This window comes from Massilia solisilvae (genome assembly GCF_024753215.1).
GTDB lineage: Bacteria > Pseudomonadota > Gammaproteobacteria > Burkholderiales > Burkholderiaceae_D > Telluria > Telluria solisilvae.
In genome coordinates this window covers 1-57,671 of the sequence record NZ_JANUGV010000008.1, presented here as the reverse complement: position 1 = coordinate 57,671, position 57,671 = coordinate 1, and the positions used below count along the sequence as shown (strand labels likewise).

The following is a 57,671-nucleotide window of genomic DNA, read 5'->3' as shown; positions in this document are numbered from 1 at the left end:
TTCTTCTGCGTGTGGCACCTGGCCTTCGCCAGCTTCGAGCGCGCCGTGTACTACTCGGCCTTCTTCCTGCTTGTCCTGCTGCCGTTCGACCTGTTCTTCTTTTTGGTTTACCAGGAGCCTCCGGGCACGCCAGTGTTCCTGTCGATCAGCGACAGCAACCTGATCGAAGCGACGGACTTCATGCGCGGCCGCGCCACGAGCCTGCTGTGCTGCACGCTGTTTGCGGCCGGCATCTGGCTGATGACGGCACGGGCCGCGCGCCGCGGGTTGGGGCAGAACTGGCGCTGCTACCAGCGCGGCACACGCCGCGCCGCGCGCGCCGTCCTGGCCTTGCTGGCCGCCTTGATGCTGCAGTTTCCCGCCGCCCCGGCCGCCGAGCGCTTGCTGCTCGACTCCGGGCACGCCGGGCTGGCCGCGGCCGTCAAGAAGGCCGACGACGGCCTGTTTGCCCCGCTTGCCAACGTGCGCCCGATCTTCCCGCTTGGCCGCTTCATCTCGCTCGGCGAGTTCTGTCGCGAGAACACCTACCTGCGCCACGCCGAACAACAGCGCGCCTTGTTCCGTTACCACGCGCGCCAGCTCCACCCGCCGGCAGCCAGGCAAATCTACGTGCTGGTGATTGGAGAGACCGCGCGCGCCGACCGCTTCGTCCTGAACGGCTACACCCGTGGCCTGCCTTCCTTCCTCGCCCGGCAGGAAAACGTCATTCCGCTCCACGACATCATCACGCCGTTCACCTACACCAACCTCTCGGTGCCCACGATGCTCACGCCGCCGCTGCCGCAGGAGCAAGGGCGCGACCGCGCCAGGTCGCTGGTCAGCGCGTTCCGTGAAGCCGGCTTCAAGACCTACTGGATCTCGAACCAGCAGCCGATCGGCATGCGCGAAACCGAGGTCTCGCACTTTTCGCGCGAAGCCGACGAAGTCGTCTTCATGAACCTGTCGATCCGCACGATGCACATGGACGGCCTGTACGACGAACACTTGATCGAGCCGTTGGCCAAATTCCTCGCGCGGCATGAGCAGAAGCAGTTCTTCGTCCTGCACATGCTTGGCTCGCATGACTCGTACCAACGGCGCTATCCGCCTGCGTTCGACATCCTCCAGCCGTCGCTGCGTTCGCAGCACGATCCGGACCACCACGACCGGCGCAACAAGCTCGCTGTCGAGAATTCCTACGACAACGCGATGCACTACACCGACTACGTGCTGGCCCGCATCATCGAGACAGTCGGCCGGCAAGACGCCGTCTCGGCGCTGGTTTACGCTGCGGACCACGGCGAGACCCTGTTCGACGGCGACTGCGGGCGGTCCGGCCACGGCAGTTCAGGCCGGCAGGAATTCCCGGTCGCGGCCATGGCCTGGGTCTCGCACCAATACAAGGCGCAATGGCCGGCCCGTGTCGAACGGCTGGTGAAGAACGCGTCAGCGCCGATCACCACCGAAGCGATCCTGCCGACCATGCTCGACCTGGCCGCGATCGACACCACGCAGCTCGACCAGTCGCGCAGCCTGGCCAGCGCAGCGTTCCGGGCGCAGACGCGATGGGTGAACGCGCCCGAGCCGATCGACTGGGACAGCGCAACCACGCGTGGCGCCTGCCACTTGCTGGTGGCCGGCAAGCCCAAGGACAAGCTGCCTGCGCTCGCCGGCAGCGGCCATGGCCTGGGGAACCCGAAAGCGCGCTGAGCCTTGGCTTGCGCCGAAACACCCTGCATGCCCGAGACGCGGTTGCGCCTCAACCGGACCGGGCGACCCAGATAGAAGTTGACTAAAAGCTACGAGATTCATAGCTTTAGAGCAATTTTTTTGATATAAATCTTGAAATTTCAGCCTGTATATTTCTCGCATTCGCGATCCTTACAATGAACTTACTCCCGACCTTCCCCGGCAAGCAAGTTGCTTTCATCGACACCAGCGTAACGAACTACGCTTCGCTTGTGGCTGCCGTACCGGAAGGGGTGGAAGTCGTCTTGCTGGACGCGGCGGGCAGCGGGCTCGAACAGATGGCTGCGTGGGCCGCCTCGCACGCCGGCTACGATGCGATCCATGTGCTGTCGCACGGCACGGACGGGGCGCTGACGCTGGGCCGCGAAACCATCGATGCGCAGCGCCTGGACGATCCGGCGGTACGGCTGCTGTTCCAGGAACTCGGCCGGGCGCTGAACCCGGACGGCGACCTGCTCCTGTACGGATGCTCCGTGGCAGGGGGCGCCGTCGGGCAGGTGTTCATCGACAAGCTGGCCGGGCTGACCGGGGCCGATATCGCTGCCTCCACTGGCCTTACGGGCTCCGCCGCACTGGGCGGCGACTGGCGGCTTGAGGCCGGCACCGGCGCAATCGAGACGATGACGCTCAGTGCCATCGGATTCGACCAGGTCCTCGGTGGCGTCCCCCCTGCCGCCCCGACCGGACTGGACCTGGCAGCAGCCAGCGACAGCGGCTTTAGCAATACCGACAACTGGACCAATATCCCGACGGTGGTCATCACCGGCATGGCCCAGCCCGGTACCACCGTCAAGCTGTACGGGAACGACGGCACCACGGTGTACGGCACGACCACCGCGGCAGGCGACGGCAGCTGGTCGATCACCACCATCCCACTGCCCACCAACGTGCACCGGCTGCGCGCGACGGCAACCGACGCGGCCGGCAACGAGAGTGCCGCCTCGGCGATACTGGAGGTCACACTCGACACCGAGGCCGGGCCGATCAGCATTACCAGCGACAAGAGCGTGCTGATGCCCGGCGAGACCGCGACCATCACCTTCGGGTTCATCGAGAACCCGGGCACCACCTTCACGAGCAGCGACATCATCGTCGCAGGCGGCACGCTCGGTCCGCTGAGCGGCAGCTATCCCGCCTTTACCGCGGTGTTCACGCCCACGCCCGACGCAAGTGGAACGGCGCAGATCGAGGTGCCAGGCAACGCGTTCCAGGACCCGGCCGGCAATGGCAACGCACCCTGGAGCCTCAACCTGCCCTACCTGGCAGCGCCAACCGTGTCGATCACCAGCGACAAGCCCGCCCTCAAGGTGGGCGAAACAGCCACCATCACGTTCACCTTCAGCCGCGACCCCGGCGCCAGTTTCGACAGCACCGATATCCTGGTCACAGGTGGCACACTTGGCGCGCTGTCCGGCGCCGGCGCCACCCGCAGTGCGGTGTTCACCCCAACGGCGGACGTAAATGCCGGTACGGCCAGCATCGCCGTGCCCGCGAACTCGTACACGGACGGGTATGGCAACCAGGGCAAGGCTGCCAGCCTGTCATCGCTCAGCTTCGACACCAGGGCGCCGGCCGCGCCGCTGGCGCTCGACCTGGCAGCAGGCAGCGACAGCGGCTTCAGCAACACCGACAACTGGACCAATATCCCGACGGTCGTCATCACCGGCACGGCCGAGGCCGGTGCTACCGTCAAGCTGTACGGGAACGACGGCACCACGGTGTACGGCACGACCACCGCGGCAGGCGACGGCAGCTGGTCGATCACCACCATCCCACTGCCCACCAACGTGCATCGGCTGCGCGCCACGGCAACCGACGCGGCCGGCAATGAGAGCGCCGCCTCGGCGATACTGGAGGTCACACTCGACACCGTTGCCGGGCCGGTCAGCATTACCAGCGACAAGAGCGTGCTGAAGGCCGGCGAGACCGCGACCGTGACCTTCGGCTTCATTGAGGACCCGGGCGCCACCTTCACCAGAAGCGACATCACCGTGACCGGCGGCACGCTCGGTCCGCTGAGCGGCAGCGGTACGACGTTTACCGCGGTGTTCACGCCCACCCCCGACGCAACCGGCACGGCGCAGATCGAGGTGCCCACCAACGCGTTCCAGGACCCGGCCGGCAATGGCAATTCGTTTACATACGTGAATCTGCTGGCCTATGACACCAAGCCCCCGGCGGCGCCGCAGGCGCTGGACCTGGCCACCGCCAGCGACACCGGAGACAGCAATACGGATAAGCTGACCAAACTGCCCACGCCCCTGATCGAGGGCACTGCAGAGGCCGGGGCCGCGATCACGCTGTACGACAGCGACGGCATCACGGTGATCGGACGGGGCAGCGCGGCAGGCAATGGCCACTGGGCGGTGACAACCGATGCACTGGGTTCAGGCACCCATACGATCACTGCCAAGGCCACCGACACGGCGGGCAACGACAGCGCGGCCTCGACTGGCCTTGCGGTCACGATCGACGCCGTCGCCCCGACCTTGGCGATTACCAGCGACAAGGCGAGCCTCAAGGCCGGGGAAACGGCAACGGTCACGTTGACGTTCAGCGAAGACCCGGGAAGCAGCTTCGATGCCAACGATATCGCCGTCACCGGCGGCACGCTCGGCACGCTCTCCGGCAGCGGGAACACCCGCACCGCGGTGTTCACGCCGTCCGCCAATACTAACGGCGGCACGGCCGGCATCACGGTCGCGGCGGGCAGCTACAGCGATAGCGCTGGCAACGACGGCGGCGCAGGCGCCACCCCGGCACTGACCTTCGATACCGCGGCACCGTCGCTGGCCATTGCGAGCGACAAGGCTGCATTGCGCGCGGGCGAGACCGCGACCATCACCTTCACGTTCAGCGAGGATCCGGGCGCGACCTTCGACGCCACCGACATCGCGGTCAGTGGCGGCACGCTGGGCAGCCTGTCCGGCAGCGGGACCACCCGCACCGCGGTGTTCACGCCAGACGCGAACACCGATGCCGGTTCGGCCAGCATTACCGTGGCAGCGGGCCGTTATGCCGACGCGGCCGGCAATGTGGGCGACGCCGGTGCCAGCCCGTCGCTCACGTTCGACACCGCCGTGCCCGCGGCCCCGCTGGCGCTCGACCTGTCGGCCGCCAGCGACACCGGCGCCAGCGACAGCGATAACATCACGCGCAACAGGGCGCCGCTTGTTTCCGGCACCGCCACAGCGGGCACGACGGTTACGCTGTACGGCAGCGATGGCAGCACCGCGCTAGGCAGCGCAACCGCAGGCGGGGATGGCAGCTGGTCGATCACTTCCAGTGCGCTTGCCGACGGTACGCACACGCTGACCGCGCGTGCGCGCGACGCTGCCGGCAACGCCAGCGCAGCCTCCGCGCCGCTGCAAGTGACCGTCGACACCACCGGACCGTCGCTGGCGATTTCCAGCGACAAGGCGGCGCTCAAGGCCGGCGAGACGGCCGCCATCACCTTCACGTTCAGCGAGGATCCGGGCGCGAGCTTCACCAGCGACGATGTCGTGGTCAGCGGCGGCACGCTGGGCGCACTGTCCGGCAGCGGCGCCACGCGCACAGCCGTGTTCACGCCAGATGCCGCCACCAACGGCGGCAGCGCCAGCATCACGGTGGCGGCCGGCCTGTACAACGATGCCGCGGGCAACAGCGGGGCGGCGGCATCCACTCCGGCGCTCGTGTTCGATACCAGTGCGCCGGCGGCGCCGCTGGCGCTGGACCTGGCCGCCGCCAGCGACACAGGCAGCAGCAACAGCGACAACATCACGCGCACGACCGCGCCGGTCATCTCCGGCACGGCCGAAGCGGGCGCCACCGTGACCGTGTACGACAGCGACGGCAGTACCGTGCTGGGCTCGGCCACGGCGGCCGGCGACGGCAGCTGGTCGGTCACGACGAGCGCCCTCGGCGCGGGAACCCACCTGCTTACCGCCCGGGCCATCGACGCCGCGGGCAACGCGAGCGCCGCATCGGCCAGCCTGGCGGTCACGGTCGACACCACGGCGCCGACGCTGGCCATCACCAGCGACAAGGCCGCCCTGAAGGCCGGCGAGACGGCAACCATCACCTTCACGTTCAGCGAGGATCCGGGCGCCACCTTCACCAGTGCCGACATCGCGGTCACCGGCGGCACGCTGGGCGCGCTGGCCGGTAGCGGCGCCACGCGCACGGCGGTGTTCACGCCGCAGGCGAACACCAACGGCGGCAGCGCCGGCATCACTGTCGGCGCCGGATCGTATGCGGACACCGCCGGCAATAGCGGCGGCGCCGGCCTTGCCCCGCCGCTCAGCTTCGACACCGCGGCGCCGTCGCTGGCGATCACCAGCGACAAGGCGGCGCTCAAAGCCGGCGAGACGGCAACCATCACGTTCACGTTCAGCGAGGATCCCGGCGCCACCTTCGACGTCGCCGACATCACCGTCAGCGGCGGCAGCCTTGGCGCGCTTTCCGGTAGCGGCACGGTGCGTACCGCGCTGTTCACTCCGCAGGCAGGGACCAATGGCGGCGCCGCTTCGATCACCGTCGCACCCGGCCTGTATGCGGACAGCGCAGGCAACAGCGGCACGGCGGGCGCCTCCCCCGCGCTGGCGTTCGACACGGCCGCGCCCACGCTGTCAATCACCAGCGACAAGGCCGCGCTCAAGGCAGGAGATACGGCGGCGATCACGTTCACCTTCAGCGACGACCCGGGCGCCAGTTTCGACGCTGCCGATGTCACCGTATCGGGCGGCACGCTTGGGGCCATATCCGGCACCGGCGCGGTGCGCACCGCCGTATTCACGCCGAGCGCCAACACCAACGGCGGCGCTGCCGCCATCAGCGTAGCCGCGGGCCGCTACAGCGACGCCGCCGGCAACGGCGGCGCCGCCGGCACGGCGGATGCACTGGCGTTCGACACAGCGGCTCCGACGCTGGTCATTTCCAGCGACAAGGCGGCGCTGAAGGCCGGCGAGACGGCCACCATCACCTTCACGTTCAGCGAGGATCCGGGCGCGAGCTTCACCAGCGACGATATCGTGGTCAGCGGCGGCACGCTGGGCGCACTGTCCGGCAGCGGCGCCATGCGCACAGCCGTTTTCACGCCAGATGCCGCCACCAACGGCGGCAGCGCCAGCATCACGGTGGCGGCCAGCCTGTACAACGATGCCGCCGGCAACAGCGGGGCGGCGGCGTCCACTCCGGCGCTCGTGTTCGATACCAGTGCGCCGGCGGCGCCGCTGGCGCTGGACCTGGCCGCCGCCAGCGACACCGGCAGCAGCAACAACGACAACATCACGCGCACGACCGCGCCGGTCATCTCCGGCACGGCCGAAGCGGGCGCCACCGTGACCGTGTACGACAGCGACGGCAGTACCGTGCTGGGCTCGGCCACGGCAGCCGGGGACGGCAGCTGGTCGGTCACGACGAGCGCCCTCGGCGCGGGAACCCACCTGCTTACCGCCCGGGCCATCGACGCCGCGGGCAACGCGAGCGCCGCATCGGCCAGCCTGGCGGTCACGGTCGACACCACGGCGCCGACGCTGGCCATCACCAGCGACAAGGCCGCCCTGAAGGCCGGCGAAACGGCAACCATCACCTTCACGTTCAGCGAGGATCCGGGCGCCACCTTCACCAGTGCCGATATCGCGGTCACCGGCGGCACGCTCGGCGCGCTGGCCGGTAGCGGCGCCACGCGCACGGCGGTGTTCACGCCGCAGGCGAACACCAACGGCGGCAGCGCCGGCATCACTGTCGCCGCCGGATCGTATGCGGACACCGCCGGCAATGGCGGCGGCGCCGGCCTTGCCCCGCCGCTCAGCTTCGACACCGCGGCGCCGTCGCTGGCGATCACCAGCGACAAGGCGGCGCTCAAGGCCGGCGAGACGGCAACCATCACGTTCACGTTCAGCGAGGATCCGGGCGCGAGCTTCACCGGCGACGATATCGTGGTCAGCGGCGGCACGCTGGGCGCACTGTCCGGCAACGGCACCACGCGCACAGCCGTGTTCACGCCAGATGCCGCCACCGACGGCGGCAGCGCCAGCATCACGGTGGCGGCCGGCCTGTACAACGATGCCGCGGGCAACAGCGGGGTGGCAGCGTTCACCCCGGCGCTCGTGTTCGATACCAGAGCGCCGGCCGCGCCCGCCGCCGCAGGCCTGAGCGCCGCTTCCGATACCGGCGTGAGCGCGACCGACCGGATCACGAACAACGCTACCCCTGCGTTCAACGGCACAGCTGGCCCGGGCACGCTGGTAACGCTATATGGCGATGACGGAAAAACCGCGCTTGGTACCGGAACGACGGCAGCCGACGGGCGCTGGACGATCATCTCGGCGCCACTTTCAGCTGGTAAGCATGCGCTGAGCTTCACCGCGACCGATGCCGCCGGCAACGTGTCGTTGGCTTCGGACGCGATGCATGTCGAGATCGACACCGTTGCGCCAAGCTTGCTCACCGCGGCGGTCGACGGCAACACGGTCACGCTCACCTTCGACCAGGAGGTGTTCGACCCCAGCGCTGCAGGCTTGCTGCTGACCGCTGGCAGGTCCAGCTATGTGGCGTCCTCGATTTCCGGATCCGGCACCAAAGTACTGTCGCTCGCGCTAACCTCGGCCGTTGAGAGCGGCACCCAGGTGATGCTGGCCTATGATCCAGCGGCGGCATCGAGCGAACTGAAAGATGTTGCCGGCAACGAGGTGGCGGGGTTTGCCGGGCGAGTGCTGCTCAACTGGACCGCGCCGCCCGTGGTGACGCAGCAGACCGAAGTCACTGTCGATGGCGTCAACGTGCGCCAGCAGCTGACCGTGTCGGACGACGGCACCACCTCGCAAGTGATGGTCATTCCCGTTGTCGCCCCGGGCCGGGTGGACGCGGTCGGCGACAATACCGTTGCCGACATCCCGCTGGTCAAGGATGCGGGCGGCTCCAGTCTGCTGCAGGCGCAGGTGCCCGTCGGTATGGGCGTGGAAGTGTCGGGCTTTGCCAAGCCACAGCCGGCAGGCCAGTCGGGTACCGACCTGCTCCGCGCAATCGAGGCCCGCACCGGGCCCGGCTCAAGTGACCAGGGGGCGATGACCGCCGGCGGCACGCAGTTCCTGTCCGACCTGCCGAAGGATAACCCCTTGCTGGTGCAGACCATCATCCCGACCGCGGCTGCGAGCGGCAGCACGTCCACCGCCCCCCTGGTCATCTCGGCCGCACCGCAAGCACCGGGTGCCGCAGCCACGGCGCTGGTCGTCGATGTGAGCAAGCTGGCGCCGGGAGCGGCCATCGAACTGCAGCACGTGCAGTTCGCCGCGATTGTGGGCGCCGCGACCATCACGGGCGGCCCGGGATCGCACATCGTCTGGGGCGACAGTGCCAGCCAGAACATGATGCTCGGGTCCGGCGACGACATCGTGCACGGCGGTGCGGGCAACGACATCGTGGGCGGCGGCGCCGGTAACGACCGGATTTTCGGTGACGACGGCAACGATGTGGTGTCCGGCGGCGAAGGCGACGACTTCATCGACGGCGGTAACGGCACCGACATCCTGCAACTGAGCGGGGCGGGGCGTTCGGACTACCAGATGCGGGTGGAAAACGGACTGCTGGTCCTCACCCAGCGCAACGGCGGCATCGATGGCACCGACCGGGTGGCCGGCGTCGAGACCTTGCGCTTCATGGGGGCCAACGGCGCCCCGGGCGAGCTCGATTTCACAAAGAGCGACGTGGCGACACTGGTGCGGCTCTACGATTCGCTGTTCGGCCGCCGTCCTGACGAGGCGGGCCTGAACTACTGGATCGAGCGTAGCGAAAGCGGAATGTCGATGCAGGCGATCGCCGCCGGCTTCATCGACAGCATTGAGGCGGGCAAGCAGCCGCCGACGGGCAACCAGCCATTTGTCCAGTGGCTGTACCAGACCGGCTTGCACCGCAGCGGGGCAGCGGCCGAGATCGACTACTGGAGCCACGCGCTCGACGCGGGCATGAGCCGCACCGACTTGGTTCTCGCCTTCGCCGACTCGGCCGAACACGTCAAACTGGTCGGTGTGATCGGTACTTCGATTGACGTGCTCTGATGAGCACCGAGGCGCCGGCTGCGGCCCGCGCCTCGGTGTTCCTCATGCAGAAATTCCTTGACGACTCAGACGTTGAACAGGAAGTTCAGCACGTCGCCGTCCTTGACGACATACTCCTTGCCTTCCGCGCGCATCTTGCCCGCTTCCTTGGCGCCGGCCTCGCCCTTGTACTGGATGAAGTCCTCGTACGAAATCGTCTGCGCGCGGATGAAGCCGCGCTCGAAGTCGGTGTGGATCACGCCCGCGGCCTTGGGCGCGGTGTCGCCGATGTGGATGGTCCAGGCGCGCACTTCCTTCACGCCGGCGGTGAAGTAGGTCTGCAGGCCCAGCAGCTTGTAGGCGGCGCGGATCAGGCGGTCCAGGCCCGGCTCTTCCATGCCCATGTCGGCCAGGAAGGCTTCCTTGTCAGCGTCGTCGAGGTCGGCGATTTCCGACTCGATGGCGGCGCAGATCGCCACGATCGGCGCATTCTGGGCCTTGGCGTACTCGGTCAGCTGGTCCAGCAGCGGGTTGTTGGTAAAGCCCGTGTCCGACACGTTGGCCACGTACATGGCCGGCTTGGCGGTGATCAGGCACAGCGGCTTGAGCAGTTCCAGCTGCTCGTCGTCCAGGCCCAGCGTGCGCACCGGCTTGCCTTCGTTCAGGTGCGGCGTCACTTTTTCCAGCAGCGCGCACAGCTTGATGGCTTCCTTGTCGCCGGCGCGCGACTTCTTGAGCTCGCGGTGGTACACCTTCTCGACCGTGCCCAGGTCGGCCAGCGCCAGCTCGGTCTGGATCACCTCGATATCGTCGATCGGGCTGACCTTGCCGGCCACGTGCACCACGTTCGGGTCCTCGAAGCAGCGCACCACGTTGACGATCGCGTCGGTTTCGCGGATGTGCGACAGGAACTGGTTGCCCAGGCCCTCGCCCTTGGACGCGCCGGCCACCAGGCCCGCGATGTCGACGAATTCGACGATGGCGTTGACGATGCGCTCCGGCTTGACGATCTCGGCCAGCTTGGCCATGCGCGGATCGGGCACCTCGACCACGCCGACGTTCGGCTCGATGGTGCAGAACGGATAGTTTTCAGCCGGGATGCCGGCCTTGGTCAGGGCGTTGAACAGGGTGGACTTGCCGACGTTGGGCAGGCCGACGATGCCGCATTTGAGACTCATGGGTGACTTTCTGGCTCGATTTGGAAAACCTCGTATTGTAACCGGGGACCGCGCCGAACGCCGCAAAACCACCCGCTTTCGCCGCGAAATAGCAACTGATCCCGCGTGAACGCAGCGCGGTCAGCGCCGGCCGGGGGACGCCGCAGCCGCGCGCGGCGCCTCCGGCAACTCCTCGGTCAGCACACGCATCGCCGCCAGGCGCTCGTCATCGAGCACGAACGCGTTGCCGTACAGCCCCTGACCCAGCAGCTTCTCGTGCAAGGTCAGCCCCGCCCGTGGATTCATGCCGAGCTTGACCATGTTCCTGAACGCCCACGCGTCGGCCCGGTCGAACACCCCGGCCGCCACGCGGCTGATGCCCGACAGCGTGGCCCGGTCCGCCGCCGAGCGCGCCGCCATCGAGCCCGCCTGCCCCGCCAGTTGGGCCGCCGCGGCCTGCCCGGCCGAGGAACCGCCAGCCGCGGCCGAGGCGCTGCGCGACGAGGCCGCCGCGCTGCTGGCGGTCGCGCCAAGGGCGAACACGGTGGCCCACTTCAGGCCGCCCATCATGAACGCATACGTTTTCATTCGCGTCCCGCCGCGCTCCGACAGGCCTTGCGTCCAGAGCACGATCCATTGCGCTTCGTCGCCGGTGAGCGGGCGCTGAAACACTTCCAGCGGATGCACCGCATAGCGCCAGTGGTAATTCTGCACTTGCGGCCGGAACGGCGAGGCCAGCACGACATGACCACGGCAGACGCGCAGCGGCGCTACCGTCACCGCCCTGCCGCCGGCCAGCACCAGCCGGAACGGATTGCCCTGGTCGCGCGCGTCGCGCAGCGCCTGCAGCAGCTTGAGCGAGTTGCGGCTGCGGTAGCCGTCCACCTGGGCGATGACGTCGCCCCTGGCCAGCCCGGACGAACGGTCGGCGGCAATCACGCTCAGCCGCTCGTTGACGCCGAGCGTGCGCGCCCAGGCCACTTTCTGATCCTCGTTCGCCAGCCCGTACGAGGTCATCGCCTCGAACGGCAACTCGTACTGGTGACTGCAACCCTTGTCGTGCAGGGCGGCGGAGCGCACGATCGCGGGACGAACCGCACGGGCGCCCGCGCCGTAGGTGCGCATCTCCGACAGCAGGTACGGGTCGAGCTGGCGGCCATCGTCCACCGTCAGGCGTGCCGTGCCGCATCCCGCCAGCAGGGAAGCCAGCAGCGCGGCAAGCACGACCGTGTTCATTCGCTTCATGGCAATGTCGCGCGCGCCACGCGAGTCGCATGACGGCGCGACCGGCGAAATACCTTTAGATGTGCCGGATGAGGGAGAGGTTCGGCTTTTCCACGAAGGCGGCAAACTCGTCGCGCAGGCGCTCGCCCTGCCCGATCGCCTGGCGCCAGAGGCGGATGCGCTCGTCCTGGTCGGCGCCGTAGTACTTGAAGTCGCTCCTGTCGGGCAGCTTGGCGCGCGGCAGCGTGCGCTTGAATTCGGGCGACGGCGCGACGATCAGCACGTTGTCCAGCCAGGCCCGGTTGGGCCCGCGCGCGGCACGCCGCCAGGGCATTGCCTTGTCCAGCCAGCCGGGCACGATGTGCTCGTTAAAGTGCGGGTACAGCACGATCGCGCCCTCCTCCGCTTTTGAGTAGGGCAAGGCCAGGTTGTAGTCAATGATGCCGCCGTCCCAGTAGTAGCCCGGCGGCGCTTGCGCGATCCCGCTCACCGGTTTCATGATGAGCGGCAGCGTGCCGGAAGCCAGCAGAGCGGACGCCAGGTTCTGCCGCGTCAGGTCCGGAAAATGGGTGGTGAAGCTGTCGAAGCGCTCGCGCAGCCACGGGGCGCGGGCGCGCTTGTCGCCGATGACGACGCGTTCGAGCAGGTTGCCCAGCCGTTCGCGCGAAGCCAGGTTATGCAAGGCGGCTGCGGCGAACCCCAGCTTCTGGGCGCGCGGAAGGCGGGCCGCGGCGAGCGAACCCTTGCCGCGCACGGTGATGAGGTGCAGCCGGTGGTGCGGGTGGTTGACGATGTCGTCCTCGTGGCCGCTGACGAATTCGCGCAGCAGGTCCCGCACCACCTCGTCGATTTCGTCCTGGGTGGGCCTGGCGCTGCTGTAGCGCTGCCCGCTGTAGAGTTCGCCGAGCCGGGCGAACGCCCTGGCCGGATCGCGCTGGCAGGCGGCGGCCATGCGCCACGCGCCGATGGACGAGCCGATCAGCGTGCGCTCGCGCGGCGCGCACGGCAGCCAGTCCCCGAACACCCACTGGTCCAGGTGCTGGAAGATCAGCCCCTTGGGTCCGCCGGCGGCGGCCGGGATGATGGCGACGTCCTGCGCACGCAAGCCATGCGCGCGGATCCGGGCCAGCGCGGCGGGCCCGGCGTGGAAAGATAGGGCACTCATGACCGGAATTATCGCAGGAAGACCGCGCTTGCGCCGGCTCAAGCGTCAAATGCGTGAGCTGCGTAACATGGTTTGCTCTGCTCATCCGTTCATGTTCCGGAGGTCCCATGCGAGCTCAACTGGCCGCAATGCTGTTCGTGCTCCTTGCACTGTGCGGCCGCGCGCTCGCGCACGACACCGGCACCGACCCGTCGGTGGTCGTCAACAAATACATCCAGCATTTCGTGGTCGAGCCGGACGGCAGCTACACGCTCACGGTGGACAATGCGCGCACCATCGCGCAGCAGCGCGCGGTGCAGTCGCACAGCCAGTACTACATCACCTACAACAAAACGCTGGACGAGGTGCTCTCGGTCCAGGCCTACACGCAAAAGCCGGACGGCGCGCGCATCGCGGTCGAGCCGGCGCAGGTGCGCGACCAGCAGGAGAGCGCATCGGCGGACGCGCCCATGTTCCAGGACACGCGGGTCAAGGTGGTCGTGTTCCCGCAGGTAGCGCAGGGCGACCAGCTGGTGGTGCGCTACGTCGTGCACCGCCACACGCCACTGTTTCCGGGCCAGTTCGAAGACCTGTCAGCGGCCGAGTTCTACCCGAACGAACAGTTCGAGCTCATCTACGACATGCCGGCGTCGATGCCGGTGTACGCGGACGCGGTCGGCTTCGTGCCGCTGCCTGCCGAAGACCCGCCCGGCCGCAAGCGCTACCGCTGGCGTTACGTCCCCGGCGAGAACGCGCGCATCGAAACCAGCTCGGTCAGCTACTTTGACTACGGCAAGCGGCTGTCGGTCTCGACCTTCCGCGACTACGCGGCCTTTGCCCAGGCGTTCCGCGAGCTGGCCGCCGGCACGGCGGATGCCGACGACGGCATCACCGCCCTTGCGCACCAGCTCACCGCGGGGCTGGCCGACCCGCGCGCCAAAGCGCTCGCACTGTCCGAATGGGTGCGCCACAACATCCGCTACGTGGGCGTGTATGTCGGGCCTGGCGGCGTCGTGCCGCATCCCGCCAGCACCGTGCTGCGCAACCGCTACGGCGACTGCAAGGACCACGCTGTGCTGCTGCAGGCGCTGCTGGCCGCAGCCGGCATCGACAGCACGCCGGCGCTCATCAACAGCGCCAACGCCTATCGGCTGCCGCGCACGCCCACGCTGGGCATCTTCAACCACATGATCAACTACCTGCCGGACCTGGACCTGTACCTTGATTCCACGGCCGAATCGGTCTCGGCCGGCTACCTGCCGGCAAGCGACCTTGGCAAGCCGGTGCTGCTGGTACACACCGGCACGCTGGCCAGCACGCCATCGCGCCAGCCGCAGCGCAACCGGACCGCCACCTGGTTCGACGTGCTCGCCGACGGGCGCAGCCGGTTCAAGGTCAGCAAGACCACCTCCGGCGCGATTGCCGAGCCCTACCGGCAGGCGGTGCGCGACACGCGCCAGGCCGACCGCGAACAGTTCGTGCAGCGCATGCTGCAGGGCCTGGGCCAGAAGGGTTCGGGCGTGTTCGATCCCGGCATCACGGACGGCAACGCCGACGAATACAGCATGTCGTTCTCGGGTACGAGCGACAGCTTCGTCAACCTGCCGGGGCCGGTCGGGCTGTCCACCAGTTTCAGCTTCTGGGGCGGGCTGGGCGAAAAGCTGTTCGAGATGGCGCAGGAAAAAGAGCGGCGCCAGGACTTCGTTTGCCCGCCGGTGCAGGCCGAGGACGAACTGGGCTACAGCTTTCCAAAAAGCTTGCGCGTGGTGGCCGTGCCCAAGGACCTGACGATCAACGACCGCAACTTCACCTACCGCGCCACGTACGTCCGCAAGGGCAACACGGTGCTCATCAAGCGCAGCCTGCGTTTCGCACATGAGGGCGTGGTGTGCGCGGCGGCGGAGTACAAGCGCATGCAGCCGCTATTGGACCGCATGATGCGCGACCTGCGCGGCCAGGTGGTGGTGACCGGCACCTGACAAACGCCTCAACCGCAATGGTAGGGCGGGCAGCTTGCTGCCCACGCGTTCAACGAGCGCGTGCACGGCGTGGACAGGCACTGGTGCCGAACGCCGCCCCGGGCTGGGCGGATCTCGCCAGTGTGCTACGCGGTATGCAGCTGCATCATCGCCACGTCGAACTTGCCCTCCACGGCGAGCGGAATGATGCGCAGGCTCTTGTCGATCGACTCCTCGATCAGCACCTGCTCTTCGCGGCGCGGCCGGTGCAACACGAAGTCCGCGACCGCCTGCTGCAGGTTCATGCTGCGCGGATGGCCAATGCCCAGGCGCAGGCGCCAGTAGTCCTGCGTGCCCAGTGCCGCCGTGATGTCCTTCAGGCCGTTATGGCCACCCGACGAGCCGCCCTTCTTGAGCTTGGCCACGCCGGGTGGAATGTCGAGCTCGTCGTGCACGACCAGCACTTCGTCCGGCTTGATCTTGAAAAAGCGCGCCAGCGTGCCGACCGACTGGCCGGAGCGGTTCATGAAGGTCAGCGGCTCCAGCAGCCATACCTCGTTGCCGGCGATCGCCGTCTTGGCCACCATGCCGTTAAAGCGCGCTTCGCGCTGCAGGCGGCAGCCGGGCAGCGTGTTGGCCAGGTTATCGACCAGCCAGAAGCCGGCATTGTGGCGGGTTTGTTCGTATTCCGGGCCGGGATTGCCAAGGCCGACGATCAGGCGAATGGACATGGGTCGAGATGAATCTTGGAAAAGTTAATTATCGCAAAGGCCGATGGGCACCATAAAAAAACCCGCCGGGCACAGCGCGGCGGGTTTTGTCTGCAAGCCGCATCGAGGCGGCGGCAGGTTTACTTCTGCTCTTCGGCAGCAGCAGCAGCTTCCGCGGCAGCGGCGCCAGCCGGCACCGATGCGGTGGCGACGGTCAGGTTCTGGCCGTGGGTCAGCGCTTTCACGCCGGTCGGCAGTGCCAGGTCGCCGGTGTGGATCGAGCCGCCGGCTTCCATCTTCGACAGGTCAACGGTGATGAACTCCGGCAGCTGGCCCGGCAGGCATTCGATTTCCAGTTCGTTCAGCACGTGCGACACGATCGCGCCACCGAACTTGACGGCCGGCGAAGCTTCGGCGTTGACGAAGTGCAGGGCGACCTTGGTGTGGATCTTCTGCGATGCATCGACGCGCTGGAAGTCAGCGTGCATGACCATCGGCTTGAATGCGTGCATCTGGAAGTCGCGCAGCAGGACTTGCTGGGTCTGGCCGTCCACTTCCATGTCCAGGATCGAACCGTGGAAAGCTTCTTTCTTGAGCGCGTGGAACAACGCGTTGCCATCCAGGGCGATCAGTTGCGGGGCTTCCTTGCCACCGTAGATGATGCCCGGGGTCTGGCCGGCGTTGCGCAGGCGGCGGCTCGCTCCGGTGCCCTGCTGGGTGCGTGCAAATGCGACTACTTTCATGGAACACTCCAAAAAAATGAACGGGCTCGACTGCCGGGACACCGTGTCCGCGGCCCGTGGCCCAGGGTTTGCGGCAATCCCCGCGACCAGGGACTGCCAGGGCTCGAGCGCGACGCGCTCAAGAAAATCCGGATACTACAACGGCGCGCAAGGCCCACCCTGCGCGCCGCGCGATTGTTTCAGTGCTGCTTACTCGGAGAACAGCGACATCACCGAGTCGCCCTTCACGATCCGCTTGAAGGTTTCGGCCAGCAGCGGTGCGCAGGTCAGCTGGCGGATCTTGCTGCAGGCCTGCCCGGCAGCGGTCAGCGGAATGGTATCGGTGACGACCAGCTCGTCCAGCGGCGAGTTCGAGATGCGCTCGATTGCAGGACCCGACAGCACCGGGTGCGTGCAGTACGCCACCACCTTCTTGGCGCCGCGCTCTTTCAGCACTTCGGCGGCCTTGGTCAGCGTGCCTGCGGTGTCGACCATGTCGTCCATGATCACGCAGTTGCGGCCTTCGACTTCACCGATGATGTTCATGACTTCCGACACGTTCGCCTTCGGGCGGCGCTTGTCGATGATCGCCAGGTCGCAGCCCAGGCGCTTGGCCAGCGCACGGGCACGCACCACGCCGCCGACGTCCGGCGATACGACCAGCAGGTCGTCGTAGTTCTTGCGCTGCAGGTCGCCCAGCAGGATCGGCGAAGCGTAAATGTTATCGACCGGGATGTCGAAGAAGCCCTGGATCTGGTCGGCGTGCAGGTCCATGATCAGGACGCGCTCGACGCCGGCTTCTTCCAGCATGTTGGCCACGACTTTGGCCGAGATCGCCACACGCGCCGAACGCGGGCGGCGGTCCTGGCGGGCGTAGCCGAAGTAAGGGATGGCGGCGGTGATGCGCCCTGCCGAGGCGCGCTTGAGAGCGTCAACCATCAGCATGATTTCCATCAGGTTGTCGTTGGTCGGCGCGCAGGTCGATTGCAGCACGAACACGTCCTTGCCGCGGACGTTCTCGTTGATTTCGACCATCACTTCGCCGTCCGAGAACTTCGAGACGACTGCCTTACCGAGAGGTATACCGAGGTTTTTTGCGACCCCCTCTGCTAGCGCCGGATTGGCATTGCCGGTAAAAACCATCAGGTTTTCGTAAGCCATGTGGGGAGTCCTAAGAGATTTCGTTGACACTTGAAACGCCATCAGCCGGCGGACCGGCTGATGCTATTTAAAAGGATGGACCAGGGAGTAGCTCCACCGGGTTTTGCCTGCTGGACGCATCCTGCATCGACAGCCAGGCCAAACGAATGGCAGGGGAACAAGGATTCGAACCTTGGAATGCCGGAATCAAAATCCGGTGCCTTAACCAACTTGGCGATTCCCCTACGCAACTGAACTGCTTGCCGTTACTTTCGGTGAGATTTCTCGTCGATTGCAACGACAGGCAAAATTTTATTCTACAACACACCGATCTTGCAAGAGCGATTTCAGCGGATGCTGTGCCAGCGACTTGGCTTTCCACGCCTTCCACTTTGCCGGCACTTGCGCCAGCACGTCGTCGGCTTTGCTTTCGCTGGAAAGCGCGCAGAACACACACGCCCCTGAGCCAGTCATCCTGGCTCGCCCGTAACGACCCAGCCATTCCACCGCCTCGGCTACCGGCGGGAACAAGCGGGCTGCTACTGCTTGCAGATCGTTTTTTCCGAAACCAACGGGCTCGTTGTGGACCGACTGGTATCTGGAAAAGTCCGATATTGTGACCGGTTTTGAATCGCGTGTCAAATCTGCCGCACCAAAAATCGCCGGGGTCGGCACCGATACCCCTGGCTCGAGCACCACGTACCAGCAATCCGGCCCCGGAACGCTCTGCAAAGCCTCGCCCACGCCCTCGGCAAAAGCGGTCTCGCCAAAGACGAAGAACGGAATGTCGGCGCCAAGCGGCAAGCCCAGCGCCATCAGCTCGTCGCGCGACAACCCGGCCTGCCACAGGTGGTTGGCCACCATCAGCGCCGTGGCCGCGTCGGAAGAACCGCCGCCCAGGCCGCCACCCATCGGCAGGATCTTGTCGATCGCCACGTCCATGCCGGGCGCGGCGCGGCCGTGGCGGCGCCGGTATTCATCGGCCAGCAGGTGCAGCGCGCGCACGATCAGGTCCTGTTCCTGCGGCACGCCCGGCACCTCGGTGGTGCGCACGATGCGGCCGTCATCGCGCAGGTCGAAATGCAGCGTGTCGGCGCGGTCGATCAGCTGGAACACGCTTTGCAGCAGGTGATAGCCATCCGGCCGGCGACCGGTCACGTGCAGGAACAGGTTCAGTTTTGCCGGCGCCGGGCAGTTGTGCAGTGAAGTTCTTGCCATCAGCTCACCGGCGAGATCACGATACGAATTTCCAGCTCGTCGCTGGTGGCCGTGGCGCTGCGCTGGGCGTCGATGCGGCTGGGCACCGGATGCGCCGCGTTTTCGTCCTGCCAGGACACAAAGCGCAGGCGCCAGCCGTCCTTGGTGAACACGGTGTTCGCGGCGGGCGACGCGGTGAAGCGTTTGCCGTGCGCATCCGTGGCATAGCCCTGAAGCCAGTCGCGCAGGCCGGAAACCGGCAGTTCCCAGCCCAGCGTGCGCGCGGTCAGCTCGTCGATGTCGGCGGCCACGACAGGCTCGTGGCCGGCCTGGGTCAGCGTGGCTTCGCCCGGTGTCACGGCGATGGTCGCAATGGTCTGCCCGAGCGGCGATGCCAGGCTCACGTCGATGCGGCCGGGGCGCTGCACCCAGTTGAAGTTGCCGGTCAGCGACTGCGGCTGGCCATCCTTCTGGTAGTTCACGGACAGGCGGCCGTCCAGGTCGATGCTCTCGCGGTAAGCCGCAACTGGCGCGTGCGAGAGGCTGGCGGTGCTGGTGGCGCAACCGCTCAATGCGGCGGCGAAGGCGATGATGGTCAGGTGTCGGGTTGGTAGCATTGGTCTTGTCACGAGATGCGGCCTTACCGCTAGTCGTTAGCATTTAATCGTCGTTCCCGGACTGGCCGTCCGCCTTGGCGGGAACCCATAGGGCACCTGAGCGCACGCTCGGCATGGGTCCCCGCGTTCGCGGGGACGACGACTCATCAGGAGGTGGTTTTCTAAAGCGCGACGTGCAAGCGCTCGAGCGTGCTCCTGAGCGTGTCGTTCTGCGGATCCTTGCCCTTGGCCTCGCGCCACAGCGTTTGCGCGTCGGCCTTGCGTCCCTGCGCCCACAGCACTTCGCCCAGGTGCACCGCAATCTCGGGATCGCTGCGCAGCGCATACGCCTTGCGCAATTGCGCTTCCGCTTCCTTCAGGTTGCCCATGCGGTACTGCACCCAGCCCATGCTGTCCATGATGAACGGATCGTCCGGCGCCATTTTCAACGCCTTGTCGATCAGCTGGTACGCCTCCGGCAGACGCACGTTGCGCTCGGCCAGCGAATAGCCCAGCGCATTGTAGGCGTGGCGGTTGTCCGGCGCCTGCGCGATCACCGCGCGCAAGGATTTTTCCATCACGTCCAGCTTGCCCACTTTTTCGGCCAGCAGCGCAAAGTCGTACAGCAAGTCGGTGTTGTTCGGGAAGCGCTGCACCGCGCCCTGCATCAGCTGGAACGATTCCAGCACGCGGCCGGCGTTGCGCAGCACTTCCGATTCGGTCATCACCACCTGCGCCTGCGCGGCCGGCTCCTCGGGCTTGAGCGTTGCGAGCAGCTTGCGCGCGCCCTCGACGTCGCCCTTCTTGCCCAGCAGCTGCGCGCGGCGCAAGCTGGCCGACAGCTGGGCCTGCGGCTCTGCGGTCTGGACCTTGTCGAGCCACGCCAGCGCGGCGTTGAGGTCGCCACGATCTTCGGCCAGTTGCGACAGGATCAGGAGCGCGCGCGTCGGGTCGCGTTCTTCGTCAGGGTCGTTGCCGACCAGGTCCACGAAGCGGGTGAAGTAGCCCTCGGCCGCTTTCGAATCGTTCAGCTGGGTGGACAGGATGCCCAGCGCATACAGCGTGGCCGGGTTGTCCGGCTGCGCCTTGAGCAGCGTGAGGAACTGGCCGCGCGCCGCATCGTACTGCTTGCGGTTGACCAGCACCCGCGCATACGCCATGCGCACGTCGCGCGCGTCGGGATGGGCCTTGAGGAAGCGCTCCAGCACCTCGGCCACCTTGTCGTCGTCTTCCAGCGCCTGCGCCAGCGTCAGCGCGGCGATTTCGGAGTCGGGCTTCATCGACAGCGCGGCCTGCGCCTCGCGCAGCGCGCCCGCCTTGTCGCCCTGCGCCATGGCGGCCTGCGACAGCACCACATGCGCCTCCATCATGTTGCTGTATGGCGCCACCAGCCGTTGCAGCATCTCGGCGCCGGCCTTCTTGTCCGGCGCGCGCAGCAGCAGCTGCTCGGCCTGGAACAGCACCAGCGGGCGCGTCGCCGGCGTGGCCTCGGCGATCTTGCGCTTGAGGATGTCCTCGGCCGGCGCAATGTTGTCCGACATGACCACCAGGCCCAGGTAGTACTGGCTCGCCTCTTCCGAGTTCGGGTCGAGCTCGCGCCACAGCTTGATGGCGGCCAGCGCGTCGTCGGCCTGCTTGGCGGCGACCGCCATTTCGGCCGCACGGCGCGCCAGGCGCGGGTCCTTGGTCTGCTGCGCCAGGCTCAGCATGGTCAGGTACGGTCCCTGCCAGTCACCCTTGCGAAACTCCAGCTCCGCCTTCATCAACTGGTACAGCATGGCACTCGACATCTTGACGTTGGGCAGGTTCTCCGCGGCAGGCGCGGCTGCATCCTCGCCCTCCCTGGCGGGCGTGGCGGCGGCGTGCTGTTCGGCGACCTGCATCGGCGCCTCGGCATGCTGCCCGGGCGTGATGGCGCACGCCGTCAGCAGGCCGGAGAAGGTTACAATGGCGAAAGCGTTTTTCAAGGCAAATCCAGGGTCTCGGAAGATGGCACCGATTCTACGCCCAAGCTCTTGAGCGCGTGCGCGACTGCAACACGAATTTACAAAATTATCAATACTCATGCCTGAACTGCCAGAAGTCGAAGTCACCCGCCTCGGCGTCGCGCCGCACCTGGAAGGACGGGTGGTGGACGGCGTCGTGCTGCGCCGCGACGGCTTGCGCTGGCCGTTTCCGGCACGGCTGGGCGAACTGCTGGCCGGGCGCCGCATCCTGCGCACCGGCCGGCGCGGCAAATACCTGCTGATCCATTTCGAGCACGGCACGCTGATCATTCACCTGGGCATGTCCGGCCACCTGCGCGTGCTGCCGCCTGGCACCGAGCCGAAAAAGCACGACCATGTCGACCTCGTGGTGTCCGGGGCCGGCGGCCAGCAAGTGCTGCGCATGCACGACCCGCGCCGCTTCGGCGCGGTGCTGTGGCACGGGCTGGACGACGGCGACCTGGAACAGCACATCCTGCTGCGCGGGCTCGGCGTGGAGCCGCTCGGCGAGGCCTTCTCGGGCGCCCTGCTCCACCGCGAGACGCGCAAGCGCAGCGCGCCGATCAAGCAGGTGCTGCTGGCCGGCGACATCGTGGTTGGCGTGGGCAATATCTACGCCTGCGAGAGCCTGTTCCGGGCCGGGATCAACCCGAAAACCCCGGCCGCACGCATCAGCCGCGCCCGCTATGACAAGCTGGCAACGGCGATCCGCGAGATCCTGGCGGCCGCGATTGTGCAAGGAGGCAGCACTTTGCGTGATTTTCTTGCAGTGAACGGGCAGTCGGGCTATTTCCAGCAGACATATTTCGTCTATGATCGTGCAGGAGTGCCTTGCCGCAACTGTGGCGCTCCGGTTCGCCAGATCAAACAGGGCCAGCGCTCCACGTTTTATTGCGCGAACTGCCAGCGGTGACGAACACAATGTAGGGTGGGCGGGTTTTCCGCCCACGCGTTCAGCCCAGGCATGTACTGCCGCGGAGCAAACACCGATTGAACGCGTGGGCAGGAGACCTGCCCACCCTACGAAACCCACAGGTAAACATGGATCACGATTTTCAACAGTATGGCGCCTGGCGCACCCGCGTCGCCGCAGCCCTCGCAGCGTACCGCGACGGCTTGCGGCAGGCCGACCTGCTCGACCCGGCGAGCGAACAGCAGTTCGCGCGCGCGCTCGAGCGGCTGGCAGACGACCGGCTGTCGATCGCCTTCGTCGCCGAATTCTCGCGCGGTAAATCGGAGCTGATCAACGCGATCTTCTTTTCCGACTACGGCCAGCGCATCCTGCCCTCCTCCGCCGGCCGCACCACCATGTGCCCGACCGAGCTGCTGTACGACGCCAGCTATGCGCCGTGCATCCGCCTGCTGCCGATCGAAACGCGCGCCCAGCACCTGTCCACCAGCGACTTCCGCGACGACCAGGGTGCCTGGACCGTGTTCCCGCTCGACCTGTCTTCGCCCGAGAAGATGCACGAGACCTTCAGCCAGGTCAGCAAGACGCGCCATGTGCCGGTGGAACAGGCGCAGGCCTACGGCCTGTACGACCCGGAAGATCCCGACCTGGCCTGTGCCCCGGTCGAGAACGGGATGATCGAGATCCCGCTGTGGCGCCACGCGATCATCAACTTCCCGCACCCGCTGCTCAAGCAGGGCATCGTGATCCTCGACACGCCGGGCCTGAACGCGATCGGCACCGAGCCCGAGCTGACGCTGAACCTGATCCCGAACGCGCACGCGGTGCTGTTCGTGCTGGGCGCCGAGACCGGCGTGACCAAGAGCGACATCGACGTCTGGCGCAACCACATTGGCGCCGGCAGCGGACGCCTTGTCGTGCTCAACAAGATCGACACCATGTGGGATGAGCTCAAGAGCGACGCCGCCAACGACGCCGACGTCGCGCGCCAGCAGGCCAGCGTGGCGCGCGACCTCGGGCTGGAAGAGAGCAAGGTGTTCCCGGTCTCGGCCAAGAAGGCGCTGGTCGCGCGCGTCACCGGCAACCAGGCGCTGCTGGCGAAAAGCCGCATGCCGGCGCTGGAGGCGGCGCTGTACGGCGAACTGATCCCCCAGCGCACCGGCATCATCCGCAGCCAGCTTGGCGCCGACCTGGACACGCTCGGGCAAGCGCGCCAGGCCGCGATCGCCACCCGCCGCCACCGCATCGTCGAGCAGCTCGACGAACTGGTGAGCCTGCGCGGCAAGAACCAGGGCGTGATCGGCCACATGATGGCGCGCATCGAACAGGAGAAGAAGGAGTTCGACGCCAGCGTGCAGAAGCTGCAGGGCACGCGCGCCGTGTTCTCGACCCTGTCGGCCGAGCTGCAGACGACGCTGGGCATGGAGGTGGTGCAGCGCCAGATCGACACGGTGCGCGCGGCGATGGAAAGCGCGCGCTTTGCCACCGGCACGCGCGCCCCGGTGCGCGCATTCTTTGAAGAGGCGCGCGGCAACCTGTACGCGTCCAACGCCAAGATTGCCGAGATCGCCGCGATGATCGAGACGATGTACAAGCGCTTCGCGGACGAGCACGGCCTGTCGCTGGCGCCGCCGATCGGCTTGGCGCTCGACCGTTACCAGGCCGAGATCGACCGCATCGAAGGCATCTACCTCAAGCAGTTCGGCACCGCCACCCTGCTTATCACCAGCCGCGGCACGCTGCTGCAGCGCTTCTTCGACTCGATCGCCTCGCGCGTGCGGCGCACCTTCCGCGCCGCGAACGCCGACGCCGACGCCTGGCTGAAAGTGATCATGGCGCCGGTGGAAGCGCAGATCCGCCAGCACAAGGAACAGCTCAAGCACCGCCAGGCGTCGATCCAGCGCATCCACGACGCGACCGACACGCTGGAACAGAAGATCCGCGCGTTCGAGGCGCTGCGCGAAGAGCTCGACCAGCTGGCCGCGCGCCTGGCCTCGCTGGCGCTGGACGTGACCGCCGAACTGTCGGCCGAGCCTGCGGCGTGAAGCGCTTGACCGAATTCGACGAGCTGGCCGATCCGTCTTTTTCCAGCGCGGTGATCGCGTGGCAGCGCGCGCACGGCCGCCACGCCCTGCCGTGGCAGAACACGCGCGACGCCTACCGCGTGTGGCTGTCCGAGATCATGCTGCAGCAGACCCAGGTTGCGGCGGTGCTCGGCTACTACGCCCGCTTCCTCGAACGCTTCCCCACCGTGCACGCGCTCGCGGCCGCCCCGATCGAGGACGTGATGGCGCACTGGAGCGGCCTGGGTTACTACACGCGGGCGCGCAACCTGCACGCCTGCGCCCGCCAAGTGGTGGACCAGTACGACGGCGTGTTCCCGCCCGACCCTGCGCTGCTGGCCGAACTGCCGGGCATCGGCCGCTCCACCGCGGCGGCGATCGCTGCGTTTTCCGGCGGCGTGCGCGCCGCCATCCTGGACGGGAACGTCAAGCGGGTGTTTGCGCGCGTATTCGGCATCGACAGCTACCCGGGCGAAAAGCGCACCGAAGACGCATTGTGGCGACGTGCGCAGGCACTGCTGCCGGAAGGCGAAGGCATCGAATCGTACACGCAGGGGCTGATGGACCTGGGCGCCACCCTGTGCACGCGCGCAAGTCCTGCCTGCGAGCGCTGCCCCTTGCGCGAGCGCTGCGTGGCCTTTGCCACCGGCCGCACGGCCGAACTCCCGGTGCGCAAACCGAAGAAGGCGACACCGGAAAAGCGCGCGGTCATGCTGGCCGTGATCGACGGCGGCGAGGTGCTTTTGCAGCAGCGGCCGGCCAGCGGCATCTGGGGCGGGCTTTGTTCGCTGCCGGAGGTGGACGGGCATGCGCCGATGGATGAAGCGGCCCCGCAAGCGGACGCCGTGGCGGCTTCGGCAAAGGCGTTCGGCGAAGTCGAGGAAGCGGAAGCGCTGCTGCCGCTGGTGCACGTGTTCACGCACTACAAGCTGCACATCACCCCCTACCGCATCGCGCTGTCGGCACGCGCTGGCCTGCCGGACGGCCACCTGTGGTGGAAGCTGGCCGAGATCGACGCGGCGCCGCTGCCGGCGCCGGTCAAGAAGCTGCTGGCCGAGCTGGCCGCACCGAAGCTGTTGTAGGGTGGGCGGCTCTGCCGCCCACGCGTTCGAACCGCGCATGCATGGACTGAACGCGTGGGCAGCCAAGCTGCCCACCCTACGGGTCACTTCAAAGCTCGTCCATCGAATAGATCCGCTTGTGCTCGCGGATCGCATAGCGGTCGGTCATGCCGGCGATGTAGTCGGCGATCTTGCGCGCCTGCTTGAGCGTGTCGCCCGCCTGCACCTGGTAGTCCGGCGGCAGCAGCACCGGATCGGCCATGAATGCGCCGAACAGCTCGCGCACGATGCGGCTGGCCTTCACGCGCGTGCGGTTCACCTGGAAGTGGCGGTACAGGTTCGCGTACAGGAATTTCTTGAGCTCGGTCGTCTCGGCGCGCAGCTTGTCCGAAAAACGGATCAAGGGCGGCGCCTTGCGCACGGCGTCGATATCGGCAGGCGCTGCGTCCGCGATCAGCCGCGCCGATGTCTCCACCAGGTCGGCCGTCATGGTCGTGATCATCAGGCGGATCGTCTCGTACAGTTCGCGCCGCCCCTGCAGGCCCGGATACTGCGCGCGCACTTCGTGCCGGTGGCGCGCGAAGAACTCGACGTCCTCCATTTGCGCCATCGTCAGCAGGCCCGAACGCAGGCCGTCGTCGATGTCGTGGTTGTTGTATGCGATCTCGTCGGCCAGGTTGGTCAGCTGCGCCTCCAGGCTCGGCTGCGCGCGGTCGATGAAGCGCTGTCCCAGCTCGCCCAGCACCCTGGCATTGGCGAGCGAGCAGTGCTTGAGGATGCCCTCGCGCGTCTCGAACGTCAGGTTCAGCCCGTCGAAGGCGCCGTAGTGCTCTTCCAGCTCGTCCACCACACGCAGGCTCTGCAGGTTGTGCTCGAAACCGCCGTAGTCCTTCATGCACTCGTTGAGCACGTCCTGGCCCACGTGACCGAACGGGGTGTGCCCGAGGTCGTGCGCGAGCGCGGTCGCCTCCACCAGGTCTTCGTTCAGGCGCAGGCTGCGCGCCAGCGTGCGCCCGATCTGCGCCACCTCGATCGAGTGGGTCAGGCGCGTGCGGAACAGGTCGCCCTCGTGGTTGAGGAACACCTGCGTCTTGTATTCCAGACGGCGGAACGCGGTCGAGTGGATGATGCGGTCGCGGTCGCGCTGGTACTCGCTGCGCGAGCCGGGCGCGCTCTCCTGATAGCGGCGCCCGCGCGACCTGGACGAATGCGCCGCGTACGGCGCAAGGTGGGCGTCGAAGTCGATCATGCGGTGCAGGCGGCGAGCGTCTCGAGCAGCGTCTCGCGCGCCACGCTGGTCACGCACGGGCTGCCCAGCGGCTTGAGCAGGATGAACTTGATCTGGCCGCCCTCGTTCTTCTTGTCCACTTCCATGAGCTCGATCCAGCGCTCGGCGCCCAGGTCGGGCGCGACCACCGGCAAGCCCGCAGCCTTGACCAGCGCGCGCACGCGCTCCACCGCGGCGCTGTCGATGTAGCCCAGGCGCTGCGACAAATCGGCGGCCATCACCATGCCGCAGCCCACCGCCTCGCCGTGCAGCCAGTTGCCATAGCCGAGGCCCGCCTCGATCGCGTGGCCGAAGGTGTGGCCGAAGTTGAGCACGGCGCGCAGGCCGCTTTCGCGCTCGTCCTTGCGCACCACCTCGGCCTTGATCTCGCACGAGCGCGCGATCGCGTGGGCGAGCGCGTCCGGGTCGCGCGCGACCAGCTTGTCAATGTTCTGCTCGATCCAGTCGAAGAAGCCGGCGTCGAGGATCGCGCCATGCTTGATCACCTCCGCCAGCCCGGCCGACAGTTCGCGCGACGGCAGCGTGTCCAGCGTGCCGATATCGGCCAGCACGGCGCGCGGCTGGTAGAACGCGCCGATCATGTTCTTGCCCAGCGGGTGGTTGATGCCGGTCTTGCCGCCCACCGAAGAATCGACCTGCGCCAGCAGCGTGGTCGGCACCTGCACGAACGGGACGCCGCGCATGTAGGTGGCGGCGGCAAAGCCGGTCATGTCGCCGATCACGCCGCCGCCCAGCGCCACCAGCGTGGTCTTGCGGTCGCACTTGTTGGCCAGCAGCGCGTCGAAGATCAGGTTGAGCGACTCCCAGGTCTTGTACTGTTCGCCGTCCGGCAGCACGATCTCGATCACCTCGTGCCCGGCGGCCCTGATCGGCGCGGCCACGCGCTCCAGGTACAGGGGGGCGATGGTGGCGTTGGTGACGATGGCGGCCTTGCCGCTGCCGAGATGGCGCGCGACGAGGCCGGCGTCGTCCAGCACGGCGCTGCCGATCACGATGGGGTAGCTGCGGCTGCCAAGGGCCACGTCGAGGTTGATGCGTTTTGTCTGGTTCATTGCTGTTCCTGGCCGCTCCTTCACGCATGCGGCCATCTGTTCGAGGATGGTGCCAACCATCGATTGTACGTTAGGCCGCCCGGTGTCGATCACCAGGTCGGCCACTTCGCGGTACAGCGGTTCGCGCTGGGCCAGCAGTTCTTCGAGCTTCTTGCGCGGGTCGGCCGTCTGCAGCAGCGGCCGGTTGCGGTCGTGAGCGGTGCGCTGCAGGATGCTGTTGATCCCGGCGCGCAGATAGATCACGGTGCCGCGCTCGGCCAGCAGCTTGCGGTTGGCCGGGTCCAGCACCGCGCCGCCGCCGGTGGCCAGCACGATGCCGTGCTGGCCGGTGAGCTCGCGGATCATGTCGGCCTCGCGGCGCCGGAAGCTGGCCTCGCCCTCGATCTCGAAGATCCACGGGATCGAGGCTCCGGTGCGCGCCTCGATCTCGTGGTCCGAATCGACGAAGCGCTTGCCGAGCTTGCGCGCGAGCAGGCGCCCGATGGTGGTCTTGCCGGCCCCCATCAGGCCAACCAGGAAAATATTGTCGTTCTTAGCGTCCGGCACTTGTTACGCGATCCGTTTGAAAATGAAAAACGGCCAGTACGATCACTGGCCGCCCTTGTACGTTCGTCAAAACCCTTTACGGGCAGCTAAACGACAGTTTAAACGGAATAGTGGTCGTATTGCCCGCCGGCGTCTTCGCTGCCACGCTAAAGGTCGCATTGGAAGGCCCGGTGCAGTTGGACTGCTGGCTGCTCGTAATCGTGAACGTGTGGATCGAGCCCTGCGGACCTGCGCTCGCCGCGGCCGGCGCAATGTCCGGTACGCTGCCGGGGGTGACCTGAGCCGCCCCGTTCGCCATATTCGCGATCGAAACGGTCGTGCCGGTCGGCAGCGGATTGTTGTTGAAGTCGGTCAGCAACAGGCTGAACACGAAAGGCGTGGCCGAGCCGCTGGTACCCAGATCATTCACCGACGACAAAGAAACCGGCTTGGCCGGGTCGCCGTTCATGTAAGCGCGGCCGATGGCGTTGTCCGAGAAGTAAAGCTCGACCTTGCCAAACACCGTGTTGGTGCCATCGGTGGTGCTGGCGCAGACCGTCGCCACGCCGGCGCGCGTGTTGTCGGCGGTCTGCTTGTTGCACGGAGTCACGGGTTGGCCTGGCGTGGCCACCAAGGGCTGCTGCACACGGAAGTCGACCGTGCAGCCGCCGTTGGTGGTGATGCAGCCGCCCTGGCTGGACGAGCCGATCGTGCCCATATTGGTCTGGAACACGACTGGCGTGCCATCCGGCACCGGGTTGCCGTTCATGTCGCCGATCATCACGCTGACGGTGGTCGCCGGCGAGCTCGGCGAGCTCTGGATGGTCGCATCGAGCGCATGTTTGCCCGGCGCCAGCGAGAACGCCCCCTGGAACGGCAGGCCGGTCGTGACCACGATCGAGTCCGACCAGGTGGACACGCCCGGGTTGTTATGCAGCGCGGCCTTCACGCGGAAACTGGTGGCGACCGTGCCCGAGTTAACCGTCGTGATCACCTCGCCATTCTGGTCCGTGGTGTCGCTGGCCTTGTTGACCGTGACCGCCGAGGTGGACGACGTGAAGTCCACCGTGGCACCCGACAGCGGGTGGTTGAAGATGTCGACGACCTTGAACTTCAGGCTGGCGGTCTCGGTGCGGCCGTTGCCGCCCTGCCCCTTGATCACGATCGACTGCCCGCTTGGCAACGCACTCTCGAATTGCACCGACGCCGCGGTCGGCGGGGCGATGCTGAGCTGGACCGTGGCCGGCTTGACGATGCCGGTGGCGGTGGCCGTGATGGTGTCGTTGTTGCCGCAGCCCTGGTCGCGGTACACGGTCTGCGCGGTGCCGTTGTTGGTTGCCACCACCGATGCCAGCGTCGCCTTGCCGGCCGTCACGCAGGCCGAGCTGAAGTTCACGCTGACCTGCTGGTCGGTGTACTTGCCGCTGCCGGCCAGCACGTCCACCGACAACACGGTCGAGCCATAGGCCTGGACGCTGGTCGGGTTGGCGGTCAGGGTGCCGAAGGTGAGCGTGGTCGAACCGACCGAATAGTTGGCGCTGCCGGAGACGGAGGTACCGTTCAGGCTGCTGGTCGCGGTCACGGTGCCGGCGCCGCCGGAGGCCAGGCTGGAGGCGCGCATGGTGACGCTGGCCACGCCATTGGCGTCGGTCAGCGCGGTGCCGGTGGCCGGTGAAAACACGGCCAGCGTGTTGTCGGTGGCGAACGCCACAATTGCGTTCGGCACCGCCTTGCCTGTCTTGTCCAGTACGGTTGCCTTGGCGGTCAGCTGGCTGGCGCCGGACAGGGCGTTGGTGGCCTGGCCGCTGCTGTTGACGAAAGCGACCGAGATGGTCGGCGCTGCGGTTGTCGTGCCACCGCTGCCGGTGCCGCTGCCGCCGTTGCCGGTGCCGACCGTGAGGCCGGGGCTGCCGCCGCCGCCACCGCAGGCCGACAGGACCAGCGCCAGCAGAAGGACCGCCGCGCGCTTGCCGTTGTGTTGGAAGTGAATATTCATGTCTGACAGGTTTCTTGTTGGTTCTTGTCCGACAGCGCAGTTCAGCGCGCCGTCGCCAGTTTGTCCGCCACGATCTTCGGCGTGATGAAGATCAGCAGCTCGGTCTTGGCCGTTTCGTGCCCGGTGTTTTTGAACAGGTAGCCCAGCAGCGGCACATCGCCCAGCAGCGGCACCTTGTTGGTGTTGCTGCGGTCGGTCTGCTGGTAGATGCCGCCCAGCACCACCGTGCCGCCGTTCTCGATCATCGTGCGGGTGTTCACGTGCTGGTTGTTGATCGCAAAGCCGGCCGGGGTCTGGTCGCCCTTCGAATCCTTGCTCACGTCCACGTCCAGCACCACGTTGCCGTCAGGCGTGATCTGCGGGGTCACTTCCAGCCGCAGGTTGGCCTTCTTGAAGGTGATCGCGGTCGCGCCGCTGCTGGTGGCGGTCTGGTACGGCAGCTCGATGCCCTGCTCGATCGTGGCCACGTGCTTGTCCTCGGTCAGCACGCGCGGGCTGGAGATGATCTGGCCCTTGCCGTCCGCCTCCAGTGCCGACAGTTCCAGGTTCAGGAACCGGTTGGCGCTCGGCGAGAACAGCGAGAACGCGAGCGAGGGCGCGGACACGCCGTTGATGCCGGCCGCCGGCAGGTTCACGAACTGCATGTTGTTGTAGGAGTCGTTGCTGTTGGCGACCTGCCCGGTGACCTGGCCGACCCCGGTCAGGTTGCCGGCCACGGCAATCCGGTTGTTGGTGTTGCCGAGCTGGTAGCCGGAATCGCCGCCACGCACCGTGCGCATGTCCGAGAAGCCAAGCTTGGCGCCAAGGGTGCGCGAGAAGCCATCGTTGGCCTCGACCAGGCGCGCCTCGATCAGCACCTGCTTGGTCGGCACGTCCACCTTCAGGATCAGCTTGCGCAGGTCTTCGATCTTGGCCGCGATATCGGTCACGAACAGCTGGTTGGTGCGCGGGTCGGCGATCACGCTGCCGCGCTTGGACAGCACGCTGTTGTTGCCGCCGGTACCGGTGTTGGCGCCCGCGCCGCCCGCGCCGAGGCCGAGCATGGTGCGGAACGCATCCACTTTCTGGTAGTTCAGCTGGAACACCTCCGAGCGCAGCGGCTCCAGCTCGGCAATCTGGGCGCGCTGCTCGAGCTCGAGCTTTTCCTTGGTGAGCAGCTCATCCTTGGGCGCGATCCACATCACGTTGCCGTTCTTGCGCATGTCCAGGCCCTTGGCCTGCAGCACCACGTCGAGCGCCTGGTCCCACGGCACTTCCTTCAGGCGCAAGGTCAGGTTGCCGCTGACCGAGTCGCTGGTGATGATGTTGATCCCGGAGATGTCGGCGATCGCCTGCAGCACCGCGCGCACTTCGACGTTCTGGAAGTTGAAGGTCACCTTCTCGCCGCGGTAGCCGCCGCTGCCCTGGGCCAGCTTGTTCGGATCTTCCTTGATCGGGCGCACGTCCACCACCAGCTGGGTGTCGCTCTGGTACACGCTCTGCTCCCACAGGCCGTGGGCGTCGATCGTCATGCGCACGTTCCCGCCCTGCGGCGCGGTGGTCACGCGGGTGACCGGGGTGCCGAAGTCGGTCACGTCCAGGCGGCGGCGCAGCGCCGGCGGCAGGCTGGTGTTCAGGAAGTCGACCAGGACCTGGTTGCCGACCTGGCGCACGTCCACCGCGACCTGGCTGTTGGGCAGGTCGACCACGATGCGGCCTTCGCCATTGGCGCCGCGGCGGAAGTCCAGGTCGCGCAACGCCTGGCGTGGCGCCTGCGGCGCATCGGCCTTTGCGACCGGCAGGCCGGTGGCGTTGACCGCCTGCGCCACCCCACCCGAGCCTTCGACCGTCACGATCACCGAGTTGCCGTCGATCGCGGTGGCGTAGTTGAGCGCGCGTTTCAGGTTCAGCACCAGGCGGGTACGTTCGCCGGCCTGCACCACGTTCACCCCGCGCACGTCGCCCAGGTTGATGTCCTGCGCGCTCTTGCCGCTAGCGTTGGCGGTGGCGCCGAAGTCGAGCGCGATGCGGGCCGGGTTGGTGATCGAAAAGCCGATCGGGAGCTTGGCCGGCGCATGCTTCATCGCGATGTTGACGACCACGTTCGAACCTTGCTGGTTCGCGGTGATCGACTCGATCGCGTTGTCCTGCGCCAGCGCGGCCGGGCCGGCCAGCGCCAGCAGCAGCGCCGCGGCGAACTGTGCCAGCCACACGGGCAGGCCATACCTTGCAACTCGGGTCATCTTCCCAGTCTCCTTACTTACTTTCCTGCAGTTCCAGCCGCGCCATGCGCTCGACCCAGTCGCCGCCGGCGTCCTGCACCACCTCGCGGATGTCGATCGCGTTCTCGGTCACGCGGGTCACCAGGCCAAAGTTCTGGCCCACGCGCATGCCGCTCTTCACCTGGTACACGTTCTTGTCGATCTGCAGCAGCGCGTACACGATGCCGCTCTTTTGCAGCGAGCCGACCATCTTCATGGTGTCCAGCGGATAGCTCTCAAGCACTTCCTTGGGCCGGTTCATGTCGGGCCGGTTGGGGTTGTTCGAGGTTTCGGCCGCCCTGGCCAGCTCGACCAGCAGCTTTTGCGCGGAGAACGGGTCCACCGCGTCGCGCGCGTTGTAGGCGAATGGCACGAATTCCTTGGGCGGCGCAAGCGGCTTGACCGACGGCTTGGTGTCCTTCTGCACCTGCGCCATCCAGTCGCGCACCTCGCGCACGTCGCTGTCGCCGCAGCCGGACAGCAGGAGCGCGCAGGCAAGGACGAGTTTGCGGCTCATTTCTTGTCCTCCTTGCCCTTCTTCTTGTCGGCGCGCGCCTTGCGCTGCGCCGCCGCTTCATCCGGATCGAGGTAGCGGAAGGTCTTGGCGGTCGCGTCGAGCGACAGCAGGTTGTCCTTGATGCTGGCCAGCGCCAGGTTGTTCAGTGTGACGATGCGCGGCAGGTGCGCCATGTCGGCCGCGAACGAGCCGATGTCGTGGTAGCTGCCGGTGACACGGATCGCGATCGGCAACTCGGCGTAGTAGTCCTTGACCACCACCTGGCCCGGCTTGAACAGCTCGAACTGCAGGCCGCGCCCCAGGCCGGCCTGGTTGATGTCCGACAGCAGCGCGGCCATCTCGGCCTTGCTCGGCAGCTGCTTCTCGAGGCGCTCGACGTACTGGTCCACCTGCACCTTCTGCGCCTTGAGCGCGTCCAGGTTGATCGCCTGCGCCATCTTGCTCTGGTAATCGCCGCGCAGCCGGACCTCGTCGGCGGCCAGGCGGTCCTGCTCCTCGAACTGGCCGCTCCAGTACAGGAAATAGCCGGCAAGCACCACCGCGACGGTGACGCCGGCCGCGCACAACAGCCGCGGCGCCAGCGGCCACAGGCCGGGCGGGCGCCCCTTCAGTCCCTGGAATTGCGCGGACAGGTCGGCGGAAAGTTGTTTGAGATCGATATTCACGCTTTTCATCCGATCTGCCCGTCCGCTTTGCCGTTGCCCTTGGCGCCGGCGGCGCCGCCCTTGCCGCCTGCCTTGGCGGCTTCTTCCTTGTCACGCGCGCGCTTGATGTTGACCGACAGCGTGAACTCGACCACCTTCTTGCCCACCTTGCTCTGGGCCAGGGTGGTCGCCTTCACCTCGTTCAGGTCGGGGCGTTCCAGCCACGGCGAGCCGGACGCCAGGTTGCGCAGCAGTTCGGCCACCCGCTCCTGCGACTGGGCGATGCCGTTGATCGTCACCTTCTGGCCGTCCTGCTTGAGCATCTTCAGGTACACGCCTTCCGGGGTCTGCTTGACCAGCTCGTCGAGCAGGTACACCGGCTGGTTGCGGTCGCCCTGCAAGTCCTCGACCGCCTGCTGACGCGCCTGCAGCGCCTCGATTTCCTGCTTGAGGGTAGCGATCGCCGCGATCTTCTTGTCGAGCTCGCCGTTGGCAGTGGCCAGCACGAGATTGCGCTCGTTCTGAATCGAGATGCGGCTGGCGTTGTAGCCGCCCACCAGCAGCACCAGCGCCACGCCGGCGACGCCGCCGGCGGCCAGCATCGCAATGAACGCGGCCTGTTTCTGCTTGCGTTTCGCTTCCCGGTGCGGGAGCAGGTTAATCCTGATCATCAGCCAAACCTCCGCATCGCCAGCCCGCACGCGACCAGGTAGGCCGGCGCCTCGGCCTTGAGCTGCTGCTCGCGCACCTCCGGCCCCAGCTGCATGCCCTTGAACGGCGAAATCACCGCGCTGGCGATCCGGGTGCGGCTGGCGATCATGTCCAGCAGGCCCGGCACCTGCGCGCAGCCGCCAGCCAGGTACAGCTGGTCGATGCGGGTGTACGGGGTCGAGGTGTAGAAGAACTGGATCGCGCGCGTCACCTCCAGCGCGGCGTTCTCCAGGAACGGGCCGAGCAGGTCGGCCTGGTAGTTCTCGGGCAGGTCGCCGTTTTTCTTGCGGGTGTCGGCTTCCTCGAACGACAGGCCGTAGGCGCGCACGATGTCCTGGGTCAGCTGGTTGCCGCCGAACGGCTGCTCGCGCTCGTAAATCGTCTCGCCGTCGAGCATCACCGAGATATGGGTGGCGCCGGCGCCGATCTGGAACAGCGCCACGATCTGGTCCTTGCCCGCCTGCGGCATCTGCGCCACGATGCGGTCCAGCGCGGCGCGCGCGGCGTACGATTCGATGTCCATCACGGTCGGCACCAGGCCGGCCGCCTCGGCGATCGCGGCGCGGTCCTCGACCTTTTCGCGACGCGCGGCGGCCAGCATCACCTCGATGTCGTCGGGCGCGTTGGGCGCCACGCCGATCACGTCAAAGTCCAGGCTCACCTCATCGAGGGCGAACGGGATATACTGGCTCGCCTCGGATTCGACCTGGACCTCGAGCTGGTCTTCGCTCATGCCGGCCGGGAGCACGATTTTCTTGGTGATCACGGCCGCCGGCGGCATGCCCAGCGCCACATTCCTGGCCTTGGTGCCGCTCTTCTTGACCACCCGCCGCACCGCCTCGGTGACCGCCTCGATGTTTTCGATATTGCCGTCAACCACGGCGCCGCGCGGGAGCGGTTCGCTGGCGCAGCGTTCCAGGCGCAGCTCGCCCTTGCCGGCGTCGGCCAGCTCGACCAGGCGCACCCCGGACGTGCTGATGTCCACCCCGACCAGGGGCGGATTGGCTTTGCCGAACAAGGAACCTAGATTGATCACGAGCGTACTCCCTCCTGCAACATCTGTTCTTGGCAGAACTGTTTTGAACGCCCGCGCGCGGGATGCTTGTTCGTTATTGTTCGTTATAAAACCGGTATTTAGTGCACATTTATCAGGCACTACATGAGATCGTAGCAATAAGGTTGTGTGTGCACAAGAAATTTCTTCACTGGAACTTTACGTTTGCAGGCTGTGGACAACACTCGGGCGTGGCCGCTGGAACGGCTGAGTCCGCGCCGCCTGCGATAACCCTGACTTATAATGAAGCGCATCAATAAGCCGAAAGAGCCTCACGCATGAAACCAACGGAACCGGCTTCGACGCCCCCGAGTCCCCGTCCGGGCGAGCCCAAACGTTACACGCCGAAACGAATTGTCCTGACCCTGCTGGCCGCCCTGGCCGGCCTGGGCGTGGTCGGCGCGCTGGTGATCGTGTTCGCGCTGGCAATGGCCTACCCCAACCTGCCGGCGCTGGACACCATCACCGACTACCGGCCGAAGATGCCGCTGCGCATCTTCACGGCCGACAACGTGCTGATCGGTGAGTTCGGCGAGGAGCGCCGCACCCTGGTCCACTTCAAGGACATCCCGGACGTGATGAAGAAGGCCGTGCTGGCCATCGAGGACGACCGCTTCTACGAGCATGGCGGCATCGACTACTGGGGCATCCTGCGCGCCATGCTGCACAACGCAACCGGCGGCGCGCGCCAGGGTGCCTCGACCATCACCCAGCAGGTCGCGCGCAACTTCTTCCTGTCGTCCGAGCAGACCTTGAAGCGCAAGGCCTACGAGGCGCTCTTGGCGTGGAAGATCGAGAAGAACCTGAGCAAGGACCAGATCCTCGAGCTGTACATGAACCAGATCTACCTGGGCCAGCGCGCCTTCGGCTTCCAGTCGGCGGCCCAGATCTACTTCGGCAAGGACCTGAAGGACATCAGCGTGGCCGAGGCGGCGATGCTGGCCGGCCTGCCCAAGGCGCCGTCGGCCTATAACCCGGTGGTCAACCCGACCCGCGCGAAAACGCGCCAGCAGTACATCCTGCAGCGCATGCACTCGCTCGGCTACATCACTGACGCCCAGTATGAACAGGCCCGCAACGAGAAGCTGCACATCAAGTCCGACAGCACCGCGTTCGGCGTGCATGCCGAGTACGTGGCCGAAATGGCGCGCCAGCTGGTCTATGAGCAGTTCAAGGAAGACACCTACACGCGCGGCCTGAACGTGTTCACCACCATTACCAAGGCCGATCAGGATGCCGCCTACCTGGCGCTGCGCCGCGGCGTGATGGACTACGAGCGGCGCCACCCGTACCGCGGGCCGGAGGCCTACATCGACCTGCCCTCGTCGCGTGCCGAGGCCGACGAAGCGATCGAAGCCGAGCTGGCCGAGCACCCGGACAGCGACGACATCATCGCCGCCGTCGTGCTCGAGGCCTCGCCCAAGCAGGTGCGCGCGGTGGTCGCCTCGGGCGAGGAGATCACGATCAGCGGGCCGGGGCTGGCGTTCGCACAGGGCTGGCTGTCGGACAAGGCCCAGCCGAACCGGCGCATCCGCCGCGGCGCGGTGATCCGCGTGACGCAGGACGGCGGCTCGAGCTGGAACATCACCCAGATGCCGGAAGTCGAGTCGGCCTTCATCGCAGCCGATCCGGACGACGGCGCGATCCGCGCGCTGGTGGGCGGCTTCGACTTCAATCGCAACAAGTTCAACCACGTCACCCAGGCCTGGCGCCAGCCGGGTTCGTCGTTCAAGCCGTTCATCTACTCGGCCTCGCTCGAGCGCGGCCTGTCGCCGGCGACCGTCATCAACGACGCCCCGATCTCGTTCGACGCCGGCCAGACCGGCGGCCAGGCGTGGGAACCGAAGAACTACGACAACAAGTACGAAGGGCCGATGACCATGCGGCGGGCGCTGACCAAGTCCAAGAACATGGTCTCGATCCGCATCCTGAACAAGATCGGCGCGCGCTACGGGCAGGAATACGCGACCCGCTTCGGCTTCGAGGCCGACAAGAACCCGGCCTACCTGACCCTGGCGCTGGGCGCCGGCGCCACCACGCCGCTGCAGATGGCAGGCGCGTACTCCGTGTTCGCCAATGGCGGCTACCGGGTCAACCCGTACCTGATCGCCAAGGTGACGGACGCCGACGGCAAGGTGCTGTCCGAAGCGCGGCCTGAAAAGGCGGGCGTGGAGAGCAACCGCGTGATCGACGAGCGCAATGCGTTCCTGATGGACAGCATGCTGCGCGACGTGGTGCGCTATGGCACCGCGGCGAAAGCCGGCCAGATGCTCAAGCGCCCCGACCTCGCGGGCAAGACCGGCACCACCAATGACTCGATCGACGCCTGGTTTGCCGGCTACCAGCCGCACCTGGTGGCGATCGCGTGGATCGGCTACGACCAGCCGCGCAACCTGGGCAACAAGGAAACCGGCGGCGGCCTGGCGCTGCCGATCTGGATCGGCTACATGCAAAAGGCGCTCAAGACGGTGCCAGTGGAAGAGCGGGCGGTGCCGCAGGGGCTGGTGCAGGTGGGCGACGAGTACTACTATGCGGAGAACCCGCCGGGATCGGGCGTGCAGTCGCTGGACGTCGGCCCGCAACCGACGCAGGCGGAGCAAAAAGCGAAGGATGCGGTGAGGAACGAGCTGTTCTGACCGGAGCTACACAACCCGCCCGCCGCTACCCTCGCCAACGTCGTCCCCGCGCAGGCGGGGACCCATAGAACGTGTCCCTCTCTTCGAAAGCGCGCAGCGGGCCAGCAAGCTCAGCATGGGTCCCCGCCTCCGCGGGGACGACGTTGTTTAACGTGCGCAACTACCCGGCAATGTTGACCTGCGCCCCCCCCTGCTCGCTGGCCAGCTTCGACAGCGCCGCAAAGAACTCCGAATCGTCGCGCGTATTGCGCCACTGGCCGTCCACGCGCTTGTAGTGATAGCCGCCGGCGCGCGCCGCAACCCACATTTCCTGCAGCGGCGCCTGGCTGTTGACGATGATTTTCGAACCGTTGGCGATGAATTCGATCTCAAGCACATTGCCGCTGCGCTTGCACTCGACGTCGAGCACGTCCTCGTCGTTCAGCCGGTCCATCGCGGTTTCGATCGTATCCAGGGTCGAATCGGCCAGGTCCAAAAATTCGGTTTCGCTCATGCTACACTCCAAGATCTGCTAATCAAACCGTGATTCTAATTCAATCGTGAAGCCCGCATTTGCGCTCCCATTTGCCGCCACGCTGGCCGCCGCGCTGGCCGGCTGCGGCCAGCCCGGCCCGCTGTACATGCCGCCGCCGCTCAAGCCCGCGCCCGCCGCCACCGCTCCGGCCACCGCCGCGCCGCAGGGCAGCGCGCAGCCGGCGACCGTGACCACCACCGGCCAGGCACCGTCCGGTTCCCTGCCCCCTGTTTCCTCGACACCTGCCCCCACCCAACAGTAAACATGTCGCACTTTTCGTACCAAAACGGCGTCCTGAACGCCGAAAGCGTCCCTTTGTCCCAAATTGCCGCGCAATTCGGTACCCCGACCTATGTGTATTCCAAGGCCGCGCTGCTGGAAAACTTCCACGCCTACGCCGACGCCTGCCGCGGCCGCGATGCGCTGGTGTGCTATGCAATGAAGGCCAACTCGAACCTGGCGGTGCTGGACCTGCTGGTACGCGAAGGCGCGGGCTTTGACATCGTATCGGGCGGCGAACTGCTGCGCGCGCTGGCAGCGGGAGCCGACCCGGGCAAGGTGATCTTCTCGGGCGTGGGCAAAACCGTCGAGGAAATGAAGCTGGCGCTCGACAAGGGCATCCTGTGCTTCAACGTCGAGTCGATCCCCGAGCTGCATCGCCTGAACGATGTGGCCGGCCAGATGGGCAAGCGCGCCAAGGTGTCGCTGCGCGTGAACCCGGACGTGGACGCCAAGACCCACCCCTATATCTCCACCGGCCTGAAAGCGAACAAGTTCGGTGTGGCGTTCTCGGATGCGCTGGACACCTACCGCGCCGCCGCCCGCCTGCCGCACCTGGAAGTGGCGGGCATCGACTGCCACATCGGCTCGCAGCTGCTGGACGACGCGCCGCTGCTGGAAGCGCTGGACAAGCTGATCGACCTGATCGACACGCTGGCCGCCGAGGGCATTCATCTGCACCACCTCGACATTGGCGGGGGCATCGGCGTGAACTACGGGGCGGCGGGCGACGAGCCGCCGGTGCCGGTGGGCGAATACATCGGCCGCGTATTCCAGCGCATCGACGCCTGGCGCGCCGCCAAGTACGACGGCAAGCCGATCAAGGTGATCTTCGAGCCGGGCCGCTCGATCGTGGCCAACGCCGGCGCGTTGCTGATGTCGATCGAGTTCCTCAAGCCGGGCGAGGAAAAGAATTTCTGCGTGGTGGACGCGGCGATGAACGACATGATGCGCCCGACCCTGTACGAAGCCTGGATGGCGGTGCAGCCGGTCACGCCGCGTGAAGGCAAGGCGCTGTGCTACGACCTGGTCGGCCCGATCTGCGAGTCCGGCGACTGGCTGGCGCGCGGCCGCGAACTGGCCGTGCAGCCGGGCGACCTGCTGGCGATGATGACCGCCGGCGCCTACGGCATGTCGATGGCGTCGAACTACAACACCCGCGGCCGCGCGGCTGAAGTGATCGTTGACGGCGACAAGGTGCACCTGGTGCGCCGCCGCGAGAAGCCGGAAGAGCTGTACGCGCTGGAGACGATCATCAGGTAAGTGATGTGGCCGGCGCTGCGGCTGCGGCGCCGGCGAATCAGGTGTTCAGGACTGCGTCGACACTGTCGGCGCCAAGTACACGGTCAATCCATCGTTCGAGCTCGGCGTCGTTCGCGCTGTCGATCCGTAACGTGGCGGACGCTCCGACCTCTCCGAATCTCGCCAGCAGCAGGCGCTTGAGCACTGCGCGTTTTTCCAGAATTCGCCCTTCTTCAATCCCTTCTTCGATCCCTTCTTCGAGCCCCTCCGCACGACCTTCTGCACGACCTTCTGCACGACCTTCTGCACGACCTTCCGCACGACCTTCCGCAAGTCCTTGTGCGCGCCCCTGCGTGAGCCCCTCCTGGCGGCATATATCGATCACGCCTTCAAGCAGACTCCCGTAGCGGCGCTGAAATCGTTCGCCCATCGCTGATTCCCCCATCACCTGTTGTACATCCGGGACGCTCCCGCCCCCCTTGTCCAGACGCCCTATCCAGCCAAGAATGCTGTGCAGAAGAGCAGCCTGCTCCTCTCCAGCCAACCAGGCGCCAAGCACTGCCAACGCATCCATTAGAACTTGCGGGGACTCGGATAGTTCGATCCTCAACAATATTGCGACCAGGTTTCGCGTCCGGGCCAGCGCCTCCGGATCGATCCGGCGCTGGTCGATCAACAGATAGCGTTGGCTGGCCTGGTAACGGTTTAGCTGCTCAGGCCCTTCGGCGATCAAACTGCGCAACTCGTCACTTGCGTGCCATGCGCTTGCACCAGTGTAAAAAACGACGGGCAGAACAGGCGGAAGCCCAATTGACGGATCGATTTCGTGCCTCTTGAGTAAATCCTGATAGAGCAATCCGACGTAGACCTGCATCCGCAGCGCCATCCAGCGCTCCGGACGCGACTGGAACTCCAGCAGCAAATAGACGTAGATGACGTGATCGGACAAGCGCACCTTCCAGACCATGTCGCCGTGGCGCTCGGAAAATTGCTCGCTGACGTAGCTTGCGTTCACTCGCTCGAACGCGCCCACCTCAAGATTGCTGAAACAATCGAGGTCGGCAAAGCCCACGAGGAGATCGCGCACCATCTCCGGATGCGCGAACAGTTGCTTGTAGCCGAGGTCGTGATTGGCGGACATCGACCCAGTCTAGCCGGGCCGCACGCAGCGGTTTAGTGGCGCCTCAAGCGCGCGCGGCCTGCACTTTTGCGCGATTCCAGTACAGCCGCGCGGCCAGCAATGCCGCGACAATCAAGGCAAACAGCATCGGCTTGCCGATGTTGTTCTTGGCCGCCTTCATCCACCAGTAGTGGAGCACGCCGAGCGGCGCGATCAGGTAGATGAGCCGGTGCAGCGCCTGCCAGCGCTTGCCGCCGAGCCGGCGCACCATCGCGTTGGTGCTGGTCGCGGCCAAGGGGATCAGCAGGACGAAGGCCGCGAAGCCGACCGTGATGAACGGCCGCTTGCGCACGTCCTTCCAGATCGCGGCAAGGTCGAAGAAATGGTCGAACCAGATGAAGGTCACGAAGTGCAGCGTGGCGTAGAAAAACGCGAACAGGCCCAGCACGCGCCGCAGCTTCAGCAGCCAGTTCAGCCCCGTTATCCGGCGCACCGGCGTGACCGCGAGCGTGATGCACAGCAGGTACAAGGTCCAGTCGCCGGTGCCGTGGGTGATGAATTCGAGCGGATTGGTCTGGTCGCCGGCCTGCAGCACGATGCGCGCGAGGGGCGCCAGCGCCAGCACGAAGACGACGGCCTTGGCCAGCGCGGTTTGCCTTGGCGTCGGGTTGAAAGCCATCGTCAGAAGAACTTGCGCAGGTCCATGCCGGCGTACAACGAGGCGACCTCGTTGTAGCCGTTGAACATGAGCGTCTTGCGCTTGGGTTTGAAAAAACCGTCCTCGCCGATACGGCGCTCGCTGGCCTGCGACCAGCGCGGATGATCCACGTTCGGGTTCACGTTCGAATAGAAGCCATACTCATTCGGACCGGCCACCATCCACGAGGTGCGCGGCTGTTCTTTGACGAAGCGGATCTTGACGATCGACTTGGCCGACTTGAAGCCGTACTTCCACGGCACCACCACGCGCACCGGCGCCCCGTTCTGGTTCGGCAGCACCTGGCCGTACATGCCCAGCGTGAGCAGGGCCAGCGGGTGCATCGCCTCGTCCATGCGCAGGCCCTCGACGTAGGGCCAGTCGAGCACGCCGCTGCGCACGCCGGGCATCTGCTTCGGGTCCGCCAGGCTGATGAATTCGACGTACTTGGCGCTGCTAAGCGGCTCGACGTGCCTGATGAGGTTCGACAGCGAATAGCCGATCCACGGGATCACCATCGACCAGCCTTCCACACAGCGCAGCCGGTATACGCGCTCTTCCAGCGACGCCAGCTTGAGCAGGCTGTCGATATCGAGGGTCAAAGGTTTCTTGACCTCGCCTTCGATGGCGACCGTCCACGGCCGGGTGCGCAGGGTGTGCGCGTTCTGGGCCGGGTCGCCCTTGTCGGTGCCGAATTCGTAGAAGTTGTTGTAGCTGGTCGCGTCCTTGAACGCGGTCCGCTTTTCGGACGTCGAGAATGCCGGATTGGCCCTGGCCGCCAGCCGCGCCGTAGCGCCTTGCGCGAAAGCCTGCCGGTTGGCCATTTCCCAAATCGAGGTGCCGGCCACGGCGGTGGCGGCCACGCGGGCAATGAACTCGCGCCGCGCTTCGTACACCTCGCGCGGCGTGATGCTTGAGGCGGGCGGCTCGCTCGCGCCCCGGCTAGGTTTGATCAGCATGGCTGGCTCCGGCAACATTGTCAGGTCGGACAATGCACTTTACACCACTCTTGCCGGTGGTGCAGGAAGCCAGCCAGGCCCGTCAGAGCTTGCCGTAGGAATGCAGGCCCGACAGGAACATGTTCACGCCGAGGAAGGCGAAGGTGGTCACGATCAGTCCGCCCAGCGCCCACCACGCGGCGGCGCGCCCGCGCAGGCCGGACATCAGGCGCATGTGCAGCCAGGCGGCGTAGTTGAGCCAGACGATCAGGGCCCAGGTCTCCTTCGGGTCCCACGACCAGTAGCCGCCCCAGGCTTCGGCCGCCCACAGCGCGCCGAGGATGGTGGCGACGGTGAAGAACGCGAAGCCGACCGAGATCGCCTTGTACATCACGTCGTCCAGCACTTCCAGCGACGGCAGGCGGTCGGCCAGGATGCCGTGCGACTTGAGCAGGTAGGCCGCGCCCACGCCGGCGGCCAGGGCAAACGTGCCGTAACCGATGAAGTTGGCCGGCACGTGGATCTTCATCCACCAGCTCTGCAGCGCAGGCACCAGCGGCTGGATCTCGGCGGCGTCGCGCGAGACCGTGTACCAGAGCAGGAAAGCAACCGCGGCCGCAATGACCAGCAGCACGAACGGGCCGAGCTGGGCCGTGCCGTAACGCTGCTCGTAGTACAGGTAAAACATCGCGGTGATCATCGAGAACAGGATGAACACTTCGTACAGGTTCGACACCGGGATGTGACCGACGTCGCTGCCGATCAGGTAGGACTCGTACCAGCGCACCATCATGCCGGTAAAGCCGATCACGACCGCGGCCCAGCACAGCTTGGAGCCGACCGCAAAGCCGAACGGCGAGCGGGTGGCCAGGCCCAGCCAGTAGAAGCCGGTCGAGAACACGAACAGCGCGCTCATCCACAAAATCGCGGACTGGCTCGACAGCATGTACTTGAGGAAGAATTTCTGGTTGGCCGCGTCGAGCGTGCCGCCGTACAGGCCGATCGCGGCCAGCGCCAGCAGGGCCACCAGCGGGATCAGCCAGCGCACCGGCTTCCAGTGCCAGCCGAGTGCGGCAAAGGTGGGGGCGGCCGCCAGCAGGATGCCCTGCTCGTACACGTCCATGTAGGCGCCGTAACGGTGCAGCGCGAAACCAGCCGCGGCAAACAGCGCAATGCCGTAGAGCCAGTCGATGGCATTGAGGCGCCGGAAATAGCCCGGCTCCTGGGTGTAGGTACTCACTTGGGTTTGCGAAATTTCCATCTTGTTCTCCTGGGTCCGCGACCGACAGCTTACGCCGATTGTGGCAGCTTCGTCTTCAGGTCGTCGAACTCGCGTTCAAAGTCGAGCGTCTTGCGCTGGGTGCTCATCGCCATCAGGGCCGTGCTGCCGCCGGTCTCGCCGCGGATCCAGATCCACAGGCGGCGCTCGCGGATGTAGAACATCGCGAACACGCCCGCAACCAGCAGCAGGCAGCCGAGGTACACGACTTTCTTGCCCGGCGAGCGCGTCACCTGCAGCACCGACGCCTTTACCTCAACGAAGTCGTCCAGCTGCAGGTAGACAGGGGCGCCGTAAAAGAAGCTGTCCGACAGGGCATTGGTGGCCAGTTGCAGGAAGCGGCCATGCGGCTCGCTGGCCTCGACCGGCGCCAGCCCGTTGTGCTCATGCGCAACTTGCCACAGCTCCCACATCGTGCCGTTGAGCATCTTCATGAAGATCGTCGCGGCCTTCTCCTGCTCGGCCGGCGGAATCTTTTCCAGGAAGCGCGAGACGGCCACGAAGCCGCCCTGGCGGCCGTCGCCGGCAAAAATGCCAAGCGAGCGCTGCGCCGATTCCTGCAGCTGCGCGGCCAGGCCGGCCGGGGTGGCGCCGGACATCGCGCGCGCGGCGTAGCGGCGGGCGGCCTCGGCGCGCAAGGCCGGGTCTGCCAGCGCGGCGCGCAGCAGCATCCACTCGTGCACGGTGTGCTGGTCGTCGGCCGGGATGCGCAGGAAGCTGAAGTTGTCGTCGGGGTTGGCGCGCACGCCGGACAGGAACACCTCGGCGCCGTCGAGCGTGACCGGCTGCATGTAGTTCATGAACTCGCGCGCCTGCCCGGTCGCGTCGCGCAGCTTGTACTGCACCGACGGGCCCACGTTCTTCAGGTCCTTGTTGTTGGCGTTCTTGCCGGCCGAGCCGGAATGCTTGTCCAGGCTCGCGGCGAGCTGCTCTTCCAGCGACTTGCCCTTGGCCACGGCGCGGGCATCGTTGCTGCCCATATTTTCGACGTTGAACGGCCGGAAGCCCGACCATTCGACGGCATACGACACGTCGCCACGCTTGAGGTCGGTGGACGAGCCCACTTCGCCGTTCAGCTGGAACGGCCTGGCGTCCGGCCCCGCCATCGGGTAGCCGGTCAGCTTGAGCTTGCTGCCGCCGTCCTCGAAGCTCGACTGGTAGATGGCCACGCCCTTGTAGATCAGCGGCTGGTTGACCTTGATCGTGCCGGGGAAGGTCTTGCCGGTCTCGTTATCGCGGATCACCACTTCGCTGGCGAACAGCTTGGGCATGCCGGTCGAGTAGAAATCGATGATGAACTTGTTCAGCTGGATCGTGAACGGCAGGTCCTGCAGCAGCACGCCGGACGCCTGCGGGATGATCGCCGTCTGGCTCGACTGCCCTTCGGCGATCAAGGTATTGCCGCGGAAGGTGGGATTGGAAAGCCCGAGGCGGTGCTTGGCCGGCACGTCGGAGATCAGCACGCCGCTGCCGTTGAACGGCGTCTTGCCGAAGAACCATTGCTGGAAGCGGATCGGCAGTTCGGAGTCGAGCATGCCGCCCAGCAAAATGACGATGATGGCCGTGTGCGCGAAGATGTAGCCGAACTTGTTGCCCGCGCCCTTCTTGGCGGCCACCAGCAGGCCGTTGTCCTTTTCCACCACCTTCACGCCGTATCCGGCATGCTGCAGGCGCGCCGCCGCCTGGCTGGCCAGCTCGGCCGGCGCCTGCCCGGCGTTCCATTCGACTTTGTGGTGGAAGTTGCGCAGCGACTGCTCGCGCACGTTGTCGCGCCAGCTGCGCATGTCGCGCAGCATCTTGGGCGTGTTGCGCAGCACGCACAGACCGGTCGAGACGATCAGGACCGCCATGATCGCCAGGAACCACCAGGCCGAGTACAGCGCGTACAGGCCCAGGCGGCCGAAGATTTCGTACCAGAATGGCCCGAACTGGTTGATGTAGTTCGGCATCGGCTCGTTCTGCTTCATCACCGTGCCGATGATCGCCGCGATCGCGATAATCACGAGCAGGCTGATCGCAAAACGCATCGACGAGACCAGCTCGACCGTCTCGGCAAGGCCGCGGCGCCGCGTTTTCAGTTCAATCCCAGTGGTACTCATTCTCTAAAACATCCAAGGTGCCCGTTGTGACTACGCGAGCATACAGCAAAAAGGGCAGCCAGCTTACGCTGCTGCCCCTCGATTTACGCCTGAATTGCTATTACTTCAGGCCGGCGACGTAGTCGGCCACGGCCTTCATCTCGTCGGTGGTCAGGCGCTTGGACAGGGCGGTCATTTCCACGCTGTTGTTGCGGGCGCCAGCCTTGAATGCTTCGAGCTGGGCCACGGTGTAGTCCTGGTGCTGGCCAGCCAGGCGCGGATACTTGGCGGGGATGCCGCTGCCGGTGGCGCCGTGGCAGCTGGCGCAGGCCGCCACGCCCTTGTCGGCGATGCCGCCGCGGTAGATCTTGCGGCCCAGCTCGACGGTATCCTTGTTGCGCGCTGCGCCGGCCGTCGGCTTCTGGGTTGCCAGGTAGGCGGCGATGTTTTTCTTCTCGTCGTCCGACAGCGCCTTGGCGTAGGTGGTCATGATCGCCTGGTTGCGGTTCGGCGTGGTGAAGTCCACCAGTTGCTTGTACACGTACTGCTCGAACTGGCCGCCGATCTTCGGATTGGTGGCGATGGCCGAGTTGCCGCCCGCGCCGTGGCAGGAAGCGCAGGCCGGCACGCCGCGTGCCGCGTCGCCCGAGTCAAACAGGGTCGCACCCTTGGCCGGGTCGGCCTTGGCTGCGGCATGCTGCGCGTCTGCTGCGCAGGCAAAGCCGGAGACAGCCAGGGATGCAACCACCAACGATTTCAAAAACGATAACGACACACGATTCATTCAAGCACCCTAATAGAGTCAAAAAACCTGCAACCCTGACCAGCGCATGGGCCTTGCGGTGACGTCCTGCGAGGCGTCGCAACAGTCAGTAACCCCTTATTGTACAATAGCTTGTTTCCGTGTAGCTCCATTTTGTTGTTCTTTCGTCCCCACATGTCCAAGCTCTGGCAAGCCCGTTTTTTTACCACCGTCAACCACCTGCGCGACCTACCGGACACGCATGTGCCGGAGATTGCATTCGCGGGCCGCTCGAACGCCGGCAAGTCGACGGCGATCAACATCCTGACCAACCAAAACCGCCTCGCCTTCGCGTCCAAGACGCCGGGCCGCACCCAGCACATCAACTATTTCTCGATCGGCGGCGCCCACGTCGCCCAGCACCGGCACGACCCGGTGCGGGTGGACGAAATCGAGGCCATGCTGGTGGACCTGCCCGGCTACGGCTACGCCGAAGTGTCGGGCTCGGCCAAGCTGCACTGGCAAAAGCTCCTGGGCGACTACGTCCAGCGCCGCGAGCAGCTGGCCGCGCTGGTGCTGATCATGGATTCGCGCCGCCCGTTCACCGACCTGGACGTGCAGATGCTGGAATGGTTCGCCCCCACGGGCAAGCCGATCCACTGCCTGCTGACCAAGGCGGACAAGCTCAACCGCAATGAACAGGCCAACACGCTGCGCCAGACGCAAAAGATCCTCGACAGCTACGTGGACGAGGAAGGCGAAGGCTTTCCGTTCACCGTGCAACTGTTCTCCTCGCTCAAGCGCATCGGGGTGGAGCAAGCCAACGACAAAATCATTGAACTGCTGGGCCTCTCCGCCGACGAGGCCGATGAAACCGCCCCGCCCGCTGCGCGGGACGGTGACACTGATCCGGCCAATTGATCAACTTTCCAGGACTCGAACATGACCATCATCACGCCAGTCGCCTTTCCCGCCGCCCGCATGCGCCGCATGCGCCGCGATCCCTTCTCGCGCAACCTGATGCGCGAGAACGTCGTCACCGCGCACGACCTGATCTATCCGGTGTTCATCCTCGACGGCGTCAACCAGCGCCAGCAGGTTGCCTCAATGCCGGGCGTGGAGCGCGTGTCGGTGGACCTGTTGATGAAGGTGGCGGAAGAATGCGTGGCGCTGGGCATCCCGGTGCTGGCGCTGTTCCCGGTGATCGACCAGTCGCTCAAGACCTACGACGGCATCGAGGCGACCAACCCCAACGGGCTGGTGCCGCGCGCCGTGCGTGAACTGAAGCGCAACTTCCCGGAGCTGGGCATCCTGACCGACGTGGCGCTCGACCCCTACACCACGCACGGCCAGGACGGCCTGCCGGACGAGACCACCGGCTACATCATGAACGAGCGCACCGTGGCGATGCTGACGCGCCAGGCGCTGGCGCAGGCCGAGGCGGGCGTGGACGTGGTGGCGCCGTCGGACATGATGGACGGGCGCATCGGCACCATCCGCACCGCGCTGGAGCAGCAAGGCTTCATCCACACCCGCATCATGGCCTACTCGGCCAAGTACGCGTCGGCGTTCTACGGCCCGTTCCGCGACGCGGTCGGCTCGGCGGCCAACCTGGGCAAGGCCGACAAGAACACCTACCAGATGGACCCGGCCAACAGCAACGAGGCGCTGCGCGAAGTGGCGCTGGATCTGGCCGAAGGCGCGGACATGGTGATGGTCAAGCCCGGCATGCCCTACCTGGACGTGGTGCGCCGCGTGAAGGACGAGTTCAAGGTGCCGACCTACGCCTACCAGGTCAGCGGCGAGTACGCGATGCTCAAGGCCGCCGCGCAGAACGGCTGGCTGGACCACGACAAGGTGATGATGGAGTCGATGATGGCGTTCAAGCGCGCCGGCGCGGACGGTGTGCTGACCTACTTTGCGCTGGATATTGCGCGCAAGCTCAAAGCCGGCTGATCGGCCAGCAGCTCAAACAAAAAACCGCGCCAAGGCGCGGTTTTTTATTGTTAGCTTTCGCCCGTCGTTCCCGGACTCGCCGTCCGCCTTGGCGGGAACCCATAGACCGTTCGAGCAGGTGGACTCTATAACGCAGCAAGACTGCGTACTCAGCATGGGTCCCCGCCTCCGCGGGGACGACGTAGCAACCGTGAGCGGAACTAGTTCTGCTTCGGCGGCTTGTACTCCGGGAACATCTCCTTGTACAGGAAGGCCATCAGCGCCTCGGTATCCTGCGGCCGTGCGCTCATCGTCACTACCCGGTTCAGACGGTGCGAGTCCCATTCGAAGTCGCCGGTCTTTTCCTTGCGGATCAGCTCGATCATCTTCTTGACGATCGCCGTCTCGATGTCGCGCTCGCTGCCCAGCTCCACGTTCACCTGCGTCAGCCAGCGGCGCTTGAAGTTGGGGTTCCAGCCACGGAACTTGACCGTGGCGCTCGCAAACGTCTTGTTGGTGACCGAGAACACGCCGCCGGTCTCGTTGCGGTCGTCCGCGCCGCGCGCGTTGACCGAGGCGATGTTGGCGAGCGCATTGCGCATGCCGCGCGCGTCGTCGCTCTCTTCGGTGGCATTGCTCGGCGCCTGCGCCCCGCGCTGCTTGCGGCGCGCCTCGATGAAGGCCTGCATGTCCATGTTCTCGGGGATCGGCTCGCGCTTGGCCTCGGGCTTGGGCGTCTCGACCGGCTTCGGCTTTTCGTGCGGCAGCGTGATGGTGTTGGGCAGGCGCTGTACCTGCACGCGCTCGGGCGCGGACTTGGGCTTGGTGACCTTCGGCGTCTTGCGCGGCGCCTGCTCTTGCGGCTTGGGCTTGCTTGGCGTGATGTACATGATCTCGGGCTGGCCGGCGGACCCCACGCGCTTGAGGAAGGTCTTGGGCTGGTACAGGTAGATCACGACCAGCAGCAGGTGCAGCAGGATGGTGACGATCAGGCCCGTGCGGCTGGTGCGGCGCTCCCCGTAGCTGGGCTGCGCTGTGCGCAGCGGCTGGCCGCAATGCGAGCAGACATCGCCGTTATCGACGGAGAAATGGGAATGATCGCGCAAAATGGTTACAGTCTGTAAAGGGCCGGAAAACAAGGTGCCACGGCCAATGCGGCAGTCTATACGGTTTAGACCGTACGTGCACGGCTGTGTTGCAGCGCAAAGCTTACCGGCAGTCGGTCTTGACCACTGTTACAGATTGTTTCGGTTTTGTGTCGGCGCGCCGCCCGTCGCGACAAGGACGGGCGGCAGGCACGGGCTCAGGCGGCCGCGTGCAGGACCGGCTGCGGCTGCGGCGCGGGCTGTTCCAGTTTTGCCAGTTGCGCGTCCGTCATCGGGCCGGACCCGCTGTAGCGGTCGAGGAACAGGTAGATCACCGGCGTGATGTACAGCGTGATCACTTGCGAGAAGATCAGGCCGCCGCACACGGCCAGGCCCAGCGGCTGGCGCAGCTCGGCGCCGGCGCCCAGGCCCAGCGCGATCGGCAGCGCGCCCATCAGCGCGGCCATGGTCGTCATCAAAATCGGCCTGAAGCGCAGCACGCAGGCCTCGCGGATCGCCGCGGCCGGCTTCATTCCCTGGTTGCGCTGGGCGTCCAGGGCGAAGTCGATCATCATGATCGCGTTCTTCTTCACAATCCCGATCAGCATCAGGATGCCGATGATCGCGATCATCGTCAGGTCCAGCCCGAACAGGCGCAGGGTCAGCAGCGCGCCCACCGCGGCCGACGGCAGGCCGGCCAGGATCGTGATCGGGTGGATGAAGCTTTCGTACAGCACGCCCAGCAGCACGTAAATGACGCCGACCGCGGCCACGATCAGGATCAGCTGGCTCGACTGCGAATCCTGGAACACCGCGGCGTCGCCGCCGTACTTGGTGATGATCGAGGCCGGCAGCTTCATGTCGCGGCCCATCTCTTCGATCGCTCTTGTCGCGTCGCCCAGCGGCACATCCGGCGCCAGGTTGAACGACAGCGTGATCGCCTGCAGCTGGCCCTGGTGGTTGACCGCCAGCGGGCCGACGGTGCGCTTGATCGTTGCCAGCGACGACAGCTGCACCAGCTGGCCGTTCTTCGAGCGCACCGAGATGCGCGCGATTGCGTCGTCGAACTGGCGGTCGGCGTCGGCCGCTTCCAGGATCACGTAGTAGCTGGCCGCGGTCGAGTAGATGGTCGAGACCTGGCGCTCGCCGAACGCGGCGTACAGCGCCGAGCGCACGTCCGACATCTGCACGCCCAGCAGGTTGGCCTTGTCGCGGTCGATGTCGAGCGACGCCTGCAGGCCCTTGTTCTGGGCGTCGCTGGTCACGTCGCGGAAGATCGGGTTGTTGCGCATGCGCTCCATGAACTGGTTGGCCCAGCCGCTGATCTCGCCGCCGGACACGCTCTGCAGCGTGTACTGGTAGCGGCTCTTGGACGGACGCCCGCCCAGCTGCAGGTTCTGCACCGGCGCCAGGTACACCGAGATGCCGGCCACCTTGCGCGTCTGCTTGCGCAGGCGGTCCAGCACCTGCGGCATCTTGTCGCGCTGGCTGCGCGGTTTCAGGACCAGGAACATGCGCCCACCGTTGCCGCCGCCCGTGAACGAGGTCACGTCCTGCACCGCGGGATCGGCCTGGATGATGGCCGCCACCTTCTCCTGCAGCGCCAGCAGGCCGCGCGACGAGATGTCCTCGGCGGCCTCGGTGGTCACACGGATCTGGCCCAGGTCTTCCTCGGGGAAGAAGCCTTTGGGGATGGTCGTGTACAGCACCACCGTGAGCGCGAACGTGCCCAGCGCCAGCAGCAGCACCACGTTGCGGTGCGCGAGCGCGATGTCGAGCGTGCGCGCATAGCCGTCGCGCAGTTTGTTGAAGGCAGCCTCGAACCAGCGGCCCACCGCGGACAGCTGCTGCTCCTCGTGGCCGCTGTGCGCCGGCAGCAGGCGCGAGGCCAGCATCGGCACCAGCGTCAGCGAGACCACGGCCGACACCAGGATCGACAGGCCGACGATCACCGCGAACTCGTGGAACATCAGGCCGATCACGCCCGGCATGAAGAAGATCGGGATGAACACCGCCACCAGCGAGATCGAGATCGAGATGATGGTAAAGCCCATCTCGCGCGAGCCTTCCAGCGCGGCCTTGAGCGGCTTCTTGCCCATTTCGATGTGGCGCACGATGTTCTCGAGCACCACGATCGCGTCGTCCACCACCAGGCCCACCGCCAGCGTAATGCCCAAGAGCGAGATGTTATCGAGGCTGTAGCCGAGCCAGAACAGCAGCGACAACGCGCCCAGCAGCGAAATCGGCATTGTGACGGCCGGGATGAAGGTCGCGGCCACGCGGTGCAGGAACAGGAAGATCACCAGCACCACCAGCGCCACGGTCAGCGCCAGCGTCATGTTCACGTCGTGGATCGCCTCGCGGATCGAGACCGAGCGGTCGTTGACCAGATTGATCTTGATCGAGGACGGCAGCTGCGACTGGAAGCGCGGCAGGAGCTGGCGCACCGCATCGACCACCTGCACCGTGTTGGCGTTGGGCTGGCGCTGCAGCAGCAGCACGATCGAGCGCTCGCCGTTGTACATGCCGGCCGCCTTCACCGACTGGTAGCTGTCCTGCACGTCGGCCACGTCCTTCAGGCGCACCGGCTGGCCGTTGCGGGTGGCGATGATCAGGTCGGCGAAGTCGGCGGCGCGCTGCAGCTGGGCGTTGCCCTGAATGGTCAGGCTCTGCTCGGGACCGTCGAGGATACCCAGCGGCGTGTTCGAGTTGGCCGAGCGCAGCGCGGTGGCCAGCTCGTCCATCGTGATGTTCCGGGCATTCATCTGCTCGGTGCGGGCACGCACGCGCACCGCGAACTTCTTGCCGCCGTTGACCGACACCTGCGCCACGCCGGGCAGCGTGGACAGGGCCGGCGCCACCAGGTTCTCGGCATAGTCGTCCAGTTCGGACAGGTTCATCGACGGCGAGGTCATCGTCATGAACAGCACCGGCGCATCGGCCGGGTTGACCTTGCGGTAGGATGGCACGTCCGTCATCTCCTGCGGCAGCTGGCGCTGCGCGCCGAGCAGCGCGGCCTGCACGTCCACCGCGGCGGCGTTGACGTCGATCGAGGTGTCGAACTCCAGCGTCAGCGAGGTATTGCCCTGGGTGCTGGTGGAGGTGATCATGTCGATGCCGGCGATCGTCGAAAACGCCTTCTCCAGGGGCAGCGCGACCGACGAGGCCATGGTCTCGGGGCTGGCGCCGGCGAGGTTGGCGTTGACGTTGATGACCGGCGTGTTATAGCTCGGCAGCGCCGCCACCGGGATGTGGGCATAGGCCAGGATGCCGACCAGGATCAGGCTGATCGACAGCAGCACCACCATCACCGGGCGGCGGATGCACAGTTCGGACAGGTTCATGCCTGCTGGTCCTTCCCGCCCTTGCCGGCCGGCTTGGCCGCGCGGCCCTTGCCGGCGCCGTCGCCCTCGGCGCCGCCTGCCAGGCGCACCTTGCCGCCCGGGCGCAGGTTCTGCTTGCCCTCGGTGATGACCTTCTCGCTGCCGGTCAGGCCCGTCACCGCCGCAAACACGCCGAACGCGTACACGCGGCTCACCGGGACCATCTTCGCCGTGCTGTCCTGCTCGACCACGTACACCCAGGTGCCCTTGGCGTTGGTGATGATCGCGTTCTGCGGCACCACGATCGCGTCCTTCAGGGTGCGCACGGTCACGCGGGTGTTGACGTACTGGCCCGGCCAAAGCTGGGTGTCGGCGTTGCTGAACTCCGCCTTCACGCGGATCGTGCCGGCGGTCGGGTCCACCATGTTGTCGATGAAGGACAGGTAGCCCTTGACCGGCTTGCCGTCGCTGCCGGCGCGCGCCTCGACCTCGACCTTGCCGTTCCTCTGGGCGTCGAGCAGTGCGCCCAGGCTCGATTCCGGCAGCGTGAACGCGACCGTGATCGGGTCAAGCTGGGTGACCGTGGTGAGCGACGTGGACAGCTGCACCAGGCTGCCCGGGAACACGTTGATGGCGCCCACGCGGCCCGCCATCGGCGCGCGAATCTCGGTGTAGCTGGCGTTCACGTGGCTGGCCTTGGCCGCGGCCATGTCGGCCTTGAGCAGCGCGCGCGCCGCGTCGACCTGGCTGTGCAGCGAATCGACCGCGCTCTGGGCGATGAACTTTTGCGCGAACAGTTCCTGGCTGCGCTTGTACTGGCGCTCGAGGTCGGCCAGCGATGCCTGGTCGCGCGCGACCTGTGCCTGCGCCTTGTCCACGTTGGCGCGGTCGGCGCGGTCGTCCAGCGAGAACATCAGCTGGCCGGCCTTGACGAACTGGCCTTCCTTGATGTGCACGGTACGGATGGTGCTGGTGGTCTGCGGGTGCAGGTCCACGGTACGCAGCGGCGTGACGGTGCCATTCGATACCACTTCCACGCCCACGTCCTGGCGCCGTGCCGGGACCACGTTGACGGTCACCGGCGGCTGCACGCCCTTCGCCCCTTTGGGAGGGATGTCGCCCTGCGCATGCGCGCCCGAGCCCTGATTGAAGTACCAACCGGTGAAGCCGACCACAAACGCTGCGCCGATGATGAGTCCGAGGTTTTTCTTTTTCATTCCTGTCCCTGGTCCGCCGCTGCCGGCGGATGCCTGCCTTGTCTCTCTCTGATGTTTCTGTCCAGTGCGGCCAACACCGGGGCCTGCCCGGCATTGTCACACACCGCTCTCTCTGTCTGTTATTTGCCGGGGTAGTACTCCGGCAGCATGAGGGTCGCCTCGAGCCCGCCGCCGGCGGCGTTGGCCAGCGCGATGCTGCCGCCGTGCTGCTCGGCGATGTTGCGGGCGATCGTCAGGCCAAGGCCGGTGCCGCCCGACTCGCGCGAGCGCGAGCCTTCGATGCGGTAGAACGGCTCGAACACGCGCGCCAGCTGGTCCGCATCGATGCCGGGGCCGCTGTCGCGGATGCGGATGCGCGCCGCGCCCTTCACGCGGTCGACCGTGACCGTGGCCTGCTGGCCGTACTTGACGGCGTTGTCGATCAGGTTGACCAGGCAGCGCCGCAGGTCGAGCGGGCGGCCCAGCAGCGCCATGCCGGCCTGGCCGGACAGGGTGACGCGCTGATTGGCATCGACGGCGTCCGAGCACACCGAATCGAGCAGCGAATCGAGGTCGAGCATCTGCATGGTCTCGGTGGTGTCCATGCTGCGCGCGAGCACCAGGCCCTCGCGCACCATCTCCTGCATCGCCGACAGGTCGCCGATCAGGCGCTCCTGCAGCTCGGCGTCGCCGACCTTCTCCAGCCGCAGACGCATGCGCGTGAGCGGCGTCTGCAGGTCGTGCGTGATCGCCGCCAGCATCTGGGTGCGCTGGAAGATGTACTGGCGAATGCGCGCCTGCATGGCGTTGAAGGCGGCGCTGGCCTGGCGGATCTCGCTGGCGCCGGCCAGTTCGAGCGGGGCGTGGTTGATGTCCTGGCCCAGGTCCTTGGCGGCCTGCGCCAGCTGCTTGAGCGGGCGCGTGGTCATGCGCGCGACGAGGTAGGCGAGAAAGCCGATCGACACCAGGAACAGGATGATGATCCAGCCGAACTCGGTGCGCGGCCCGGCCGGGGCGCGCGGCGGCAGCACGGCCAGGCGCAGCTGTTCGCCGTCGCGCAGGCGCACGTTGATGTTCTCGCAGGAGCCGTGCCACTCCAGGCTCAAGAGGCCATACAGTGCCGGCTGCTGGTGCGGCAGGTCGCACATGGGCGGGCGCACCGTGGACGAGTCCACCTGGTAGCCCTTGCCCAGGCGCGAAGCCAGCGAGCTGGCAAATTCGGTGCGGTGCGGCGCGGCCGGCAGCGGCCCGCCCACGTCCAGCTTCAGGCCAGGCCGGTTGGCCACGGCGAGATAGGCGTGGCGCGCGGAAGCCGGCACGATCTCGGTGGCCATGATCAGCTGCTCGGAACGTTCGAGCTGGTTGTTATATCGCAGCTGCTCGAGCACGCGCTGGCGCTCGGCGTCTGCGGCGAGCTGGGTCAGCGCGGCCGAACTGAGCACGCCCAGCAGCAAGGTGGCGAACACGCGGCCCGTCATCGAGCCGAAGAACGCGCGCACCTTCACGCGGACGGCTCCACCGTCACCTGGCCGGCCAGCACGTAACCGCCGTTACGCACCGTCTTGATAATCTGCGGCATGCGCGCGTCTTCGCCCAGCTTCTGCCGCAAGCGGCTGATCTGGATGTCGATCGAGCGGTCGAACGGGTCGGCGTCGCGGCCCTGGGTGAGGTTGAGCAATTGATCGCGGTTGAGCACGCGGTTGGGATGTTCGAGGAACACACGCAGCAGGCGGAACTCGGCGCCCGAGAGCATGATGACCACGCCTTGCGGGTTGACCAGGTGGCGCGCGGTCAGGTCGAGCGTCCAGCCCGAAAACTTCATTTGCTGCACGTTGTCGGCGGCGGCGTTGGGCGGCATCGCATGCGAGCGGCGCAGCACGCTGCGGATGCGCGCCAGCAGTTCGCGCGGCTCGAACGGTTTGGGCAGATAGTCGTCCGCGCCCATTTCCAGGCCAAGGATGCGGTCGAGCGGCTCGTTACGGGCGGTGAGCATGATGACCGGCAGGGTCGAGTGCGCGCGCAGCTTGCGGCACAGGGTCAGGCCGTCGTCGCCGGGCAGGTTCAGGTCGAGCACGATCAGGTCCGGGCGCGACTCGTCGAGGATCTTCCACATCGCGCCACCGTCGGCAGCGGCCAGGGCGCGGTAGCCGTTCGACTCCAGGTAGTCGGCCAGGAGCGTGCGGATGTCGCGGTCGTCGTCGACAATGAGGATCGTAGAGGGAGTGTCCATAGCCTCAATTATCCTTATTAAACAAGGGCCTGAACAGCGGGTTTGTATCGGCTTGTATATGCGGTGGCGGTCGAAACAAATTGATACAAAGTATGGGACACCGGAAATGCCCCGGATACAGCGTTCAGTAATCATAGGTTCCGTGCAGCGAGCAGTTGAATGCACACCCACCTGACTCTCATACTGAAAGAGGAAACACCATGAACAACGTACGCAAGAACGTCCTGATCGCGCTGGCGGCACTGACGCTGGGTGGCGCCGCATTCGCTGCCGAAGAGCAGGCGCAGGCGCCCCAGGGCCCGCACCAGCACCAGCAAATGAGCCCGGAACAGCGTCAGGCCAAGCGCGCCGAGTTCCAGGCCAAGATGGCCGAGCATCGCGCGCAGCGCCAGCAGCAGCTGCACGACGCGCTCAAGCTGTCGGGCGCGCAGGAGCAGGCATGGAACACCTTCGTGGCGTCGATGAAGCCGGCCGAGCGCCAGCCGCATCCGGATCGCGCCGCGTTCGCAAACCTGTCGGCGCCGGAGCGCATGCAGAAAATGATCGAGTTCTCCAAGCAGCGCACGGCGCGCATGGAGTCGCGCCAGGCGGCCCTGAACACCTTCTACTCGACCCTGAATCCGGAGCAGAAGAAGGTATTCGACGAGCAGACCCGCCGCGCCATGGGCGAGCACCACGGCATGCACGGCCAGCACCGGCCGGGCATGATGCGCGGCTGACCGGAAGCGCCCGCGCAG

Annotated in this window: 41 protein-coding genes and 1 tRNA gene (1 of these 42 running past the window's edge); 12 read left to right on the top strand and 30 right to left on the bottom strand. The window is 66.4% G+C overall.

Features of this window, described 5'->3' with window-relative positions; genetic code table 11:
* Both NX773_RS21120 and NX773_RS21115 read left to right on the top strand, forming a co-directional pair.
* Positions 1-1,689, top strand: the 3' portion of a protein-coding gene (locus NX773_RS21120) for a phosphoethanolamine transferase (protein ID WP_258858242.1). It extends 132 nt beyond the left edge of the window; only the last 1,689 of its 1,821 coding nucleotides appear in the window; its start codon lies off the left edge, out of view; its stop codon occupies positions 1,687-1,689.
* A gap of 176 nt (positions 1,690-1,865) precedes the next feature.
* Entirely contained in the window at positions 1,866-9,767 is a 7,902-nt protein-coding gene (locus tag NX773_RS21115) for an Ig-like domain-containing protein (protein ID WP_307728739.1), read from the top strand.
* A gap of 65 nt (positions 9,768-9,832) precedes the next feature.
* Here the strand turns inward: NX773_RS21115 and ychF are convergent, their stop codons facing one another.
* The 3 genes from ychF to NX773_RS21090 all read right to left on the bottom strand — a co-directional run bounded on the left by ychF (position 9,833) and on the right by NX773_RS21090 (position 13,292).
* Entirely contained in the window at positions 9,833-10,924 is a 1,092-nt protein-coding gene (gene ychF / locus NX773_RS21100; protein WP_258858241.1) for a redox-regulated ATPase YchF, read from the bottom strand.
* Between the two features lie 120 nt (positions 10,925-11,044).
* Positions 11,045-12,148 carry a hypothetical protein gene (locus NX773_RS21095; RefSeq protein WP_258858240.1) on the bottom strand — a complete coding sequence of 368 codons (1,104 nt, stop codon included), beginning with the start codon at positions 12,146-12,148 and terminating at the stop codon, positions 11,045-11,047.
* A 55-nt stretch (positions 12,149-12,203) separates the two neighbouring features.
* Complete coding sequence (locus tag NX773_RS21090) at positions 12,204-13,292, bottom strand: patatin-like phospholipase family protein (RefSeq protein WP_258858239.1); 1,089 nt, start codon at positions 13,290-13,292, stop codon at positions 12,204-12,206.
* Between the two features lie 107 nt (positions 13,293-13,399).
* Between NX773_RS21090 and NX773_RS21085 the strand changes: the two genes are divergently transcribed.
* Positions 13,400-15,250: a DUF3857 domain-containing transglutaminase family protein gene (locus NX773_RS21085; protein ID WP_258858238.1), complete on the top strand. Its 1,851-nt coding sequence runs from the start codon at positions 13,400-13,402 to the stop codon at positions 15,248-15,250.
* A gap of 125 nt (positions 15,251-15,375) precedes the next feature.
* Here the strand turns inward: NX773_RS21085 and pth are convergent, their stop codons facing one another.
* From pth to NX773_RS21050, 7 genes are all read right to left on the bottom strand, one after another.
* On the bottom strand, positions 15,376-15,960 hold the full coding sequence (pth, locus tag NX773_RS21080; protein WP_258858237.1) for an aminoacyl-tRNA hydrolase: 585 nt from the start codon (positions 15,958-15,960) through the stop codon (positions 15,376-15,378).
* 119 nt (positions 15,961-16,079) lie between these two features.
* On the bottom strand, positions 16,080-16,682 hold the full coding sequence (locus tag NX773_RS21075) for a 50S ribosomal protein L25/general stress protein Ctc (RefSeq protein WP_258858236.1): 603 nt from the start codon (positions 16,680-16,682) through the stop codon (positions 16,080-16,082).
* Between the two features lie 189 nt (positions 16,683-16,871).
* Positions 16,872-17,822 carry a ribose-phosphate pyrophosphokinase gene (locus tag NX773_RS21070; RefSeq protein WP_258823202.1) on the bottom strand — a complete coding sequence of 317 codons (951 nt, stop codon included), beginning with the start codon at positions 17,820-17,822 and terminating at the stop codon, positions 16,872-16,874.
* A gap of 147 nt (positions 17,823-17,969) precedes the next feature.
* Positions 17,970-18,046: transfer RNA gene (locus NX773_RS21065), tRNA-Gln, on the bottom strand.
* 67 nt (positions 18,047-18,113) lie between these two features.
* On the bottom strand, positions 18,114-19,019 hold the full coding sequence (gene ispE, locus NX773_RS21060; RefSeq protein WP_258858235.1) for a 4-(cytidine 5'-diphospho)-2-C-methyl-D-erythritol kinase: 906 nt from the start codon (positions 19,017-19,019) through the stop codon (positions 18,114-18,116).
* Positions 19,019-19,615, bottom strand: a complete 597-nt coding sequence (gene lolB / locus NX773_RS21055; RefSeq protein WP_258858234.1) for a lipoprotein insertase outer membrane protein LolB — start codon at positions 19,613-19,615, stop codon at positions 19,019-19,021. Before lolB ends, ispE begins: the two co-directional genes overlap by 1 nt.
* Before the next feature lie 161 nt (positions 19,616-19,776).
* Positions 19,777-21,561 carry a tetratricopeptide repeat protein gene (locus NX773_RS21050; protein WP_258858233.1) on the bottom strand — a complete coding sequence of 595 codons (1,785 nt, stop codon included), beginning with the start codon at positions 21,559-21,561 and terminating at the stop codon, positions 19,777-19,779.
* A gap of 97 nt (positions 21,562-21,658) precedes the next feature.
* Here NX773_RS21050 and mutM point away from each other — a divergent pair, with 97 nt between their 5' ends.
* The 3 genes from mutM (at position 21,659) to mutY (ending at position 25,634) form a co-directional block, all read left to right on the top strand.
* Positions 21,659-22,492 (top strand): bifunctional DNA-formamidopyrimidine glycosylase/DNA-(apurinic or apyrimidinic site) lyase, encoded by an 834-nt coding sequence (gene mutM / locus NX773_RS21045; RefSeq protein WP_258858232.1) that lies wholly within the window; start codon positions 21,659-21,661, stop codon positions 22,490-22,492.
* A gap of 128 nt (positions 22,493-22,620) precedes the next feature.
* The gene (locus tag NX773_RS21040) at positions 22,621-24,534 is read left to right on the top strand and encodes a dynamin family protein (protein ID WP_258858231.1); all 1,914 of its coding nucleotides are present in this window, start codon (positions 22,621-22,623) and stop codon (positions 24,532-24,534) included.
* Positions 24,531-25,634, top strand: coding sequence for an A/G-specific adenine glycosylase (gene mutY, locus NX773_RS21035; RefSeq protein WP_258858230.1), 1,104 nt, complete (start codon positions 24,531-24,533; stop codon positions 25,632-25,634). The genes NX773_RS21040 and mutY overlap by 4 nt, the downstream gene beginning before the upstream one ends.
* A gap of 88 nt (positions 25,635-25,722) precedes the next feature.
* Here the strand turns inward: mutY and NX773_RS21030 are convergent, their stop codons facing one another.
* The 8 genes from NX773_RS21030 to NX773_RS20995 form a co-directional block, all read right to left on the bottom strand.
* Positions 25,723-26,862, bottom strand: a complete 1,140-nt coding sequence (locus tag NX773_RS21030; RefSeq protein WP_258858229.1) for a deoxyguanosinetriphosphate triphosphohydrolase — start codon at positions 26,860-26,862, stop codon at positions 25,723-25,725.
* The gene (aroKB, locus tag NX773_RS21025) at positions 26,859-28,457 is read right to left on the bottom strand and encodes a bifunctional shikimate kinase/3-dehydroquinate synthase AroKB (protein ID WP_370662276.1); all 1,599 of its coding nucleotides are present in this window, start codon (positions 28,455-28,457) and stop codon (positions 26,859-26,861) included. The genes NX773_RS21030 and aroKB overlap by 4 nt, the downstream gene beginning before the upstream one ends.
* A 118-nt stretch (positions 28,458-28,575) precedes the next feature.
* Positions 28,576-30,474, bottom strand: a complete 1,899-nt coding sequence (locus NX773_RS21020; protein WP_258858227.1) for an Ig-like domain-containing protein — start codon at positions 30,472-30,474, stop codon at positions 28,576-28,578.
* Positions 30,475-30,515: 41 nt separating this feature from the next.
* Positions 30,516-32,696, bottom strand: a complete 2,181-nt coding sequence (locus NX773_RS21015) for a type IV pilus secretin PilQ (RefSeq protein WP_258858226.1) — start codon at positions 32,694-32,696, stop codon at positions 30,516-30,518.
* Positions 32,697-32,709: 13 nt separating this feature from the next.
* Positions 32,710-33,231: a pilus assembly protein PilP gene (locus NX773_RS21010; RefSeq protein WP_258858225.1), complete on the bottom strand. Its 522-nt coding sequence runs from the start codon at positions 33,229-33,231 to the stop codon at positions 32,710-32,712.
* Positions 33,228-33,905 (bottom strand): type IV pilus inner membrane component PilO, encoded by a 678-nt coding sequence (locus NX773_RS21005; protein ID WP_258858224.1) that lies wholly within the window; start codon positions 33,903-33,905, stop codon positions 33,228-33,230. Before NX773_RS21005 ends, NX773_RS21010 begins: the two co-directional genes overlap by 4 nt.
* The gene (locus NX773_RS21000; protein WP_258858223.1) at positions 33,902-34,546 is read right to left on the bottom strand and encodes a PilN domain-containing protein; all 645 of its coding nucleotides are present in this window, start codon (positions 34,544-34,546) and stop codon (positions 33,902-33,904) included. The genes NX773_RS21005 and NX773_RS21000 overlap by 4 nt, the downstream gene beginning before the upstream one ends.
* On the bottom strand, positions 34,546-35,622 hold the full coding sequence (locus tag NX773_RS20995; RefSeq protein ID WP_258858222.1) for a pilus assembly protein PilM: 1,077 nt from the start codon (positions 35,620-35,622) through the stop codon (positions 34,546-34,548). The genes NX773_RS21000 and NX773_RS20995 overlap by 1 nt, the downstream gene beginning before the upstream one ends.
* A 296-nt stretch (positions 35,623-35,918) precedes the next feature.
* Between NX773_RS20995 and NX773_RS20990 the strand changes: the two genes are divergently transcribed.
* Positions 35,919-38,276 (top strand): penicillin-binding protein 1A, encoded by a 2,358-nt coding sequence (locus tag NX773_RS20990; RefSeq protein WP_258858221.1) that lies wholly within the window; start codon positions 35,919-35,921, stop codon positions 38,274-38,276.
* 160 nt (positions 38,277-38,436) lie between these two features.
* Here NX773_RS20990 and cyaY read toward each other — a convergent pair whose 3' ends face one another.
* Positions 38,437-38,769, bottom strand: a complete 333-nt coding sequence (cyaY, locus tag NX773_RS20985) for an iron donor protein CyaY (protein WP_258858220.1) — start codon at positions 38,767-38,769, stop codon at positions 38,437-38,439.
* A gap of 46 nt (positions 38,770-38,815) precedes the next feature.
* Here cyaY and lptM point away from each other — a divergent pair, with 46 nt between their 5' ends.
* Positions 38,816-39,052 carry an LPS translocon maturation chaperone LptM gene (lptM, locus tag NX773_RS23580; protein ID WP_370662273.1) on the top strand — a complete coding sequence of 79 codons (237 nt, stop codon included), beginning with the start codon at positions 38,816-38,818 and terminating at the stop codon, positions 39,050-39,052.
* 2 nt (positions 39,053-39,054) lie between these two features.
* Entirely contained in the window at positions 39,055-40,332 is a 1,278-nt protein-coding gene (gene lysA / locus NX773_RS20975) for a diaminopimelate decarboxylase (RefSeq protein WP_258858219.1), read from the top strand.
* A gap of 37 nt (positions 40,333-40,369) precedes the next feature.
* Here lysA and NX773_RS20970 read toward each other — a convergent pair whose 3' ends face one another.
* From NX773_RS20970 to NX773_RS20945, 6 genes are all read right to left on the bottom strand, one after another.
* Positions 40,370-41,452 carry an Rpn family recombination-promoting nuclease/putative transposase gene (locus NX773_RS20970; protein ID WP_258858218.1) on the bottom strand — a complete coding sequence of 361 codons (1,083 nt, stop codon included), beginning with the start codon at positions 41,450-41,452 and terminating at the stop codon, positions 40,370-40,372.
* Positions 41,453-41,495: 43 nt separating this feature from the next.
* The gene (msrQ, locus tag NX773_RS20965) at positions 41,496-42,110 is read right to left on the bottom strand and encodes a protein-methionine-sulfoxide reductase heme-binding subunit MsrQ (protein ID WP_258858217.1); all 615 of its coding nucleotides are present in this window, start codon (positions 42,108-42,110) and stop codon (positions 41,496-41,498) included.
* A 2-nt stretch (positions 42,111-42,112) separates the two neighbouring features.
* Positions 42,113-43,087, bottom strand: coding sequence for a protein-methionine-sulfoxide reductase catalytic subunit MsrP (msrP, locus tag NX773_RS20960; protein ID WP_258858216.1), 975 nt, complete (start codon positions 43,085-43,087; stop codon positions 42,113-42,115).
* Positions 43,088-43,169: 82 nt separating this feature from the next.
* Positions 43,170-44,327 carry a c-type cytochrome biogenesis protein CcsB gene (gene ccsB, locus NX773_RS20955; RefSeq protein ID WP_258858215.1) on the bottom strand — a complete coding sequence of 386 codons (1,158 nt, stop codon included), beginning with the start codon at positions 44,325-44,327 and terminating at the stop codon, positions 43,170-43,172.
* A gap of 29 nt (positions 44,328-44,356) precedes the next feature.
* Entirely contained in the window at positions 44,357-46,444 is a 2,088-nt protein-coding gene (locus NX773_RS20950) for a cytochrome c biogenesis protein ResB (protein WP_258858214.1), read from the bottom strand.
* A gap of 100 nt (positions 46,445-46,544) precedes the next feature.
* The gene (locus NX773_RS20945) at positions 46,545-47,207 is read right to left on the bottom strand and encodes a c-type cytochrome (protein ID WP_258858213.1); all 663 of its coding nucleotides are present in this window, start codon (positions 47,205-47,207) and stop codon (positions 46,545-46,547) included.
* Between the two features lie 153 nt (positions 47,208-47,360).
* Between NX773_RS20945 and yihA the strand changes: the two genes are divergently transcribed.
* A complete protein-coding gene (gene yihA / locus NX773_RS20940) occupies positions 47,361-48,086 on the top strand; it encodes a ribosome biogenesis GTP-binding protein YihA/YsxC (protein WP_258858212.1) in 726 nt (241 codons plus the stop codon).
* A gap of 21 nt (positions 48,087-48,107) precedes the next feature.
* The gene (hemB, locus tag NX773_RS20935) at positions 48,108-49,121 is read left to right on the top strand and encodes a porphobilinogen synthase (protein WP_258858211.1); all 1,014 of its coding nucleotides are present in this window, start codon (positions 48,108-48,110) and stop codon (positions 49,119-49,121) included.
* A gap of 200 nt (positions 49,122-49,321) precedes the next feature.
* On the opposite strand, the gene NX773_RS20930 is transcribed toward hemB, so the two are convergent.
* The 5 genes from NX773_RS20930 to NX773_RS20910 all read right to left on the bottom strand — a co-directional run bounded on the left by NX773_RS20930 (position 49,322) and on the right by NX773_RS20910 (position 56,934).
* Complete coding sequence (locus tag NX773_RS20930) at positions 49,322-50,206, bottom strand: hypothetical protein (RefSeq protein WP_258858210.1); 885 nt, start codon at positions 50,204-50,206, stop codon at positions 49,322-49,324.
* A gap of 197 nt (positions 50,207-50,403) precedes the next feature.
* Positions 50,404-53,529, bottom strand: a complete 3,126-nt coding sequence (locus tag NX773_RS20925) for an efflux RND transporter permease subunit (protein ID WP_258858209.1) — start codon at positions 53,527-53,529, stop codon at positions 50,404-50,406.
* Positions 53,526-54,725, bottom strand: a complete 1,200-nt coding sequence (locus tag NX773_RS20920; RefSeq protein ID WP_258858208.1) for an efflux RND transporter periplasmic adaptor subunit — start codon at positions 54,723-54,725, stop codon at positions 53,526-53,528. The genes NX773_RS20925 and NX773_RS20920 overlap by 4 nt, the downstream gene beginning before the upstream one ends.
* A 119-nt stretch (positions 54,726-54,844) precedes the next feature.
* Positions 54,845-56,203, bottom strand: coding sequence for an ATP-binding protein (locus NX773_RS20915; RefSeq protein ID WP_258858329.1), 1,359 nt, complete (start codon positions 56,201-56,203; stop codon positions 54,845-54,847).
* Between the two features lie 2 nt (positions 56,204-56,205).
* The gene (locus NX773_RS20910; RefSeq protein ID WP_258823173.1) at positions 56,206-56,934 is read right to left on the bottom strand and encodes a response regulator; all 729 of its coding nucleotides are present in this window, start codon (positions 56,932-56,934) and stop codon (positions 56,206-56,208) included.
* A 200-nt stretch (positions 56,935-57,134) separates the two neighbouring features.
* Here NX773_RS20910 and NX773_RS20905 point away from each other — a divergent pair, with 200 nt between their 5' ends.
* Positions 57,135-57,653, top strand: coding sequence for a Spy/CpxP family protein refolding chaperone (locus NX773_RS20905; RefSeq protein WP_258858207.1), 519 nt, complete (start codon positions 57,135-57,137; stop codon positions 57,651-57,653).
* Positions 57,654-57,671 lie beyond the last annotated feature (18 nt).

Excerpts from the sequence above, each read along its gene's own strand:
- NX773_RS20970 (WP_258858218.1), bottom strand. The coding sequence starts at position 41,452 with ATGTCCGCCAATCACGACCTCGGCTACAAGCAACTGTTCGCGCATCCG.
- NX773_RS20920 (WP_258858208.1), bottom strand. The coding sequence starts at position 54,725 with ATGAAAAAGAAAAACCTCGGACTCATCATCGGCGCAGCGTTTGTGGTC.
- NX773_RS21115 (WP_307728739.1), top strand. The coding sequence starts at position 1,866 with ATGAACTTACTCCCGACCTTCCCCGGCAAGCAAGTTGCTTTCATCGAC.
- ccsB (WP_258858215.1), bottom strand. The coding sequence starts at position 44,327 with ATGGAAATTTCGCAAACCCAAGTGAGTACCTACACCCAGGAGCCGGGC.
- NX773_RS21030 (WP_258858229.1), bottom strand. The coding sequence starts at position 26,862 with ATGATCGACTTCGACGCCCACCTTGCGCCGTACGCGGCGCATTCGTCC.
- lolB (WP_258858234.1), bottom strand. The coding sequence starts at position 19,615 with ATGCTACCAACCCGACACCTGACCATCATCGCCTTCGCCGCCGCATTG.
- NX773_RS20925 (WP_258858209.1), bottom strand. The coding sequence starts at position 53,529 with ATGAACCTGTCCGAACTGTGCATCCGCCGCCCGGTGATGGTGGTGCTG.
- NX773_RS21020 (WP_258858227.1), bottom strand. The coding sequence starts at position 30,474 with ATGAATATTCACTTCCAACACAACGGCAAGCGCGCGGCGGTCCTTCTG.
- NX773_RS21015 (WP_258858226.1), bottom strand. The coding sequence starts at position 32,696 with ATGACCCGAGTTGCAAGGTATGGCCTGCCCGTGTGGCTGGCACAGTTC.
- hemB (WP_258858211.1), top strand. The coding sequence starts at position 48,108 with ATGACCATCATCACGCCAGTCGCCTTTCCCGCCGCCCGCATGCGCCGC.
- NX773_RS20950 (WP_258858214.1), bottom strand. The coding sequence starts at position 46,444 with ATGAGTACCACTGGGATTGAACTGAAAACGCGGCGCCGCGGCCTTGCC.
- NX773_RS21040 (WP_258858231.1), top strand. The coding sequence starts at position 22,621 with ATGGATCACGATTTTCAACAGTATGGCGCCTGGCGCACCCGCGTCGCC.
- NX773_RS21075 (WP_258858236.1), bottom strand. The coding sequence starts at position 16,682 with ATGAAAGTAGTCGCATTTGCACGCACCCAGCAGGGCACCGGAGCGAGC.
- NX773_RS20905 (WP_258858207.1), top strand. The coding sequence starts at position 57,135 with ATGAACAACGTACGCAAGAACGTCCTGATCGCGCTGGCGGCACTGACG.
- NX773_RS20910 (WP_258823173.1), bottom strand. The coding sequence starts at position 56,934 with ATGGACACTCCCTCTACGATCCTCATTGTCGACGACGACCGCGACATC.
- NX773_RS21090 (WP_258858239.1), bottom strand. The coding sequence starts at position 13,292 with ATGAGTGCCCTATCTTTCCACGCCGGGCCCGCCGCGCTGGCCCGGATC.
- NX773_RS21000 (WP_258858223.1), bottom strand. The coding sequence starts at position 34,546 with ATGATCAGGATTAACCTGCTCCCGCACCGGGAAGCGAAACGCAAGCAG.
- yihA (WP_258858212.1), top strand. The coding sequence starts at position 47,361 with ATGTCCAAGCTCTGGCAAGCCCGTTTTTTTACCACCGTCAACCACCTG.
- NX773_RS21005 (WP_258858224.1), bottom strand. The coding sequence starts at position 33,905 with ATGAAAAGCGTGAATATCGATCTCAAACAACTTTCCGCCGACCTGTCC.
- NX773_RS21095 (WP_258858240.1), bottom strand. The coding sequence starts at position 12,148 with ATGAAGCGAATGAACACGGTCGTGCTTGCCGCGCTGCTGGCTTCCCTG.
- msrQ (WP_258858217.1), bottom strand. The coding sequence starts at position 42,110 with ATGGCTTTCAACCCGACGCCAAGGCAAACCGCGCTGGCCAAGGCCGTC.
- aroKB (WP_370662276.1), bottom strand. The coding sequence starts at position 28,457 with ATGGGGGCCGGCAAGACCACCATCGGGCGCCTGCTCGCGCGCAAGCTC.
- NX773_RS20990 (WP_258858221.1), top strand. The coding sequence starts at position 35,919 with ATGAAACCAACGGAACCGGCTTCGACGCCCCCGAGTCCCCGTCCGGGC.
- NX773_RS21010 (WP_258858225.1), bottom strand. The coding sequence starts at position 33,231 with ATGAGCCGCAAACTCGTCCTTGCCTGCGCGCTCCTGCTGTCCGGCTGC.
- NX773_RS21085 (WP_258858238.1), top strand. The coding sequence starts at position 13,400 with ATGCGAGCTCAACTGGCCGCAATGCTGTTCGTGCTCCTTGCACTGTGC.
- cyaY (WP_258858220.1), bottom strand. The coding sequence starts at position 38,769 with ATGAGCGAAACCGAATTTTTGGACCTGGCCGATTCGACCCTGGATACG.
- NX773_RS20945 (WP_258858213.1), bottom strand. The coding sequence starts at position 47,207 with ATGAATCGTGTGTCGTTATCGTTTTTGAAATCGTTGGTGGTTGCATCC.
- ispE (WP_258858235.1), bottom strand. The coding sequence starts at position 19,019 with ATGGCAAGAACTTCACTGCACAACTGCCCGGCGCCGGCAAAACTGAAC.
- msrP (WP_258858216.1), bottom strand. The coding sequence starts at position 43,087 with ATGCTGATCAAACCTAGCCGGGGCGCGAGCGAGCCGCCCGCCTCAAGC.
- lysA (WP_258858219.1), top strand. The coding sequence starts at position 39,055 with ATGTCGCACTTTTCGTACCAAAACGGCGTCCTGAACGCCGAAAGCGTC.
- mutM (WP_258858232.1), top strand. The coding sequence starts at position 21,659 with ATGCCTGAACTGCCAGAAGTCGAAGTCACCCGCCTCGGCGTCGCGCCG.
- NX773_RS21070 (WP_258823202.1), bottom strand. The coding sequence starts at position 17,822 with ATGGCTTACGAAAACCTGATGGTTTTTACCGGCAATGCCAATCCGGCG.
- ychF (WP_258858241.1), bottom strand. The coding sequence starts at position 10,924 with ATGAGTCTCAAATGCGGCATCGTCGGCCTGCCCAACGTCGGCAAGTCC.
- pth (WP_258858237.1), bottom strand. The coding sequence starts at position 15,960 with ATGTCCATTCGCCTGATCGTCGGCCTTGGCAATCCCGGCCCGGAATAC.